We start from the raw sequence: 57671 nt of genomic DNA on the forward strand, positions 1-57671 counted from the left end.
GGTGGCGGCCGGCAATGGTCTGGATCACCGGGTCCTTGATCACCTCGCCATAGGCCAGGCTCATGTAGGCGGTGACGTGGATGCCGTTGTCCTGCAGGAACTTCACCAGCAGGCGGTTCTGCAGGTAAGGGTGGACTTCGATCTGGTTGGTGGCGATGGCATCGGCACCGAGGATGCCGATCGCCTTGCGGGTCTGCGCGATGGTGAAGTTCGAGATGCCGATCTCACGGGTCAGGCCCTGCGCCTTGGCTTCGGCCAGTGCGGTCAGGTACTCCTCCATCGGCACGTCGACCTTGTCGTTCGGCGAGGGCCAGTGGATCAGCGCCAGGTCCACCTGGTCGGTGCGGAGCTTTTCCAGGCTGGTGCGCAGGCTGGCCAGCAGCGCATCGCGCTTGAACGCGGTGATCCAGACCTTGGTGGTCAGGTAGATCTCATCGCGTGGCACGCCGGAATCAGCAATGGCCTGGCCGACTTCGGCTTCGTTGCCGTAGATCTGCGCGGTATCGATGGCGCGGTAGCCGACCGCCAGCGCGTTGCGCACGGAGTCGATCACGGTCTGGTCTTTCAGGCGGAAGGTGCCGAGACCGAAGGCGGGGACAGTCATGGGGGGCTCCAGCAGAGGGGGGAGGGAGGCGGGAATATCCGGCAAAGGGTAGGCCAGTGACCGCGTGCATGCCGGCAACGGTGCATTGCATCACCGTGTACGACCGCCAGGCCGCTGCGGGTCCCTGTGGGTGCGGACCGCCCTGTGGGTGCGGACCGTTGGTCCGCACGGATTCCTGCCATCGCCCGACCAACGGTCGGGCGCTACCCATGCAGCGTTGGACGCTGCCGGCCAGCGACCCGCACGACCCCTGTGGTGGGTGCGGACCGTTGGTCCGCACGGATTCCGACGGTAGTGCCGGCCGCTGGCCGGCAACCGCATCAATCAGGCCGCGCGTGCCAGCCCGCCCTTCACTGCCGCCGTGGTCGACAGATCGAACACGTCCACCGCATCGATCAACCGGTTCGCCTGCTGCTCCAGGCTGCGCGCGGCGGCGCTGGCCTCTTCCACCAGCGCGGCGTTCTGCTGGGTGGTGCCGTCCATCTGGATCACGGTCTGGCTGACCTGTTCGATGCCCGCGCTCTGTTCCTGCGAGGCCGCGGAGATCTCGGCCATGATGTCGGTCACGCGCTGCACCGATGCAACGATCTCGGCCATGGTGTCGCCGGCCTCGCGCACGCGCTGCGCGCCATGGCCGACCTGTTCCACCGAGGCTTCGATCAGTGACTTGATCTCCTTCGCGGCCGCCGCCGAGCGCTGCGCCAGTGTGCGCACTTCGCTGGCGACCACCGCGAAGCCGCGGCCCTGTTCACCGGCGCGCGCTGCTTCCACTGCCGCGTTCAGGGCCAGGATGTTGGTCTGGAAGGCAATGCCATCGATCACGCTGATGATGTCGGCGATCTGCCGCGACGAGGTCTCGATCGCACCCATCGTTGCCACCACCTGGCCGACCACGCTGCCGCCGTGGGAGGCGACCGTGTGCGCGCCGATCGCCAGCTGGTTGGCCTGGCGCGCATGTTCGGCGTTCTGGCGCACGGTGGAGGTCAGTTCCTCCATCGACGCCGCTGTCTCTTCCAGGTTGGCGGCCTGCTGTTCGGTGCGGCGCGACAGGTCATTGTTGCCGGCGGCGATCTCCGCCGCAGCGGTGTGGATGTTGCCGGAGGCGTGCTTGATGTCGGTGACGATGGTCGCCAGCTGCGCGGCGGTGGTATTGGCATCGCCGGCGATACGCGCGAACACGCCCTGGAAATCCCCGTGCATGCGCGCGCCGAGGCGTCCATCGGCGATCGCGCGCAGCATGCTGGAGACCTCGCCCAGGTTCAGCTCTGTGGTCTGCATCAGGCGGTTCAGGCCCTCGACCATCGCGCGGAAATCATGCTCGAAGCGAGCACTGTCACCACGCTGGCTGAAGTCACCGGCGGCCGCCGCTTCGGCCAGGCGGCGGATCTCGCCGTTGATCGCGCCGAGGTTGTGCTTGACCGCATCCAGCGCTTCGGTGATCACGGCCTTCTCGCCGGGCAGGCGCTCCATGTCCTGGCTGAGGTCGCCGACGGCGTAGCGGCCCATGATCGAGATCGCGCGCATCTTGACCTGGATGTGCGCATCGACCAGCGTGTTGCAGTCGGCCACCATGGTGCCGAACGCGCCGGGGAAGGCTGCGGCGTCCATGCGATGGCTGATGGTGCCGGCTTCGTGCGCCTGCGCCATCGCGGTCTGTGCATCCAGCACGCCGCGCAGCGTGGACTGCACCGCCTGCATGGCCTGCGCGAGGCGTCCGATCTCGTCGCGGCTGCGCACCTGCACCACGTGCTGCAGGTCGCCGGCGGCCACCGCGCGCGCCGCCGCTTCCACTGCCAGCACCGGTTGCACCACCGCACGCCGCAGCCACCAGGCCAGGCCTATCAGCAGCAGTACGGCGGCCAGCACGGTCAGCGCCGCGCACAGCAGCAGGGTCTGCCGCGCCTGCTGCGAGCGTGCCGCCAGCGCCGCTTCGGCCACCTGCGTGGCGTGCGTGCTCAGGGCGTCCAGTGCCGCCGCCACCGGACGATCCTTGCCGCGCACGAGGGTGTCGCCGGCGGCGGGATCGTAGCTGGCCTCGGCAAAGGCCTGCAGCGCCGCGTGATAGTCCTGCTGCAACTGTGCGTGCAGGCCGATGAACGCCTGTGCCAGTTCACGCGTGCGCGCGTCCGGGCTGGTCACCAGGCCCTTGGCCAGTTGCTCGACCAGACGGCCTTCGCTGTCGAAGGCCTCCAGGTGGCGCTGACGCAACGCGTCGTCGTGGCCGCGCAGCAGCACGTTCTTCCATTCCTGCACCTGGCCGCGGAATTCACGCTGCAGGCGTTCGGCATCGCGGCTGTGCGCGACTTCGGGCGGAACCTCGGTGGACAACTTCAACCAGGCGGAGGCCAGGCCCGCCAGAGCGCACAGCAGGACCACGGCCAGACCAACAGAAACCGCGCCGAGCAGCTTGGACTGCAGGCGCGGAGCACGGACAGACGCATTCATGGGGAAGAACTCTCGGGAAGGGGCACTGCGGTATCGACCCGCCGCGCACACACTGAAGTGCGACGTGCATCACATTCGCGTTTCGTTTAGCGATGTGAAGAAACTATTTCATAGGACAAATGTGTCCATATGGAACGAATGCGGACCCTCGACAGGAGAATTAAATGTAACTATTGTTGTTACATGAAATCCGCGAACCCCCTCTCCGATGCCCTGCACGTGATGGCGCACCTGGTCGGCCAATCCGCCCCACGCACCTCCGAGCAGCTGGCATCGTGCCTGCCGACCCACCCGGTGGTGATCCGCCGCCTGCTGGCGCAGCTGCACAAGGCCGGCCTGGTGCACAGTGCCCGCGGCCATGGGGGCGGTAGCCAGCTGGCCCGCGACGCCGCAGCCATCACCCTGCATGACATCTACCTGGCGGTGGGCGCACCGCCGCTGGTGCAGGTCGGTACCCGCGATACGGGCGGCGGCTGCCCGATCCAGCAGCTGGTCAACAGTGCCTTGCTGGAGGGCGCACGCGAGGCGCAGCGGCTGCTCGAACAGCGCCTGCAGGCGACCACGCTGGACCAGCTCGGCGCCGATTTCGCCCGCCATCTCGCCCATCATCGTTCCCTGGAAGGTCATCATGAATCCTGATGTGCTCATCGTCGGCGGCAGCTATGCCGGTATCGCCGCCGGCCTGATCCTGGCCCGTGCCCGTCGCCCGGTCACCGTGATCGACGCCGGTTCGCCGCGCAACCGCTTCGCCAGCCATTCGCACGGGGTGCTGGGGCTCGATGGCATCAGCGGCGCCGAGCTGCTGAAATCCGCGCGCCAGCAACTGCTGGACTACCCCAGCGTGCGCTGGGTGCATGCCGAGGCCGTGCAGGCCACCGCCAGCGCCGGTGGCGTGGAAGTGCGTACCGCCGATGGCCAGGTGCTGGCCGCGCGCAAGCTGCTGCTGGCCAGCGGCATCGCCGACCAGCTGCCGGAACTGCCCGGACTGGCCGAACGCTGGGGCAGCACCGTGCTGCACTGCCCCTACTGCCACGGTTATGAAGTGGGTGGTGGCGCAATCGGCCTGCTTGGGGGCCATCCGATGTCGGCCAGCAAGGCACCGCTGTTCGCTGACTGGGGCAATGTCACCTTCTTCAGCCAGGGCCTGCCGATCACCGACGAGGAGCAGGCGGCCATGCAGCAGCGCGGCGTGCAGATCGAGACCTCACCGGTGCTGGGGGTGCAGGGCGACCAGCCGACCTGGCTGGAAGTAGAGCTGGCCGATGGCCGCCGCATCGCCCAGCGTGCGCTGTTCGTGCCGGCCACCCAGGCGATGGCCACGCCGCTGGTGCAGCAGCTCGGCTGCACGCTGGCCGAGAGCCCGTTGGGCGTGCTGATCGAGGTCGATGCGATGAAGCAGACCTCGGTGCCGAACGTGTATGCCGCAGGCGATGCGACCACGGTCGGCAATATCACCCTGGCTACCGCCGAAGGCGTGCGCGCGGGGATCGGCATGCACCATGCGCTGGTGGGCGAAGACAGCGTGCCACGCTGATCGGGCTTGTTCTGGTAGATGCCGATCTTGGTCGGCGCCGGGGTCGGACCCCCTTCGTAGAAGGGGCTCTGACCCCGATGGGACCGCATCCACGCATGGCGTGGATCTACTGACACGGCATCCACTTCCCCACGCCGATAGTGGACGCAACGCACCCACGCAGCCCGGACCCGGCATGGACGAAGCGAACCGCCTCAGATCGCTCTTCGCACCGCTGCAGGGTCTGCGTGGCTGGCGACCGGCACAGGCCACGCGTGATGCCATCGCCGGCGTGACCCTGGCGGCGATCACCCTGCCCGAACAGATGGCGACGGCGCGGTTGGGCGGCTTCGAACCGCAGGTCGGCTTCTACGCCTTCGTCGGCGCCACGCTCGGCTTCGTGCTGCTGGGCCGCAACCGTCGGCTGACGGTCGGTGCGGATTCCACCATCACGCCGATCTTCGCGCTCACCCTGGCTGGACTGGCCGCGCAGCAGGCCAGCGCACTGGCCGGAAGTGCCGTGCTGCTGGCGCTGCTGGTCGGCGTGTTCCTGGCACTGGCGGCACTGCTGCGGATTGGCGTGGTCGCCGCGCTGCTGTCGGTACCGGTGGTGACCGGCTTTCTGGGCGGCATCGCCGTGCATATCGCGGCCTCACAGTTGCCGGTGGCACTGGGCGTCAGCCTGCCGTCGAGCGAGCTGCCCGAACGCCTGTACGCGCTGCTGCAGGCACTGCCGCATGCGCAGCTGCTGCCGGCCCTGATCAGCTTCGGCGTGCTGCTGGCGATGGCGCTGTGCGACCGCATCAATCCGCGCATTCCCGGCGCGCTGATCGCGGTGGCCATCGCCACGCTGCTGGTTGCCTGGCTCGGTGCCGAACGGCTGGGTGTGGCGACGCTCGGCGCGGTGTCACCGTATCCTCCGGCCTGGCAGCTGCCCGCGCTGGCGACGCTCACCACGCTGGTGCCGCTGGCGCTGCTGCTGGCCCTGGTGATCATCATGCAGGTGGCCGCCGTCGACCGCGCGTTTCCGGGCGAGGAAGAGCCTGACGTCAACAAGGATTTCCTCGGTGTTGGTGCCGGCAACCTGCTGTCGGCTGCGTTCGGGGCGTTCCCGGTCAATGCCAGCCCGCCGCGCACCGCGGTGGTGGTGGAAGCCGGCGCGACATCGCAGCTGGGCGCACTGATCGCGGCGGCCCTGGTGATGCTGCTGGCGTTCTGCGGTGGCAGCGTGCTCGGTGCCATTCCCGATGCAGCGCTGGCCGGCGTGCTGCTGTTCGTAGCGGTACGCCTGTTCCGCCTGCGCGTGCTGATCGACATCGCCCGCCGTGCACGCGGCGAAGCACTGCTGGCGGTGCTGACCTTCCTGGCGGTGGTCTGCCTGCCGATCCAGTCGGGCATTGCGATGGGTGTGGGCCTGGCCCTGCTGCATGGCGTGTGGATGATCGCGCACAGTCCGATGCTGACACTGACCCGCCTGCCGGGCAGCACGGTCTGGTGGCCGGGCAGCCGTGGCGAGACCGAGCCGGGTGTAACCGTGCTGGCGTTCCAGGCACCGCTGCTGTTCGCCAACGCCGACAGCTTCAAGCGGCAGCTGCTGGCCAGCATCGATGCGACACCGGCGCCGGGATTGATCGTGCTGGAAGGCAGCGCGATCGTCGAGATCGACTACAGCGCTGCGCAGACCCTGCGCGAGGTGATCAGCCTATGCCAGCAGCAGGGGATCGCGTTCGTCATCGCGCGGTTGGGCTCGGTACGCGCGATGCAGGCGCTGGAGCGCTTCGGCATCGCCGCGTTGCTGGGGCCGGACGGAACCACCCACAGCGTGCAACAGGCCGTTGACCACTACCGCACACGAGGTACGCCATGACCCGCATTCCCGAACCGCGGCTTTCGCCGGTTGCCATCCTCGAGCTGCGGCCGACGCAGATGAGCGTGGGCCTGCTGGAAGTGCAGCGCAAGCGCGCGCAATGGAAGCACCTGCCGAAGGAAGGTGAGGAGCGCTACCTCGGGCGGCACATGGTGCCGGTGGTGGCGGGACCCTCGAACCGGCTGTACCTGATCGACCACCACCATCTGGCGCTGGCCCTGCACGAGGAGGGCATCGAACACGTGCTGACCGTGGTGCAGGCGGATCTGTCACACCTGCCGAGAAAGCTGTTCTGGACGGTGATGGAACGCTATTGCTGGGCGCATCCATTCGATGCCGAGGGCGTGCGGCAGCCGCCGTCGGCGATGCCGAAATCGTTGCTGGACCTGGCTGATGACCCGCATCGCTCGTTGGCCGGCGAGGTCCGCCGCCGGGGCGGCTACGCCAAATCGGTGCAGCCGTTCGCCGAGTTCCTGTGGGCTGACCATTTCCGCCAGCGCATGACCCGCAAGCTGATCCGCCGCGATTTCCAGCAGGCGGTAACCACCGCCACCGAACACGCACGGCACGCCGACGCGCGCTATCTGCCGGGTTGGTGTGGGATCGAGCACGATTGAGGCGCGGTGGGTGCCGGCCTTGGCCGGCACCACTCCATCATCCCTTCACGCACAGCACCTGGCGCAGGGTGTGCACCACGTCGACCAGGTCCAGCTGTGCGGCCATTACATCGTCGATCGACTTGTACGCGGCCGGCGACTCATCCAGCACGCCGCTGTCCTTGCGGCATTCCACGTGCGCGGTGGCCTCGCGGTGCTGGGCCAGCGTGATCTGCTGGCGCGCAGCGCCACGGCTCATTACCCGGCCGGCACCGTGGCTGCAGCTGTGGAAGCTGTCTGCGTTGCCCTTGCCACGCACGATGTAGCTTCGCGTGCCCATGCTGCCGGGAATGATGCCCAGCTCGCCCTCGCGCGCACTCACCGCGCCCTTGCGCGTCACCAGCAGTTCCTGGCCGTGGTGCGTCTCCTTCTGCACGTAGTTGTGGTGGCAGTTCACCGCCATCGCAGCCAGCTGGAACTTCGGCAACCGGTGGCGCATTTCGGCCAGCACCCGCGACATCATTGCCTCGCGGTTCTGCCGGGCATAGTCCTGCGCCCACGACACCGCTTCGACGTAGTCATCGAACAGCGGCTCGCCTTCCATGAAGAACGCCAGGTCCTTGTCCGGCAGGTGGAAGCCGAGCACGCGCCGGGCCAGTTCCTCGCGCGCCTTCTCGATGAAGTACGTGCCGATCAGGTTGCCGGTGCCACGCGATCCGCTGTGCAGCATCACCCACACCGTGTCCGTCTCGTCCAGGCACAGTTCGATGAAGTGATTGCCGCCGCCCAGCGTACCCAGCTGGCGGTCGAGCTTGTCGGTGCGGATCCTGCGGTGCCTGTCCTTGATCTTCTCCAGGCCGGCGGCCAGCCCGGACTGCACCAGCCGGGTGTGGATGCTGTCGGGCATGCGCTGGTGCTCGCCGCCCCGCCCGTTGCCGACCGGGATGCTGCGCTCGATGCTGTTGCGCAGCTGCCGCAGGTCATCGGGCAGGTCATTGGCGCGCAGCGTGGTACGCACGGCGGCCATGCCGCAGCCGATGTCGACGCCGACCGCGGCCGGGATGATCGCACCGCGGGTCGGGATCACCGAGCCCACGGTCGCGCCCTTGCCCAGGTGCACGTCCGGCATCACGGCCACCCACGGCCCGACGAACGGGATCGCGGCGATGTTGCGCAGCTGCTCATGCGCCTGCGCTTCCAGCGGCACACCGTTGACCCAGCCCTTGATCGGTGTGGTGCCCTCGGCGTGCAGCCATTGATAGTTGTGTTGAGTGTCCATGTCTTCGTCTATGTCCTTGATGGGCCGGTGGCGCGTCCCTGCGCCACCGCTACCCCCTACCTGATCGTCACCAGCTGCTTCAGCACGCCATCCAGGCCGCCGAACACGGTGAGCTTGTCGATCTTCTCGGTGACCTTCTCCAATGCCTCCAGCTCCTTCAAGCGCATCAGCACCGGGTTGTCCTCGATCAGCTTTGCGGTGTTGAGCTGCGAACGCGTGGCGTTGGCCTCCTCGCGACGGCGGATCACGCTGGCCTGGGCCTGCTTCTCGGCCAGCACCACACCGTTGAGGATCTCCTTCATCTCGCCCGGCAGGATCACGTCCTTGATGCCCACGCCGAGCAACCGTACGCCGTGGCCCTCGATCGCGGCCTGCACATGGGCGGCGATCTCGCCGTCCAGTGCCGCCTTGTCACCCAGCAGCTCGTCCAGGCTGCGCGCGGCGATCGCCTGGCGCAGGCCGAACTGCAGCTGCCGGTAGACGAACTCGTCGGCATTGCTGAGCGTGCGGTGTGCACGCACCGGGTCGACCACCTGCACGGTAGCGGCCAGGTTCACCCGCAGGGTCACCTTGTCGCGGCTGAGCAGTTCCTGGCCGGACACGTCCAGCGAGCGCGCACGCAGTTCCACACGCTCCACCGATACGTTGCCGTTGAAGTTCCAGAACGCGTGCAGGCCGGCGTCCAGCGTCTGCCGCAGCGTGCCATCGATGAACAGCAGGCCGACCGACTCGCTCGGCACGGTGCTGATCACCGCCACACGCGGCAGCACGCCCAGCTGGCCCAGGCGCTGCTGCACGTCCGCCGGAATGCGCGGCTCGTCACCCAGCGCCATCGCGCGTACCTGGGTGTCGACCGAACCCCGCCAGTACAGGCGGCGGCTGCCCGGCGGCAGGACTTCATCGATGCGGCCGTTGCGCAGCAACAGGCCGACCTCGGTGGCACCGACGTTGGCCAGCACGAAGTGCGTGTCCAGCGTCGCGCCCAGTGCCTCGATCAGGCTGTCCTGGTCGCTGCCGGTGTAGGCCGCGCCCTTCGATGCAGTGTGGATGTCCACGTGCGGGCGGCCGCCGAACGGCGACAGGCGGTGCACGCCCGGCAGCAGGATCTGCTGGAAACGACGGTTGCGATACACCAGGCCGCGCTCGCCGTCGCCGATCACGACCTTGATGGTCCAGAACATGGGAGTCTCTCCTTGTATGGCTCTGGTGGTTCGACCCGTTGCGGATGAATCGCCATGACCCGGGTCGATCAGGTCGTGGCGAGGCCGCCTGCACACCACGTGCAGGCAGCGGAAGAGGGCGGCCATCGGCGGACGGTCCGCGCGCGGAGCCTTCGGTGCACCGGCTCTGCTGCCATCGTCGTTCCCGGCAGGCAGCACCGGTGCGGAACGTGGCTGGCAGTGGCGGCGGGCCGGGGCCCGGCGTGCGGTCCGTTGCCTTCCACGTTCCTGCCCGAAGGCGGTGTCCGTGGACGGCGACGATGGCCGCTGGGGCTTGCGCCCCGGGTGTTGCTTCAAGTCATGACGTGAGAGGTCATGTGGTTGGAGTGGGAGTCGAACCCACGACAGACGGAATCAGGATCCGTTGCTCTACCCGACTGAGCTATCCAGTGGTGAACCGCGCGGAATCGAACCGCGTACCGGCGAACCGGTGCCTGCCTCCAGCAGGCGATCCAGGCGATGGCATGTCCGCGACCTCCGGCATACGCCACGGCAACGCCGCGCGCACCAGCCCGTGGTGGAAACGGGACCGTTGGAGAATCGAGGGTGCAGGCCACCGACATTATCGCGAGCGATAATGTTTGGGTGCGATGCAGATAATGTCCAGGCGCTGCCGGTCGCGCGAAGTAAATCCTTCGGCGGGGCGGAAAAAACCTGGGTCAGTGAGCGGCGGGTTGCCGCGCGGGGTGCAGTTCTGGCATCGCGGGTCCTTGTACCGACGCAAACGAAAACGCCCCCGGGACTTGCGTTCCGAGGGCGTCGTCAAGCCTCGGAGATCGGGGTGGCCGATCTCCGCAGGGCGGGTATCAGGCCGTTGTCAGCTGGACTTCCTTGCCGAACGCGCGCGCCAGCACGTCCATGCGCAGGCATGGCAGCAGTTTGGCGATGGCGACGGAATGCGCGTTCAAGGGAAGTTTCCAGTGGTTGTTGAAACGAGGTGCGCACGATAAACCACGATTTACTCGTGCGCAACCATTTTGTTGAATTATTTTCTTCGGCATTGTGCGATGCCGGCCAGCGGCCGGCACTGCCCCTCAGCCTTCTTTGCTGGCGGCATCGAGTTGCGCGACATCCTGCACGCTCAGCGACACGTTGGCCGCCGCCAGCAGATCGTGCAGCTGCTCGACGCTGGTGGCGCTGACGATCGGCGCGGTGATCGACGGTCGTGCGATCTGCCATGCCAATGCAATCTGTGCAGCGCTGGCGCTGTGCTTGCTGGCCACGTCATCCAGCGCCTGCAGGATGCGCAGGCCACGCGGATTCAGATAGCGCTTCACCACCGTTTCGCCACGTGCCGGGCTCTTGGCTGCATCGGCCGGTGTGCGGTACTTGCCGCTGAGGAAGCCGCTGGCCAGGGCGTAGTAGCCGATCACGCCGATCTGTTCGCGCTGCACCAGCGGTTCCAGCTCCTTCTCGTAGCCGGCACGGTCGTACAGGTTGTACTCCGGCTGCAGGGTTTCGTAACGCGGCAGTTTGTAGTCGGTGGACACCTTCAGCGCATCGGCCAGGCGCGTGGCGCTGTAGTTGGAGGCACCGATCGCGCGCACCTTGCCGGCTTCGATCAGGCGGCCGAACGCGGCCAGGGTCGCTTCCAGCGGCGTCGACTCATCCTCCTCGTGGGCCTGGTACAGATCGATCACATCGGTCTGCAGGCGGCGCAGCGAATCCTCGACCGCGGCATTGATGTTGTCCGGGGTCAGGCCGGGGCGTTCGGCCCACTTGGCCACCTTGGTCGCCAGCACCACCTTGTCGCGCTTGCCGCTGCGGGCGAACCACTTGCCGATCAGCGTTTCCGATTCGCCACCGGCATTGCCCGGCACCCAGGCCGAATACACATCGGCGGTGTCGACCAGGCTGAAGCCGGCGTCGACGAAGGCATCGAGCAGGGCGAAGCTGGCCTTCTCATCGGCGCTCCAGCCGAACACGTTGCCACCGAAGGCGAGCGGACGTACATGCAGGCCGGAACGGCCCAGTTCGCGGGTTGCCGTCATGGGCACGGACTCCTTGGGGGAAGTGTTCCAGAATAGAACGCGTTGTGTGACCGTGCTGCGGCGGTGACCACAAAACAGTGTTCCGCGATACGCATGCAGCTAACGTTTTGTGAACACCTGGGACGCCGCGGCTGCTAGTCTCGCCGCATCTTCCGCTGGAGTCGCTCCGATGATGCCTGCTTCGTCCCTGCGTGGTTGCCGCCTGCTGCTTGCTTCGGCCCTGCTTGCCGCTGTTCCCGCGTTCGCCGCACCGGCCACGGTGGCACCGGCGAAGATCCAGGTCTCACCGGCCATCGATGCGGCGGTGAAGGCGTCGACCCGTGATGCCAACAACGTCAAGCGCGATGGCTTCCGCCATCCGGCGCAGACGCTGTCGTTCTTCAAGGTGACGCCGGAAAAGACCGTCATCGAGATCACCCCCGGCAACGGCTGGTACTCGGAAATCCTGGCGCCGCTGCTGCACGACAAGGGTCATTACGTCGCCGCCGTGGTCGATCCGATGGCCGTTGCCGAAGGTCGCGGCCGTGACTACCAGCAGCGCAGCCGCGACAGCCTGGAAAAGAAGTACGGCGCTGCGCCGGCACAGTTCGGCAAGACCGCGGTGGTGGCCTACGATCCGGCCAAGCCGGTGTTCGGCCCGGCCAGTTCAGCCGACGTGGTGCTGACCTTCCGCAACGTGCACAACTGGCGCAAGGCCGGCCAGGCGCAGGGCATGTTCCAGGGCTTCTTCAACGTGCTCAAGCCGGGCGGCGTGCTGGGCGTGGTCGAGCATCGCGCCAAGGCCGATGTGGCCGACGACGATGACACCGGCTATGTCGGCCAGCAGCAGGTGATCGCGATGGCCGAGGCCGCCGGCTTCAAGCTGGACGCGCGTAGCGAGGTCAACGCCAACCCGCGCGACACCAAGGACCACCCGAACGGCGTGTGGACGCTGCCACCGACCAACCAGCACGACAAGGCCGATGATGCGAAGTACCAGGCGATCGGCGAAAGCGACCGCATGACCCTGCGCTTCATCAAGCCGTAAGGCGGTAGCGCCGGGCTGGTGCATGTTGACTCTGTAGAGCCGAGCCCATGCTCGGCTGCTGTTGCGTACCGCCGCGCTGTGCGCGATGAGCCGAGCATGGGCTCGGCTCTACAGCCGAGTGGCGCGTGGCGCGGCGTGGGACACTATCCCACCCGCCGCCCGTCGTGCCCGCAATGCTGATCGCCTTCAACAAGCCCTTCAACGTGCTCTGCCAGTTCACCGACCGCAGTGTGCCGCCGCGGCCGACCCTGGCCGGGTTCGGCCTGCCGCCGCGCGTGTATGCCGCCGGTCGCCTGGACCATGACAGCGAGGGCCTGCTGCTGCTGACCGACAACGGCACGCTGGCGCACAAGCTGACCGACCCGAAGCACAAGGCTGACAAGACCTACTGGGTGCAGGTGGAAGGCATGCCCAGCGACGAGCAGCTGCAGCAGCTGCGCGAAGGCGTGGTGCTCAATGATGGGCCGACCCTGCCCGCGAAGATCGAACGCCTCGATCCGGCGCCGTCGCTGTGGACGCGTGATCCGCCGGTACGTTTCCGCAAGACCGTGCCCGACAGCTGGCTGGCGATCACGATCCGCGAGGGGCGCAATCGCCAGGTGCGGCGGATGACCGCGGCGGTGAACCTGCCGACGTTGCGGCTGGTGCGGGTGTCGATGGGGCCTTACCGGCTGGATGACCTGCAGCCTGGGCAGTGGCGGCAGATCGGTTGATACGGAAAGGGCCGGATACCTCTCGGTATCCGGCCCTCATGCGGCTGATCGGGTCAGAGCCCTTCCTGAGGAAGGGATCCGAGCCGGGCAAACTCACGCGTCACTGCCGATATCGCTGTGCTCGTCCACGACGGTGTCGTTGCGGCGGTCACGCGCGCTGATGCGCTGCGCCTGCCCATTCACCACGTGGCCATTGGCGGCCTTCTTCTTCTGCTGCTTGCGGTACAGCGCATAGCCGAGCAGGCCGACACCCACCGCTGCAGCGGCCACGGCCACTGCCGGATTGCGGCGCACGAACTTGGTGGCGGCCTTGCCGCCGGTCTTCACTGCGCCGATGGCGGCACCGGTCTTGATCCAGTCCGCATTGCGCAGGCTGCCACCGGCGCTCTTCAGGCCATCGCCGGCGGTATGGGCCAGCTCCAGGGCGCGCTCCAGAGCGCGGTCGGTGATTACAGTCAGCTTGCTCATGCGGGGGGTCCTTTGCCTCGGGTCGAAGTCCAGTGTCGCGTGTTGCCCGTAAACGGTATGTCAGCCGGGGTGGCACGTGGTGTGACTCTACCGTAGCCATTCAGGATCAGGCAGGGTGGGGTCGGATCCCTTTCCTTTGGGAAAGGGCTCTGACCCCAAACGCCGCGCCCGGGGTCAGGGCCCTTTGCGTTGCAAAGGGATCCGACCCCCGCCTTCAGGTCCCGCGCGGCTTGGCCCGGTGCGTGGCCGTGGCCGTCCACGGATCATCCGGCCATGGATGGCGCGGGTAACGACCCTTCATTTCCTTCTTCACTTCGGCGTAGGTGTTCTCCCAGAAATTGCGCAGGTCCTGGGTGACCTGCAGTGGGCGGCCGCCGGGCGAGAGCAGGTGCAGGGTCAGCGGCACGCGGCCATCGGCGATGCGCGGCGTGTCGGCCAGGCCGAACAGTTCCTGCAGTTTCACCGCCAGCACCGGCGGCAACGGTTCGCCGCTCTCGCTGTCCAACGCGTAGGTGATCGGGCGTTCCAGTCCGGACGGCACGGTAATGCGGGTCGGCGCATGTCGTTCAACCAGTTGCCGCTGCGACCACTCCAGGGGCGACTTCAGCGCTTCGCCGAAACTGGCCTCGTCCAGTGCGTCCAGGCGGCTCTTGCCGGCGAACGCGGGCTGCAGCCATTGCGCGCGCGTGGCCAGCAGGGCGTCGTCGCTGCAGTCGGGCAGGCCGAGCTCGGGCATCCAGCGCCGCAGCGATTCCACCCGTGCCTGCCACTGGCGCAGGCCTTCGGTCCACGGCAGCGCCTGCAGGCCGAGTTCAGCCACCGCGTCCGTCAGCGCCTGCGCGGCGTGCTGCGGATCGACCCGGCCGGCCGAGCGGCTGTCGAGCACGATGCGGTCGAAACGAGTCTCGCGCAGTGCCACCAGGGCGCGACGCTCGCTGTCCCAGCGCACCACATCTTCGGTCACGAAGCGCTCCGGCCAGGACTTGCGCAGCTGGCCCTCGTCCACCGGTGCGGCACGCAGCAGCAGCGCATCGCGTGCCTCGAAGCGCAGTTCACTGGCTACCAGCCACGGTTCGCCACGCAGGTCGCTCAGCTCGTGCAGGCGTGCGCTGCGACCATTGGCCAACAGGTAGCGCAGCGGATCGCTGGGGTGCTGGACACCGATGCGGTCCGGGAATGCATGTGCGAGCAGGTCACCCAGCTCGTGCGCCTCGATGCTGGCCGGTGGCGCGGCATCGCAGCGCAGGCGACGTCGCCATTGTTTGGCCGCCGCATCGATGGCGGCCAGCCCGCTGCGGTTGGCGTCGCCCGGCGCGCGGCCGTTGCGGAACGCGGCCAGCGCCCGCCAACGCGCGGCCAGTGCATCACCGCCCTGGCGTAACGGATCGCGCGCCTCCAGCAGGGCGGCCAGATCGGCGGCCAGTGCCTGCGCGCGGGCATCGGGCGCGGCCAGCAGCATCGCTGCCATCCGCGGATGCGTGCCCAGCGCCAACACGCGGCGGCCGAGCGCGGTGATCGCGCCGCTGCTGGACAGTGCGCCGAGCCGCTGCAGCAGTTCGCGCGCTGCGCCCATCGGGCCCGCCGGCGGCGGATCGAGGAAGCGCAGGTCGCTGCTGCCCCAGGCGGCCAGTTCCAGCGCCAGCCCGGCCAGTTCCACCTGATCGATCTCGGCACGGCGCTGCGGTTCCAGCCGCTGCGACTGCGGCCACAGCCGCCATGCCACGCCTTCGGCAACGCGGCCGGCACGTCCCGCGCGCTGGTCGGCCGACGCTTGGGCGATGGCCACCACGTCCAGCCGGGTGAAGCCACTGTTGGGGTCGTAGCGCGGTTCGCGCGCCTGGCCGCTGTCGATCACCACGCGCACGCCGGGCAGCGTCACCGAGGACTCGGCCACGTTGGTGGCCAGCACCACGCGCCGACGACCATCACTGGCCGCCTGCAGCACCCGCGCCTGCTGCTCCACCGGCAGTTCACCGTGCAGGGCCAGCACTTCGACGACGGCATCCAGCGATTCCTGCAGCCCGGCCTGCACCCGCGCGATCTCGCGCTGGCCGGGCAGGAACACCAGCAGGTCACCGGGATGCTCAGCCAGGGCCTGCTGCACCGCGCGGCGCACCTGCAGTTCCAGCGCCTCATCGCGGCGCGCCGGGAAATGGCTGACCGCCACCGGGTAGCTGCGGCCTTCGCTGCTCAGGCGCGGCGCATCCAGGAAACGTGCCAGGCGCTCACCATCCAGCGTTGCCGACATCACCACCAGGCGCAGGTCGTCGCGCAGCTGTGCCTGCACGTCCAACGCCAGCGCCAGGCCCAGATCGCCACTGAGGTGGCGTTCGTGGAATTCGTCGAACAGGATCGCGCCGACCTCTTCCAGCATCGGGTCGTCCTGCAGCATGCGGGTCAGGATGCCTTCGGTGACCACCTCGATGCGGGTGCGCGCCGAGACCTTGTTCTCGAAGCGGATGCGGTAGCCGACGGTACCGCCCACCTCTTCGCCCAGCTGCCGCGCCATGAACAGCGCGGCGCTGCGCGCGGCGACCCGACGCGGTTCCAGCAGGATGATCTTCCGCCCCTGCAGCCACGGTGCATCGAGCAGCGCCAGCGGCACCTGGGTGGTCTTGCCGGCGCCGGGCGGCGCCTCCAGCACCAGCCGCGGCTGTGCGGCCAGGTGCTGCTGGATCTGTGGCAGCAGCGGGGAGATAGGGAAGAGCGGGGCGTTCATGTGCAAAGGATAAGGGGCCACGGCGGGCGCAGGTACAATGCGCGGGCACTTTTCCCCCGCGATGACCATGCACCTGATCGATATCGGCGCCAACCTGACCCACGACTCCTTCGACCGCGACCGCGATGCCGTGCTGGAGCGCGCGCGCCAGGCCGGCGTGGTGCAGATGGTCATCACCGGTGCCAGCCGTGAGCACTCGCCACTTGCCCTGCAGCTGGCGCAGCAGCACCCGGGTTTCCTGTACGCCACCGCCGGCGTGCACCCGCACCATGCGGTGGAGTACACCGAGGAATGCGACGCCGAGATGCGCGCGCTGCATGCCCACCCGGAAGTGGTGGCGGTCGGTGAGTGCGGGCTGGACTACTTCCGTGATTTCTCGCCGCGCCCGGCCCAGCACCGCGCGTTCGAACGCCAGCTTCAGCTGGCCGCTGACAATGGCAAGCCGCTGTTCCTGCACCAGCGCGACGCGCATGCCGATTTCATGGCACAGATGAAGAACTTCGAAGGTCGCATCGGCCCGGCGGTGGTGCATTGCTTCACCGGTGAGCGTGACGAGCTGTTCGATTACCTGGACCAGGACTGGTACATCGGCATCACCGGCTGGCTGTGCGATGAGCGCCGTGGCGCGCACCTGCGCGAGCTGGTGAAGAACATCCCGGCCAACCGCCTGATGATCGAGACCGACGCGCCGTACCTGCTGCCGCGAACGCTGAAGCCGATGCCGAAGGATCGCCGCAACGAACCGATGTTCCTCTCGCACATCGTGGAAGAACTGGCACGTGACCGTGGCGAGGACGTGGCGTTGACCGCAGCGAATGCAACTGCCGCGACGCGTACGTTCTTCCGCCTGCCCGACGCGGGTTGATCAGGTAGTGCCGGCCGCTGGCCGGCAGCAGCATGAACGCCGCAAACATCGCGCGATTGCCGGCCAGCGGCCGGCACTACCGGAGCAGGTCGCGCAGGCCCTCACGGTAGCTGGGGAAGCGCGGCTGCCACCCCAGTGCTTCACGCGTGCCGCGACTGTCGATGCGCTTGTTGCTCTCGTAGAAGCGCCGCAGCGTCGGGCTCAGCAGCGGGTCGTCCCATGCCACGGCAGGCGGCATCGCAAAGCCGCCCAGCTGCGCGGCGAAGGCCAGTACCTCCTGCGGCGGTGCCGGCTCGTCATCGGCCGGTAGATACAGCCCATCCACGCACGGCCGCTGCATCGATGCGACAGCGACCGTTGCCAGGTCATCCACGTGCAGCCGATTGAACACCAGCCCAGGACGCACTACGTGGCGCGCACGTCCCTGTGCCAGCTGCAGCAGCGCATTGCGCCCGGGCCCATACAGGCCGGGCAGGCGGAACAGCGCCGATGCGATGCCGCGTTCTTCAGCAAGCGCTCGCCATTGTGCTTCGGCCCGCAGGCGCTGCACGCCGGCGGCTTCAGTGGCATCGGCTACGCTGCGCTCGTCGACCCAGCCGCCAGCGCGGTCGGCATACACCGAGGTGGATGACAGGTAGCCCACCCAGCGCAATGCCGGGCTGGCCTGCAGTGCGGGCAACAACAGACGCAGTGCCGGGTCACCCTCGGCATCGGGCGGCACGCTGCACAGCACGGCCTCGGCCTGCGCGATCTCATCGAGCAGGGCGGGCGATGGCGTGGCATCGGCACGCAGCGGGTGGCGACGCAGACCATCGTGTGGCGCCGATGTTGGATCGCGTACGGTGCCGGCGACGTGTGCGCCCAATGCCTGCAGATGTTGGGCCAGCACGCGCCCGCTCCAGCCCATGCCAAGGATCAGTATCCGCGAGGGCAGCGTGCTGGCCCGCAACGTCTGGCTCACGCGCCGCGCAGTGCCTGGTAGGCCTGCAGGCTGCTGTAGGCGACCTGCAGCAGCAGGGCTTCCTGGTCGGCCTTGCGCGCGCGCGCCAGCATGTCGCCGACGATCTGTTCGGCCTCCACCTGCTGGCCGGCTTCCAGGTCACGCAGCATCGACGCCTTCAGTGCCGAGCCTGTCTGGGTCAGGGTGCCGCGCGCGGTGTCCTGCGCGGCCTCGGGAATTGGTTCACCGGCGGCCTCGGCCACGGCCAGGCACTCGTCGTACAGGCCACGCACGATCACCTCGCCATCATCGGTAGCGACGATGGTGCCGATGTCCGCACGCAGCAGGCAGGTGGCGGCGGCCAGGGCGGTCAGGAAGGTGTACTTGATCCATTGCTCCTGGCCGATGTGTTCGCTGGCCAGGTGATCAAGATGGGCCTGCGCACAGACCGCAGCGAAGGCACGCACGCGTTCGGAGACCGCGCCGCCGTCGCGCTCGCCGAAGGTGAGCTTGGCCGGTTTGCCGAGGTGCAGCACAGCACCGTCGGGCGCCTTGGTGGCGCTGATGAAGCACAGGCCGCCAAGCACGGCGTCGCGGCCGAAGCGCGCGTCCAGTGCGTTGTAGTGATGCAGGCCGTTGAGGATCGGCAGTACGGTGGTGTTCGCGCCCATGGCCGGAGCAATGGCGTCGATCGAGCTGTCGAGGTCATAGGCCTTGCAGCTGAGGATGACCAGGTCGAACGGCTTCTGTGCGGCGAGCGCAGGCAGCGCGTCGGCGGTGACGTGCTGCACCGGGAAGCTGGCATCGCCGAGCGGGCTGCGGATGACCAGGCCGTCGCGATCCAGCTGGGCGGCGCGTGCGGGGCGCACGAGGAAAGTCACGTCCACGCCGGCCTGGGCCAGGCGACCGCCGAAGTAACCGCCGGTACCGCCGGCGCCGAGGATCAGGATGCGCATTGCACGTTCACCGTTTTCTGGGGGAATCAGACCTGCGATTGTGCCGGAGATTGCAGGCAAAAAAGAGCCGAGCATGGGCTCGGCTCTACAGGTAATGCCTTGTCCGCGCAGGGCGTGGCTCCATCGTGTCGACCAAGGTCGACACCCACCAACAGCAGCGGGAACCTGTCGAGGGCGGGGTGGGTCCGGTTGCGGGAGTGTCCGCGGCATGGATGCCGCGGCCAAGCCCCCAGGGATGGGTTTACGGCGTCTCCCGCAATCGGATCCACCCCGCCATCCCACGGAGAGTCAGCTGTTGCCGTTGACGTTGATTCGGCGGGTGCAGGGCCGCAGGCCCTGCAGGCCCCCCTCAGCTGCGCATGCCCACGCCACGACGCAGCAGCCACAGCGCCAGCGCCGTCAGCGCCACCACGAATCCGATCATCAACCCGTAGGCCACCGGCAGCGGCACGTCACTGCTGCCCAGCAGGCCATAACGGAATGCATTGACCATGTAGAAGATCGGGTTCGCGTGGGTGGCCGCTTCCGCCCAGCCCGGCAGCAGCTTCACCGAATAGAACACGCCGCCCAGGTAGGTCAGCGGGGTCAGGATGAAGGTTGGCACGATCGCCACGTCATCGAATTTCTTCGCATACACCGCATTGATGAAACCGGCCAGCGAGAAGATCGTCGCACCCAGGATCACCGTGGTCAGCATCACCAGCGGGTGCGGGATGCGCACCGGGGTGAAGAACATCGCGATGATCAGCACGATCACACCCACCATCAGGCCGCGCAGCACCGCACCGGCCACGTAGCCCCACAGGATCACCCAGTTCGGCATCGGGCTGACCAGCAGCTCTTCCACGTGACGGCCGAACTTGGCACCGAAGAACGAGGAACTGATGTTGCCGTAGCTGTTCTGGATCACGCTCATCATCACCAGGCCCGGCACGATGAACTGCATGTAGGTGTAGCCGCCCATGTCACCCACGCGCGACCCGATCAGGTTGCCGAAGATCAGGAAGTACAGGGTCATGGTGATCGCCGGCGGCACCAGGGTCTGGCCCCAGATGCGCATGATGCGGGCGACTTCGCGGCGCACGATGGTCATCAGTGCGATGCGGTTGCGCTGGCCGTCGGTCAGCTCGGTGGTGCTCATGCAGGCTTCTCCAGGTTGCCGGTGAGGCGCACGAACAGCTCCTCCAGGCGGTTGCTCTTGGTACGCATCGAACGCACGCGGATGCCGGACTCGTTGAGCGTGGCGAAAACGCGGTTGAGGTCCATCGCGCGCGGCATGTCGATGTCCAGCGTATGCGGGTCCGGCGCGGTCAGCGTCGCGCCTTCGATCACCGGCAGCTGCGCCGGCAGGTCACCGTCGATGTCCAGCAGGAAGCCTTCCACGTCCAGCTTGGCCAGCAGGGTGCGCATCGGCCCCTGCTCGACGATCTGGCCGTGGTTGATGATCGCCAGGTGGCGGCACAGGTACTCGGCTTCTTCCAGATAGTGCGTGGTGAGGATGATCGTGGTGCCGGCAGCATTGATCTCCTTCAGCACGCGCCACATGTCGCGGCGGATCTCGATGTCCACGCCGGCGGTCGGCTCATCCAGGATCAGAAGGCGCGGGCGGGTCATCATCGCGCGGGCGATCATCAGCCGGCGCTTCATGCCGCCGGACAGCGTACGGCTCATCACCTGCGCCTTTTCCCACAGGTGGGCCCGCTTCAGTTCCTCTTCGGCGCGCTGCTCGGCTTCCTCGCGCGGCACGCCGTAGAAGCCGGCGTAGTTCACCAGGATGTCGAAGGGCTTCTCGAACAGGTTGAAGTTGATCTCCTGCGGCACCAGCCCGATCAGGCGCATGGTGGCGCTGCGGTTGCGAACCAGGTCGCTGCCGAACACCTCCACCTTGCCCTCGCTGAGGTTGACCAGGGAGCTGATGATGCCGATCAGGGTCGACTTGCCGGCACCGTTGGGGCCGAGCAGGGCGAAGAAGTCGCCCGGGGCCACTTCCAGGGAAACCCCCTTCAGGGCCTGGGTGCCGTTGTCGTAGGTCTTGCGCAGGTCGCGCACGCGCAGGGCGGGCGCCGTATCGTTCTGGGATGCCAAGCTCGAAGCCTTCGCGCCCATGGGCTGGCGCTGGAGAGGGGCGGGGAGGGGCTATTATAGAAGACCCCGAGGGCTTGCCCCGGCTACACACTGTCCCGAAAAGTCGTGCCTGTTCAATTCCCCCTCAAGCTGGTCGGCTGCCGCATGCTGGCCCCGACCGTCGGCCACTACCAGTTCGTGCGTGACGATGGGCAGCCGCTGGATTTCCAGCCCGGCCAGTTCATCCAGGTCCATTTCAGCTACGCCGACGGCACCGAAACCAAGCGCAGCTACTCGCTGGCGACCATCCACGACCACGCGTTGGGCCCGGGCGAAGCGGTGGATATCGCGGTCAGTTTCGTGCCCGGTGGCGCCGCTACGGCGCTGTTCGAGGCGCTGGAGCAGGGCGGCCAGATCAGTGCGTCCGGCCCCTACGGCCGGTTCTGCCTGAACCCCGGCGATCACAACGCCCGTTACCTGCTGATCGCCACCGGTACCGGCGTTACCCCGTACCGCTCGATGCTGCCGCTGCTGGAAAAGGCCATGGCCGAACGCGGCGTGCAGATCGTGCTGCTGCAGGGCGCGCGCAGCCCGGGTGAGCTGCTGTACAGCGAAGACTTCTACAGCTTCGCCGAAAAGCACCCGAACTTCCGCTATGTTCCGTGCCTGTCGCGCGAACTGCCGGCCGAACCACACCCGGACGTGCAGCACGGTTACGTGCAGCAGGCGCTGGCCGGATTCACCCCGGACCCCGCCACCGACATCGCCTACCTGTGCGGCAACCCGGACATGGTCGATGCCTGCGCCGAGCTGCTGAAGGCTGCCGGCCTGGGCAACCCGCAGATCCGCCGCGAGAAGTACGTAAGTTCAACCCCTTCAAAGGCTTAAGTGGCCTATTGACCTTGGCGAACAGCGGGCGTACCGTCCGCTGCAGGTCAGCTCGGAGTCAATCCGATGCAAGTGGTTATGCCCCCTGAGGGAGCCTTTGCACACGCGCCTAAGTTGCAGCATGTACCGATTCTGATCGGTGACGATGGCTCATACCCAATTGAAGCCAACCGCTACCTCGATGAGCGCAGCAACGGGGAATGGCAACTTCCTCGCGACCGATCAAAAGCAAAAGCTGAGAGTGAGCTCTTTTACGGGCCCATCCCAACCTTGCGCTCGCGAAGAAACATGGCCGCAAGGCTTTCTATTTTTCTCGAATGGTGCATAGACCAAGCCACTGATTGGCGAGAAATTTCCTACAACGAGAATATCCTTCATCAGTATCAGCCGGCACTCCTGAGTGGAGACGGCTCCCCGAGTGGGAGGCAGTTGGATCCCGCTACAGTTAACCTCTACGTCAATGAGGCGTGTCTATTTCTGACCTGGGCCAGCGAGCGCGGCTATCGCCTGCCCATGCAGATACCTGTAAGAAAAGTTGCATACACCTACATATCGCCCACAAGCTCGCAAAGCGGAACACTGCGCTCAAAGACTGTGCGGATCGGGTCTCTAACTGCGCCGGAAGCTCCGATCATCCTCCCTCCTGACAGGGAGGTTGAGATGTGGTTGAAGTCGATTTCGGTGCGTGCGCCCGTAAAAATTCTGATCTTCGAGCTGATCATCCGTTCTGGCCTCAGGATCTCGGAAGCCAATCAACTACGGGTCACCTGTTTTCCAGCAAAAAGAACGAGCGAGAGAACCAACTGGCAACCCGACTGGATATTGGCTGGTGAGGTTCCGCTAGTGCTCAAGTATGGCACTAAGGGAGGCAAGGTCAGTCCTGGGTCAGACCTTGGCACAAGATGGCGTACGGTATTTGTGCCACTAGATCTTGCCGAAAGGATCTGGCACTACATTTCGGTGATTCGACCGACCCAGCTGACGAGATATCACATTGGTGATAGGAAACACACCAAGCGGACAGATCGTCTGTGGCTTGGAGAAGGTGTGAACCGACCTGTGAGCAATGAGATGCTTCGCCGGATTTGGACTTCCGATCGGCATTGTCCCAAAGGATGGCACCCTCATACAGGAAGGCACCATTTTGCGGTGGAGAAGATCTGCGCCCTGACGCGGGCGCAGTTGGCCCTCGCAGGCAACTCAGAGCTGAGTGGTGCTGACTTCGGTTGGTTGCATGGGCTCATGGCCGGACAGGTAAAGATGCTTCTCAGTCCGCTTATGGGGCACGTTGATGAGCGCACGACGATGCAATACTTGCGCGCTGCGGTAGCCAAAATTGGTCGTGATCGAGGGCATCCAGCAATTCGTTGGAATGCGATCATCGACGAGGCATTGACGTGAGAGCGCGTGAAGATACAGGGGGAATGCCTGGGAAATGGGTGGTGCCCTGTACACATCCGGACCTCATTAGCACGGGGAAGATCTATGACTTCTCGATTCTGGCGACTGGTGCAAGTGATGCCCCGCCCATTGCCGCAGTCAGGCATTCCTGGAAGGGGGGATTCACTGGTAGGCCGGAGCTGCTGCGCGATCTATGGCCTACGCTGAGCGCGAGTATTGAAGGCATCGCATCAGACGGTGCAGCTGCAAGAAGGGGGGCACTGGTGTCCTTCTGGAGATTCCTCGATGCACTTGAGGGATACATGGCCTCAAATGGAATTCCATTCAAACGGGTGGTTAGACTTCGCGATCTGACATCCCGGCACGTTGCCCTCTACACAAGCCCGGGTCCGGAGGGTGCATGGGATGCCACTATGGACAGCAGAGCTGCCGTCGTCCGCGCGATTATAAAGACCGCGATTAGCTACCATGAACTTCCAGAGCTAGTACTTCCAGTTTTCAGGATAGCCTCGAATCGCCGCGAGACCCCATCCGAAGAGCACGGATTGGCCGTCATTAGGCTGCTACGAGCGGAGGCACTGAAGGTTCTACAGCGGTGGAGGAGAACGGACAGACTCATTCCTCAAGGACGCGATCTGATCGAGTTGTACAGAGAGAATCCTGAGTTCATGAATGCCCCCGACTTCGTATGTACGGAAGCGGATGCGCACGCGACCTATCGCGCGCTCATAAGGCTGACGGGAAATCCAGTGCCTCGGCGATCTCAGTTGTTGGCGATCTTCGGCAAGCGCATCAAAAGACTCCCAAGCTGGTGGGCGCACTACCCCGATGACCACGAACGATCAGGAAGCGAGGTCGGCTGGCACGATCTGGTTGCCGGAACCTATCCTACTAGCGCAGATGTCTCAATTTTCTTCCTGCTCTTTGTAGCGCGGAGCGCCTGGAACCCCGCAACCGCAGCATCCATGAACTTGAGCGACTGGACGGCAGTCTATGATGAGCAGCATGCATGGATCTATGCGCCTAAGGACCGGGCCAAAGGGACCGCGCAATGGACTGTGTCACGGGTAGGCGATGCGACGGGCTGTCATTCGTTAGTTGAGCTTCTTCTGAAGCGGACAGAAGGGCTTCGAGGCCATATCGAAAGAAACCCGCGCCTGTGCCCTCTCCCAGACGTTGTCGCTCGTAGTCCATGGGTGGGCGTAACAGTGCGCGGACGGCGACAAGGGGTGTATGTAGTAAATCCCCGCACAACTCGAACTGCAAACAACTGGCTCGCCTCTCTGATAGAGCAACTCGATGACGGCACCCGTACAGCTTCCGAGACCATGTCAATTGGACAGTTCAGAGATGTCGCCGCGGCTGCGATCTTCAAGGATTCTCAATACTCGAACTGGGTAATGATGGTACTACTTGGTCACAAGAACCTCATGACCACTAGGCACTATGGCTACCGAAGATCTTCTTTTGAGGAATCCTTCTCGCTTGTGTCCGAAGTGATTGATGACTTGTTCTCCCAGCTTCGGGTCAATCGTGTGTTCGACGTAGCCTTGACGAGGGCGAAGCTCGCAAAGTTGGACGTCAGTGAAGCCGAGATCGAAAAGCTGAATCAAGCACGCCGTCATAAGACCTACGACGGAAGCGGATGTGCAGATCCTTACAGCCCGCCAGCAGTCATTGATCCAGGCAATCCGAGAGATGGATGCACTCTATGCGTCCAGCAGCATAGGTGTGCTTCCAGCGGCTGCCCCAACTGTTTTGTGTTCACGGACAGCCTGGACTTCATCTGCCGGCGTGTGGCAGAGCTAGAGGCAGTTCGGACCTCCGTAGGAATGGTTCGGTTCGATGCTGGATCAGATGCAAGTGACCTGGCGCGGCTTCGCCTAACCGTTCTTCAATGGCCAGCAGATGCAGTGAAGTTCGCCATTGATAAGTGGGCGGCAAGGATAGCCTCCGGTGAGCACATGCCAATCTACTTCGCAGGGCAGCACTGATGAAAATGGTCAACCGGTCTCTAGTAGCAGGCAACCATGAACTCCTAGCTCCTGACGTGGAGGTGTCGCTACTGTCGATTAGTCCGAATGAGCTGAGGTTGGCGCCGGAGGCAAAGCTGAAGCAGCTTCAGAAGCTTGTTGGAATGGGGGACAACTGGGGCGTTCTTCGTATTGACGACGAACATCAGTCTGGCCTACGGACCTCTGATCTCGATCTAAGGCTCTATTCTGGAAGGGGCAAGACGTGCAAGGGGAAGCACTCACCCTTCGTAGTTCGAGAGCTTATGAGGCTGGCGATCACGATGGCGATAATTCCAGGCAAAACCGGGAAGGTGTATAGATACACAACGATCCGGACGCTCATTGCCAATCTTAAGAGGGCGATCCAGCGTACAAATGTACGTCCAAGCTCCAAGAGACTCTGGAGCCTGGTCGAACGCGCTGGCCTGACGCAGAAGTACTCTGACTGCCTTGGGGTGGTTGAGTACTACCACCGACTGGGGTGTCTTCCCGATGGCCCCGCGCCCATGCGTCCAACGGTTCATGGAATGAAGGCTGCGCGAGATCGAACGGGTGAACCTGAGCATACAATCCCGGTCAGCATAGCGAAACCTCATCAGCCATACTCAGATGAGTTCGTCTCTGAAGCAGGCTCGATGGCACTGGTGATGATCGAAGTCGTTGGTCCTACTTTGTTGGATGCCGTAGAGGCCGCACTCGCCGCTACTGAAACTACTCGTGATCTGAAAGACGGTCCCTCGCCATCTCCCAGTCGCCGAGCTGCTCGCGTAAGCAATGCTGTGATCCGGTCATGGGAATGGCGGGGGCCTGACGGGGAGCCGCTTAGGGATGCCCCGCTTCAATTTTCGATGAAATCCGGGCGAAGTGGAAAAACCGTCGCATGGCCGCCTCGGACGTTACCCCAGGCCTTGCGCCTGATAGTGGTTCTACAGGGTGCACACGCTTTTCCGGTGGCTCTTTCTGGCGGTCCCCGACATGGTGAACTGCTAACGATGCAGATCGGCTCGCTTGGCAAGCGAGGTGGTTCCAGTGTTTACGAGTTCAGAACCTGGAAGTTTGAGAATCCCGGAGGGAGGCAGAGTGAAGCGCCAGCGCCGTCAATTGCCATTCAAGCGATTCTGCAGCAAGAGCGCCTAGCGAACATTTTTCGACGGCACCACGGCCTAAAGGGGAACGGCCTGTGGGTTTCCCCAAGATATCCAGATAAGGTGCCGAGCCTTGCGCATGTGTTCAATAGCTTCGTGGAGATACTTGGCCTGGAGCGCTGGCTCACCGATGGTGGTATGAACCCGCATCGATTCCGAAAGACCCTCGCTCGAATTGTTGCTCTAGCGCTTGTCCATGCGCCAAAGATTTTGATGGATGTCTTTGGGCACAGGGATGAACAAATGACAATCATGCGCTACATACTTTCGGATCCAGGAATTCTTTCCGAAGTACAGCAAGTTGTACGTGAGATGCTTATTCTAAAGGGAGTGGAGGCGATCAATAAGGCTGATGAGGTTCAGGGGGCCGGCGCAGAGAAGCTACGGGGGCGTGTGGCGCTGTTCGCGCGCCGGCTGGGTAAGTCCGCCCTTGATCCGCAGAACATCAGGGAGTTCGCCCGCGCGATGACTGCTGAGGGCTCTTCTTGGGCAGTTGTCGCACCAGGAATAGTGTGTACGAACTTCACCGATGGAGGCCTTTGCAACAAGGGGCATGGTCAGGCTAATCCACACTACTGTCATCCTGCATGTGAGAATCAGTTGATTCTCCCTGACGACGAGGATAAGGCGTCCAGAAGCGTTGTTCAGGCCATCGAGACAGTTCAGTACAATCTTGAGTTGCTAGAGCACGCTTTCGTGGATGATGACGTTATGCTCATTGCTCAGTTCCGGGGGCAGATCAAGTCCGTGCTCGGCAGGTGGAAGAAGGTGGACGAATACTTCTCGAAGAGCAGTTTGCTGACGCGCCTCGTACCCAATGTGGTACTTCTGAAATGAGACAAAAGAAGAGTCTTGCCGAGCTTGGAAAGGAGCGGACGGAGGCGTTCGTTGCACGCCTTCGATCAACTATGGCCGAGATTGACAGGGAGATATCGGAGAACGACGGAGTGTATCCACGGAACTCTGGTCGGCTGAATGTTGCAGAGCTGTGTCGGCGGGCAAAGGTAACAGCGGTATCGCTGCACGGAGAGAAGCATGCCGGCACCACAAAGCTCGAGGTGCAGGCCTGGCTCACGAAACTTCGAGTGGACGTTCCTACGAGCGTGAAGGCCGCCAGACGAAAGTCCTACTCACAAAGGCTGGGATGGAAAGAGAGGTACGACGGTATTTCTGCGCAGTTCAAGAACATGTACTCGATCGAGGTGGTGCAGCGAGATGCAAAGATCGCCGCCTTGAAGAAGGAGATTTCTGAGCTGAAGTCACAGATCAAGAAGCAGCGCGAGGCGGGCTCAAGGGTGGTTGGAATCGAGAGCGGGAGAAGGAGAAAAGCGAGTTCGTAATAGGGCATCTCGCAAGCTTCGAATGATGCCCCGCCAGAACTCTTAGGAGCGCGTTCGCACCAGCTCCTCAAGTCGATGAAACTGGTTGTTTCGCTCTAGGTCGGGAGCGGCGGCCCTTACTTGAGCTAGGCATTCATTCAGTCCTAGAGGCGCCCATTGTTGGGATCCAACAACGGCACCCAGCAAATCTAAAGCCTCAGTTGGCGACTGGCTACAAAGGCCAGATTCTAGTAGAAGATGGACGATGTAGTCCGAATTCGCTACCGGCTGAAGCCAGTCACGTACCGCCTTCAATGCGGAAGGGAACTCAACCCGGGCCGCGATGGCGAGTCGAGCTAAGGAGGCAGCAATGCTGGGTGTAGCTAGATTGCGCGATTTTGGCCAAATCTCCTGCCAGAAGGGTTGGACTCGATTTCTCCAGAAGTCTTCGCGTTGATCGCCTGCGGCCTCCAGTGCTTGGGAGAGCGATTGTGCGGACTTCTCCAGTCCATCCTGTGGAAGCTTGCCCAATGCAGATCTAAAGTCGTCCCGAGAGTAGCCTTCCAATTGCCCTAGGGCTGAGTGCGTTAGGAAAGCAGAGAACTGTCCTCGGTGTTCACCAAGGTCGGCGTAGTGACCGGCCGTCAATAGGAACTGCGACTTCAATGCCACCATCAATGGCTGGTACAGTCGCGGTGACCAAAGAAATCCTTCCCAGGCTGCTTTCGCTTCGACAGGGTTGGACCAATCGAAGAGCGGTAGTAGCGTCGCTTCGGTCCACGCCCGGTCTACGCGATACAGGGCGATGAGTCTAGATGCGAGCAACACCCTGCCATGGCGGAATCGATCTACTTCAACATCGCATATGGCGGAAAATGCCGCCTTAAGTTCAGGGGGAAGTAGGTCTCCATCGTTGGGCGCCCTCTTGAACCATAGATTGAGCAAGGCGCGCGTGGCATGCCCAATGGGGTGATTAATCGCCTCCGAGACAGGGTTATCGATTGGCTCGCCGTTCCTTGTCATGCCACTACTCAAGGGGATCGGAAGCGCAAGCACTCGACCGGCGAGAGTCAATAGGAGGTTCTCGCGATTCGCGCCGCTTCTTGAAGTGGCCTCCATCCACCACGCTACTGCAGGTGCGATCTCGGACAGAACTTCATCAGGCATTAGCAGTACCAAAGGCGATGCGTACTGCCAGGAGCGGGCTGCCATTGAATCGTCCGACCAAACCTGAAGCGCCTCGCGCCACCGAACTGCGGGCCAGACGTCTTGGTGAGCGAGGTCGCAGAGCGCGGCAAGGCTATGGAAGAAGCGAGTACGGCAGACATCCCGCCAAGTGTCCTCATAGAACGGTCTATGGGCAGGCCTCGGCGATTCAAGCCATTCAACTAGCTCCTTGCGAGTGCGAGGGGCGACATCGACCTCTCTGCCGTCCTCGAAATCCGGATCTCCGGTGCCGCTCATCCAGTGTGAGAATTCGTCCTTCTCGTTAGGGTCCAATCTCAACTCAGGATGCGCGATGGATATCTCCGCTAGGCGCCTTGCTGCAGACACACCAAGATGTAGGCCCGAGGACTCCAACTTCGCTAGACGAATCCATACTGCGCGAGCAACCAGGCGATCCCAGCGTTCGGACTCCAGATCATCGCGATACATCTCGCGGGGAGGTCCTGCCAAGATGACATTCTCCAAGCGTGCTTGAGACGCGTTGTCTAGAATTCACCCCTGGAGAACAAGAAGCCTCAGCACTTCGCGTGCGGTGCACTGCGACCACAGCCACCGCCCCTCATCCAGTAGCAGCCAATCGACCCACTGCTCCTGCTCGATGCAATTGTCCTGGCTGGCCGCAAACAATGCCAGCCGCTTGAATGTGGGATACGGGATCTCGAACCATGCCTGAGCCATGAGCGTGGATCTCGACTCATCCGTAGCTCGAACTGCTAACCAAGCGTCGCGTAGCAGTTCAATCAGGCTAACCCAGTCTCGGAAGGACCGGTTCTGCCAATGGGGCGTGATTGATGGAAGGTCCCAGTAGGATCTATCGACAAGGTCATCTGCCTCTCCTAGATCTCGAAGAAGGCCCAGCGCGTCACAGAGCAGTTGCTGTAGGTCCGAATGCAGGAGCGGGAGTGCCTTCTCCCACTCACCCTTAGACTGATCCTGGAGGACCGCATGTACATTGTCCTCCGCAAGCACAAGGTCCCAGTCAACCAACTGCTTAATTCGCACTGTCTCGTCTGCACCATCGGCCACTTCGCCGTCCCAAACAAATGGACGCCTTAGTGTGATCTTTGGGCTGAGAAGGCTACGAAGTTCCATCCGAAGAGACGTGTTCAGTCCCTCACGTCTAAGACGCTTGATCCAACGATATAGCAGCCCCCCTGACAGTGGGGTCTTGAGTCGGCCACCGAGCACGATTCTCCAAAGAGTTCGCATCTTTGGATCGGGCACACCCTTTGGGGCGTCCAGGCGAATAAGATCCAGCTCCGAGACTTTGCCATCCCGTTCCAGTGTGGCCAGACGCTCAAGTTCGGAGTCGACTAGAGAGATCCAGCGACTATCCATCTGCCCGCCACGCTCTGCAATCCATATGATCAATCGTGGATCGTCCAGATGACGCACAAGCCAGCGTGCGAGCTGGAACATCAATCCATCCCATCGGCTGGCCATACTTCCAGAATACGCCAGTGTCATAGGAGGAGCGTGATCATAAGGCGCAGGCCTACGAACCAAGCTGAATCTGAGTTCTGCATCCTCCTCCTTAACCGAGGAGAAGCCAAAGCGGGCTAGATCCCTCTGCAAGAATCGCTCATGGGAAAATGCCTCGAGGAGCCACTCAAGCGGGGGAACTGGATTGAACTCCGCGAAGCGCTTCGCGGGGAGGCCTGACTTGTCTGAAAGAGCCCACAGCATTCGTCCAACAAAATCGTCCTGGAGCGTGCTGTCCTGAGGTTGGGCCATGGCGTGCTTCGCAACAATGGCCTCTTTACCTTGAACTCCATCGCGATAGACATCTGCCCAAGTCCTGATTGTGTCGTGCAACGCAGAGTGGTCATGGGTAGCAGGCTGAACCCTGTAGAGGATAGGTCTAACGCCCTTAGCTTCCCATTCAATAGTCTTCAGATGCTCTTTCCCGGCTTCGCAATCTCCGAACGCCCACGCCTGCGGGGTAACCTCACCGAGCATTCGATCTGCTGCTAATGCGTCCATCATGTACCGGAGGACCGGATCGTCAATGCTGTATCCAATGAAGCAAACGACATAGTTGCGAAAAAGTTCGCTGACGAACCGCGCGGCCCAGCGTTCGGTCAAGTAAGCCAAGCCGAAGTCACCACTGGTGGCCACTAGTCGATGGAGTGCTGCATCATCCTCACTCTCCGGAAGCAGGCCATGCAGAAAGACAAGCCCATCCCAGCGGCTGCTCTTAGGGATCGGCAGCATTGGAGCGGGATAGGCCGGAAATGGTTGGCCCATGCGCTTCGCCGCCGCGTGGAAGGTTCGATCGAAGTTGGTAGTCACCAACCGCAACGCGCCATCCCGGCTTCGTGCTAACCGAAGAAGCGCTGCTTGGGTGTCAATTGCTCCCTTCCGACGAAGCTTGGGTCTCAACGATTTCGCTAGGGCGCGCCGAACCGCCAATCGCTGCCCAGGCAGTCGCCTTTCAAGTAGATCGAGAGTCGCGTCGAACTTTGAATGATCGAAGGCGGCACGCTCGATGTCCGTGAATGATGTCCCATTCGACGCATAGATTTGCTCAACCAGTCCTTTGAAACCAGGTAGTCCTGACGGGTAGGAGACTCCGGCGCCGCAGAAGAAGACTACTCGTCCTTCTTCGTGTGCCTGTAGAAGTGCTTCTGGGATGTCTGGCCCGTCGACGATGAACTGCATTGCAACTCCCTCTGAATGCTCTCGAACAGAGTGTAGGTTCAAATCAGATGGAATTGGCCAATCGCAGCGTCCAATTAAGTTCTTCTTTTGAAGTTTGTGCGGATTCAGTCTGATGGTCCAAGAGGTGAGATCTGTCCGAGCCCGCTCAACGCCTCGTCGTGGCAGTGCCAATCATTCTTCAGTAAATTCGGCTTCGAACTCGTGCTGATGTGGCAGTATTGAAGGTAGGGTTTTTGGTCTCATCCGCGTTTAGGAATGTTAAAGCCAACCACAGCGGAGGACCGCAACTTCAGCGCCTCAACAGTGGTTGGCAATTGAACGCTTCCATATGAAGGGACTGCATTCCGATACCCACTCATATGGACGAGGTGCTTATGGAACTAGCGAGTCCAGGGCATCCATTCTCGGAGTCCTCCGGACTGGCTCTGTCTGATGCCGGTGGCAAGAAGCGCTCTCATTGCCTCACAGCAACCTACATATGTGATCCAGAGGGAGAGTCTGGAGAGCACTCCGGTATCGAACTGGTGATGGAGTACGTTGGCAGACCATTCATGTCGATCCCAACTCCATAGTTTGGAGCATGTTTTAGCATGCATCGATCATCTGTGTCCGAATTACCTCCGCTAGCCCCTTGAGGCCGGGCAGGGATTGGCGACGAGTGGGGTAGTACAGCATGAATGGTGCGCCCATTGATGCCCAGTCTGGCATCACAACTTCAAGTGCGCCGGACGAGATTTCGTCCTGCACTCTGAGTTCCAGACAGTATGCCAACCCCAATCCCTGCAACGTTGCAGCGAGCAGAGAGTCGGTGCTGCTCACCCTCAGCATTCCGCTGGGAATTACCTTGACCATACGATCACCGTCGCCAAGTTCCCAGCGATAGATTGAGCCGTCGCCGATTCTGTTCTCAATACAAACATGCCGCCGCAGATCGCTTGGATTCTCAGGTCTCCCAGCATGTTGCAGATCGCTGGGCGCTGCCACGACCACCCACTTAAGCGGATGTGTAAGCTCCAGACCAACCATCCCCTCTGGCACTCGGTCACCGTATCGAATGCCGCCGTCAAAGCCTTCCGCTACTAAGTCCACCAGGCGTTCTTCTATCACTAGATCAAGATGGACGTTAGGCCAGCGTTGCTGAAAGCTCCACAGCACTGGCCAGAGTAGGAGGCGCGCCGCATCGTGTGATAGCGAGATCTTGAGCATCTGGATCTCTGACTGCTTCCGAGCCCGAATCGCGGCTAGACCCTCTCCAATTGTATCTAGGCCAGTGGCTGCATAGCGTTCCAGTTCGCGTCCTTCAACGGTGATCGAAAGCGCACGGGTCGTACGATTAACGAGACGCACACCCAGTCGATCTTCCAGCCGCTTTAAGGCGTGACTTAGAGCTGAGGCAGATAAGCCAAGTTCGAGGGCGGCGGCGCGCATTGATCCATGCCGAGCGATCTCGATGAACGCAGCTAGATCTGAAATGCTTATTCTCTCTAGATCACCTTTCAAGACACTTCACCCGGGTATCGATTACTAAACGTGCCAATGATCCGCCGCACAAAGCATGATTTATGGATCGAACGCAGTGCAGATGCTTCCCCATTATCGCCGAGGATGGCATGGCAAGAAGCTGCGCCGTCGACGCTTTCGATCATTTCTGAATTGAAAGAACTTCAGCAATAAAATTGCTACTTGCGCATGTTCGCCGCAGTAAAGTTGCGTCTCCTCCACGGTCGCTGTACTCAAATTTGCTTGGGCCAGAGTGACCAATCAACTGGGATGAACATGTCAAATTCGAATAGTGATTTGCCTGAGCACGACGATGAAGCCACGCCGGTCATCGGCCGCAGACAGTTTATTGCGGGAAGCAGTGTGGCCATCGCCAGCGGAATTGCTGCTTCCTCGGCATTCGGTGCTGTGCCCGCTGCGGTACTCTCGGAGGCGCAGGGTCAGGGCCGCCCGCGAGCCGGCCTGATCGACCCTCGGCAGGCATATCCTCGGCCACCCTACCCGCGCCAAGAACAGCCTTGGCCGGGGCTTGCGTCGAAGATGCGTCCGCTGCCGGACCACGGTGAGAAAACCTATCGAGGCAATCGGCGCCTTGAAGGCCGCAAGGCACTGATTACGGGAGGAGACTCAGGAATCGGTCGGGCCGCTGCCATTGCATACGCCCGCGAGGGTGCCGATGTGGCCATCAACTATTTGCCTGAAGAAGAGGAAGATGCGCGTGAAGTTATTGCGCTGATACGCGCAACCGGCCGTCAGGCATACGCTTTACCTGGTGATATTCGCAGCAAAGACTTTTGCCTGGATCTTGTGCGCAAGGCGGCATCGGCGTTGGGCTCGATCGACACCTTGGTGCTGAACGCGGCGTATCAGCAGCAGGAGCCGGACATTCTAAAGATTACCGACGAACACCTCGAGAACACCTTCCTTACCAACATCAATGCAATGGTATGGATGACCCAAGAGGCACTGCGTGTGTCTCTTCCGCCTGGAAGCGTCATCATCGTTACTACGTCTGAGCAGGGCTACGATCCGTCCCCCTACCTGGTCGACTATGCGATGACGAAGAGTGCGCAGGTTAGCTACGTTCGCTCGATGGCTAAGCAGCTTGGCCCTAAGGGGATTCGGGTAAACGGAGTTGCTCCAGGTCCTATCTGGACTCCGTTGCAGATCAGTGGCGGGACTGCATCCGAGAAGATTCCGAACTTCGGGGGGGACAAGCCGCTAGGACGCGCAGGTCAGCCTGCTGAGCTGGGTTCAATCTTCGTCCAACTTGCGGCAAGCGACGCCAGTTATGCGAACGGCCAGGTGTATGGGGCCGAAGGTGGCGCTGCACGCCCCTAACTTGCGTCACAGACGACCCCAACTCCTTTCATGACTCAACTACACCTGGTCGCCAACGAACGTAGGAGATAGACCTTGACAGAAGCAAGTTACAGCCTTAGAAACCGCTGCGTTGCCATTACTGGCGCCGGTTCGGGGATCGGACTGGCAACGGCGGAGATGATCTTACGCAGTGGTGGAAGCGTTCTTGGAGGATCCAGGCGTTTAGGTGACTTCAAGCGGCTACAGGATGAGTTCGGCGCTGATCGCGCCTACTGGATGCGTCTGGATGTGCGCGATCCGGATAGCGTGGGTGCCTTCGCATCTTGCGGCATTGATCACTTTGGAAGCGTACATTCGGTAGTGGCCAACGCCGGGGTTGGCTACTACGGCGGAGTCGCTGACGCAAGCGATGATCAAGTCATCGAAATGTGTGAAATCAACTATCTCGGAACGGTCCTCACGGTACGTGCTTTCCTCCCTCATCTTCGTAGCGTTGGTGGCGGGGATATTTTGATCGTATCGAGCGTCGCAGCTCATCGCAGTGGGGCGGACGAAGCCGTCTACGCAGGTACCAAGGCCGCCCAGCTCATTTTTGCGGGCGGCTTGGACCGAGAAGTAAGGAAAGATGGGATTCGCGTGAGTGCCATCTGCCCCGCAGGTACTCATACATCTTTTGCCGTGGGTCACGGTCGCACGGCCGACGATCCCCGTTTGAGCGAATTCATGGCCGCGCAGGATGTAGCCTCGCAGATTGTCTATTGCTTGCAGCAACCGCGGACCTTGCGGACCGGCGTATGGACGACTTGGAGCATGAGCCAGTCCAGCTGAGGTGCTGCCCAGACAGCATCGGTCGGCCACAGTTTGATACCTGACCTCAAGACGCAAGCCAGCCCTCGACCCGATATGGGCGTTTTCCGGAATCAAGCGAGGCAGCCATTCCCCAGCAATAATGCCCGTTACCGGATTACCCCGAGATGTCGCACACATACCTGAAGTCACGACTTGCTCTTCCCACGCTGACAGTTGCTATTGGTCTGGCCCTTTCTTCGCATGCCAGCGCTGAAGCTTTGACGCATGCCTCCTCCGTCAAGCAGTTGGACACCTTGGTCGTTACCGCCACCGGTGCCCAGCAGTGGATCAGGGATGCGCCAGCCAGCATTAGCGTTATCAGCCGCGAGGAGATCGAGCGTAAGCCGGTCACCAGCATCGGCCAGCTGCTGAGTACCGTCCCTGGAGTGACCGGTGGCTATGCACTGTCCGGAGCGCAGTCGAAGATCCGCCTGCGTGGACTGCCCGAGCAGTACACGCTGATCCTGATCGACGGCCGCCGCCAGGGCAACTCCTCCGGCGTGAACTACCGCGACGACCTGGGTCCGCAGGATCTGAACTGGCTGTCGCCGGACATGATCGAACGAATAGAAGTGGTGCGCGGCCCGATGTCGTCGCTATACGGTTCGGATGCGATGGGCGGCGTGATCAACATCATTACCCGCAAGATTTCCGACCACTGGGGCGGCTCGGTCACCTTGAACCACAGCGTGCCCGATTCATCCACCCGCGGTGATACCACGCAGATGGGTGCCCTTTTCAGCGGCCCACTGACCGACAACCTGGGGATCCGCATCGGGGCCAACGTGACCGACCGCAAGTCCGATCGCCTTGAGGGCCAGACTCCGGGCAGCAAGGCGGAGAATGCCAACCTGCAGTTCCACTGGCGCCTCAACGATGACCACGCACTGACCATAGAAGGGTCGCGCGGCGTGCAGCGCAACACCGGCAGCGGTGATGTATATGCCTGGGGTCTGTCCAAGCTGGTACAGACCGGTTACGTGCTGGGCCATGATGGCCGTTACGGCGACTCCACCACCTCCAAGACCACCCTTGTGCGGAACGACTACCAAGACAAGGGCAGTGCGGTGGGCAACCATTCGAAGGAAACGGTGTTCGATACTGCCTTCACCACCGCTTTCCATTGGGGCTTCGAGCACAGCCTGAACGTGGGTGGTCAGTGGAAGCGCGAGCAGCTGGAAAACAGCGACACCATCGGTACCGTACCTGTGACTTGGACCGGCAGCAGCCGCATCAGCCCGACCAGTGAAGCGGACTCATGGGCCTTGTTCGCCGAAGACCACATCACCCTGCACGAGCGCTTCGTGCTGACTCTGGGCGTGCGCTGGGACAACACCGACAACTACGACGACAACGTGAGCCCGCGCATCTACGGCGTGTGGCACCCGGCAGACGCATGGACAGTACGCGGCGGTGTCTCCAAAGGGTTCCGCGCGCCCAATCTTAAGCAGGGCACCGCTGGTGCGGCCACCCAGTCTCTGGGACGCGGCTGCGGCAGCCTGACCCCGGAAGGCTGGAACAGCCGGCTGATCAACGCCGACGGCACGACCGGCTGCTACATGGCCGGTAACCCGAACCTGAAACCGGAAACCAGCACCAACTATGAGCTTGGCGTGGGCTTCGACCAGAACGGCTGGTCCGCATCGGCCACCTACTTCCTGACCAACTTCGACGACAAGATCGAACAGGTGCCGCTGCGCGAGATCCCAGGCCAGAACACTAGCTTCGTAAACGGCTTCTGGTGGACGGTGGCGCAGAACATCCAGAAGGCTCGCACGCGAGGCGTGGAAGCCAGTGTGACCGTGCCGCTGCACGAGCGACTGAGCTGGACCACCAACGCCACACGCATGTTGGAATCGAAGAACCGCACCACCGGCGCCAGCCTGCTAGTGGTGCCGAAGATCACCGCCAACACTTCGCTGAACTGGAGCGTGTCCGATGCATGGTCGCTTAACCTCAGCGCGCAACACATCGGGAAGCAGCTTGTGTCTTCGTCCAGACCTACCTTCGCCAAGGCATACACCACGGTGGATCTGGTCACCGCTCTCGATGTGAACGAAAACCTGACCTTGCGCGTCGGCGTACAGAACTTGGGTGATGTTTCCACGCTTGAAGAAGGCAATAATTACGACGGCGGCGCACGCACGCTCTTTGTGGGCGCGACCGCGCGCTTCTAAGGCGGGTTGATCAGGTCAGGAGATTGCGTTCGGTTCAGCACGTTCGATCACGTCGATGATTGCAAATGAACTTTGCCGCACTCGGGTTTGGAGAATGTAAGCCCGAGTGCGGCTCTAATCGCAATCCTCCGGTCAAACGCTAGCATTCGAGAGCGAGCCTGTTGGAAGAATGAGGGTCTAACCGAGGTCTATTTGTAGGACGACGCTGGCACTATTCGCTTGGCTCAAGGGTAAAGACGAATGGTCCGACTTCACCCAAGCCGGACCATTCGCCGCAATCAATTACTTCTTCTTCGCAGCCGACTGCGCCTGAGCGTCGCACCTGTCCTTCAGCGCCTTGGTCTGAGGATCGGCAAGATCCACCTTGAACTTCGTCCGGTCAGCCAGCTGTTCACACGTAGCAGGCTTTGCCTTAGGCGCCTCCTTCACTTCCGACTCGGCATGAAGCGCCGGATCATGTGCGAAGGCCGATGCGGACGCTGCAATGGAAGCGAAAAGGACGCTGATGAGGGCAAAACGATTCTTCATGTTGCTTCTCCTAGGTTGATTTCGGCGTTATGCCGGGTGTCACGGCTGGTAGAGGTCGGCTTGGTAGCCGGTAATTTGCACCTCGATGATCACGGGGGTGCTGCCGCGGTTCTGCCAGTACCACCCATGGGTACCTTCAAAGGGAGCAATGAACGTTCCCTCGGCCTGACGCTGGGCGCCTTCAACGGCGTAGCTGGTCCAGGGGCCCTTCACGTCGGGACGCTCGCCGTGCATGTCCACGGCAACATCAGACGTGGCCTTCCAGCTGAAAACCATCCCAGCGCCCTGAGCCATATGGGCCTTCACCTCCTGGCCCTTACCAGGGGCAAGCTCGATCGTCAGTGAGTCCTGCCGTAAAGGAGTGCTGGCGAGAGAGACAGCGGCGGGTTCGAAGGCCTGCTTGCCATTGCTCCCGAAGGCAACCTTGGCCTTCTCGAACAGCGCCGAGACGGCTTCGGCGCTGCCAGCAGATGCCGGAACTGGGGGAGCTACGGCCTCTACCTGGTCAGTGGAGGCTAGGGCGTCCAGACCCAGAACCTTACCTACGCCCGTAGGGTCGATTCCGTACTCCGCGGGAAGCACGGTGGTGAGCAGAATCACCCCTGCAACGGCAGCGGCCAGGGCGGTGGATTTCAGCAGCTTGCGAGTGCTGGGCAGCTGATTGGAAAGCGTGATGGACATGAGTACCTCTGTAGATTCAGGAAACGAAGTAGCCGGTGAGCTGCATGCCAACAAGCACGAAGCCGGCGCACATAAGGGCGGTGTTGATGCTGTACGCCTGTCGATGGAATGACGGCAAGCGGCGCCAGAAGCCCATCACGATCAAGATGCCTGCGAGCGCGAGCAGCTGTCCGATCTCGACCCCCACGTTGAAGGCGAGCATGTTTGGGACAAGCCCGTCAGGTGAGAGCGAGAAATCCTGCAGCTTTGTCGCTAGACCAAAGCCATGGAAGAAGCCAAAGATCAGCACGGCGGCTTTGGTGTTGGGCTGTACCCCAAACCAGCGCTTGAACGCGCCCATGTTGTCCAGCGCCTTGTAGACAACCGACAGGCCAATGATTGCGTCGACCAGGTACGCATTCACATGCAATCCGCCCAGGACACCTAGCAGCAAGGTGGTGCTGTGGCCGATCGCGAACAACGTCACGTAGATGCTGACATCACGCATCCGGTACAGGAAGAAGATCACCCCGAACAGAAACAGGAGGTGGTCGTATCCAGTCACCATGTGCTTGGCGCCGAGGTACGTGAACGCGATGAGCTGCAGGCCGGTACTGTCTTCCAGGAAGGCCTGGTCGCCTTCACTGACGCCATGCGCCCAAGCAACGCAAGGCAGAAGGATGGCTGCAAGCAGGTAGAGCCACGCTTGGGTTCGTTTGGAAATGGTCAACTGCATGTTCCTGGGAGGGGTTGAGATGGACGGGTTCACGCTGCGTCCTCCTTCCGCTCATCCCCTTCGCGGTGGATGAGGCGATAGAGCGCCGGCAACACCAGCAAGGTCAGCAGCGTGGAGGAGATGATTCCGCCGATAACGACCGTCGCCAGCGGGCGCTGAACTTCCGCGCCAGCCCCAACGTTTAGGGCCATTGGCAGGAAGCCCAGGCTGGCAACCAGGGCCGTCATCAGCACGGGGCGCAGCCGGGTCAGTGCACCTTCGGTTACCGCTTGGTGCAGGGGAGTGCCCTGTTCCCTAAGGCTCTTGATGAAGCTGATCATGACCAGGCCGTTGAGCACGGCGACGCCCGACAGCGCGATGAACCCCACGCCTGCAGAAATGGACAGGGGTATGTCACGCATCCACAGAGCCACCACGCCACCGGTCAACGCAAGTGGAACGCCGCTGAACACGATGGCAGCATCCTTGCCCGAGCCGAACGCCATGAAGAGCAAGCCGAAGATCATCACCAGGACGACCGGCACGACCACGGACAGCCGCTTGCTGGCAGAGATGAGCTGCTCGAAGGTACCGCCATACTCAATCCAGTAGCCTTCCGGCAACTGCACCTCCTGACCAACCTTCTCTCGCAGCTCCTCTACGAACGAACCAAGGTCGCGACCACGTACGTTGCTGGTGATGACGACGCGACGCTTGCCGTTCTCGCGACTGACCTGGTTTGGGCCTGGCGCAACTTCAACTTTAGCCAGCTGCCCCAGCGGAACGAACGCTCTCTGTTCGCCGGAACTGGCCCCGACGGCGACGGCTACCGGTAGCGATGCGAGCGTCCGGGTGTCCTGACGCAGGTTCTCGGGCAGACGAACGACGATGTCGAAGCGACGATCACCCTCAAAGACCTGACCGACCGCCTCACCGCCCAGCGCAACAGAGATGGTCTTCTGGACCTCGTCGATCGAAACGCCATAGCGGGCCAAAGCACCCAGGTCAGGCGTGATGGTCATAAGAGGCAGACCACTGATCTGCTCTAACTTCACGTCTGCGGCGCCTGGGATGGAACCTGCGGCGTCCTCGATCTGGCTGCCGATCTGCGCCAGCTGATCCAGGTCGTCACCGTACAACTTCACCGCCACCTCGGCGCGTACACCGGCAATCAGCTCGTTCATGCGCATCTGCACGGGCTGGGTGAACTCGTAGTTGTTGCCGGGAATTGCTCGGACAGCCTTCTCCAGCTCAGCAATGAGCTGCGCCTTTGGCTTGCGGGGATCAGGCCATTGGTCGCGATCCTTGAGCATGATGAAGGTGTCTGCGACCGACGGTGGCATGGGGTCGGTCGCTACCTCTGCTGTGCCGATCTTTGCGACAACCTCATCCACCTCGGGGAACTTCTTGATGGTCGCTTCAAGCTGGCGCTGCATGCCGATGGCTTGCGTCAGACTAGTGCCGGGAATGCGCAGCGCGTGAAGCGCAATATCACCTTCGTCCAGATTCGGAATGAACTCAGTGCCCATGCGACTGGCCAGAAGACCCGCCAGTACGGTGAGGACGGCTGCACCACCCACAACCAGTTTGCGAGCACTGACTGCCCGCTCCAGCATCGGGCCATACAGCTTGGTTACGCCCCGCATAGCCTTGGTTTCCTTCTCCGAGACCTTGCCCGTGACAAACTGAGCAACCGCAGCGGGAACGAACGTGAGGGACAATGCCATCGCACCAGTCAGCGCGATAACGACGGTCAGGGCCATCGGGTGGAACATCTTTCCTTCCACGCCGGAGAGCGCAAAGATCGGGATGTAGACGGCGGCAATGATGAACAAGCCGAACAAGCTGGGCTTGATCACCTCGGCACTGGCGCTGGCGGCCAAAGCAAAGCGCTCATCCCGGGTCAACAGACGCCCCAGGGCGTGCTGACGCTCGCCGAAGCGGCGCAGACAGTTCTCAACAATGATGACCGCGCCGTCGACGATCAGACCGAAGTCCAGCGCACCCAAGCTCATCAGATTTGCTGAGACACGGTTCTGGACCATGCCGGAGATGGTCAGCAGCATGGTCAAAGGAATGACCGCGGCCGTGATCAGTGCGGCGCGAAGATTTCCGAGCAGAAGGAACAGCACCGCAATGACCAGCAGGGCACCTTCCAGTAGGTTCTTCTTGACGGTTTCAATGGTGCGGTCGACCAGCTCCGTACGGTCATAGACCGCATGCGCGCGGACACCTTCTGGAAGCGTCTCGTCGATCTCCTTCAGCTTGGCAGCGGTTCGCTGAGCGACTTCGCGGCTGTTCTCACCAATGAGCATGAATGCAGTACCAAGTACCACTTCCTTGCCATCTTTGGTCGCTGCACCCGTTCGCAGTTCGGTGCCCTCGTGAACGTCTGCGAGGTCACCGACGCGAAGCGGCAGCCCCTCGCGATTGGCGACCACGATCTTGCGCAGGCCGTCCATGTCCGCCACTTGGCCAGGAACGCGCACAAGGTACTGTTCACCACTCTTTTCAATGTAGCCGGCACCCACGTTCGCATTGCTGCGCGCCACGGCCTCCATCACATCCTGCATGGTCAGCTCGTACGCCTGAAGCTTGCGCGGGTCAGGCGTGATGTGGAACTGCCGCACATAGCCACCGACGGTGTTGACCTCTGTAACACCTTTCAGATGTCGCATCTGGGGGCGTACCACCCAATCCTGGAGGGTACGAAGCGCCATCGGCGTCCAGGTCTCTTCAGCACCCTTCTCGGCTTCCACGGTGTACATGAAGATCTCACCGAGACCGGTGGCGACCGGGCCCAGCGTTGGCTTCAGCCCAGTTGGGAGCTGGGATGCGGCTTGCTGCAAGCGCTCGGCCACCTGCTGCCGCGCGAAGTAGATGTCGGTACCGTCTTCGAATACAACGGTGACCTGGGAGAGACCATAACGCGAGATGGACCGCGTGTACTCCAGCTTGGCTAAGCCGGCCAAGGCTGTCTCGACGGGGAACGTTACCCGCTGCTCTGCCTCCAGTGGAGAGTAGCCCGGTGCTTCGGTGTTGATCTGGACCTGGACATTGGTGATGTCAGGGACGGCGTCGATTGGCAGCCTGCTGTAGTTCCAGATGCCCAAGCCTGACAGCGCCAGGACCAGAAGCAGCACAAGCCATCTATGCGCGATGGACGCGCGAATGATTCGCTCTAGCATGATGGATCCTTAGTGGTCGTGGCTGGCGCCAGACTTCTCGATGTCTGCACGGATCAGATAGCTCTGCTCGGCGACGTACCGCGTTCCGGGCTTCAGTCCGCCAAGAACCTCTGCCCACTCGCCATCACGCTTTCCAAGCTCAAGCATGCGCACCTCATAGGTATCGCCCACCTGCGCAAATACGACGGTAAAGTCGCGAAATCGCTGGAGCCCTGACTCTTTGACGGCCAGTGGAACAGGTGTCTCGGCAATGATGACCTCGGCCGAGACAGCCATTCCTGGACGCCACTTGCCGTCACCATTGGGGATACTCACGCGCGCAACCACGCTTTGGCCGCTGCTTGCCAGCGGAAGCAGGCTTTGGAGCCTACCTTCAGTCTCCAAGGCACCCGTGGCGGAACGGATCCGCACTGCTTGACCTGGAGCGAGACGCTCGGCGTCAGTGCCCAGAGCTCGTAGATCGACCCAGACCTCTGACAGATCGGCAACGTCGAACAGTGTGTTGTCGGCGGCCACATCACCAACACTGGTGTTGCGCGCAAGAACGATGCCGCTGAAGGGAGCAATCACCGCGTAGGTGCGCATGCTGTCATTGCCTTCAACCGTCGCCAGCGTCTGCCCTGCGGAAACGCGTTGGCCCATCTCGACCGACACGCTGCGGACAATACCTGGGAATCGTGCTTTGACGGCGGCCTGGCGGCCAGTGTTGACCGCGATGTTCCCCATCAGCGTGACCGTATCGCGGATAGTGCCAGCGGTAGCCTCTTCCACCACCACACCCGCATCCTTGGCAGCGCTTGGCTCGATGGTGGTACGGCCCTCATAGGACTGATAGGACCAGGTGTGTGTCTTTCCTCCTACCACTGCGTCTGCCTTCACGTCGAAAGAATGAGGTTCCACGACCTCGCCGTTCCCCACGAGATAGTCGTTTTCGGCGGTGAAAGTGAAATCATTGACCTCACCGTCGAGGCGCTTCAACTGCATTGTTGCCTTCACCTCATTCGGTGAGATCGGCTTGTCATTTCGATAGGCGTAGAGGCGGAACTGAGGAGGCGTGTTGGTTTCATAGACGGTGACTTCAAGTGCGAAATCACCATCGCGGAGCATGCGACCGCGGTTGGGGCCGCGCTCGTAGTCGCCGGCCGCGGCGGTGGACTCTGCGGCTTCTTTCTCAACCGGCTTTTCACCGCCACAGGCGGCCAGTGCCAGCGGAAGCAACATAAGAAGGGCGTAACGATTCATGGGCGGATATCCTGGGCGGAGGCGGTGAGGCGATCTGCCTCGACCAGCAATCGGAGATAGAGTGCGGCGGACTCGACTTCGCGCTCACGAAGGTCGAACAGCGTCTTCTGCGCCTGGCTCAATGCGAGATAGGAGAATCGACCCTCCTCGAAGCCACGACGGCTCTGATTCATCGCCTGCTCCGCCTTGGGGAGCTGCCGCTCACGAACGGAGGTGACCTCCAACTGCGCTTGGCGCAGCTGTTGATAGACTCCGAACAGCTCCTGGTTGAGCTCCAACATTTGTGCTTCACGGCGTGACTTGAGCGCACTCAGTTCGTAGTCGACTTCGGATACCGAGTAGGCTGATCGACGCCGGGTTCCCAAGGGAACCGAGATCGACATGACCAAGCCACTGTCCTTCGTTGCTTCAAGACGGCGAAGTCCAAATCCAACACTCACGTCAGGCTTCGCGCTGGAAACGGCGACATCGCGGCGCGCGGCAAGAATTCTGGACTGGGCATCGAAGGCACGTTGCTGTGGCGCGTTCTGAAGGCGTTCGGACAGCGTCTGGTAGTCATCCAGCGGGGGGAGGATGTTTGTATCGCCGGCGACGGTGTCGAAGTCAGCGGTGAAAGAGCCCCAGGAAGACGCAAGCGCCATGCGCGATGCCTCCAACCGCTGGACTGCTTGATCACGCTTGAGCTCTGCATCGGCCAGGGCGATTTCAGCGGCCCTCAGGTCTGAGTCCGGGTTCCGTGCCGCAGAGACCCAGCGGGCCACCTCTCGCTGGAGCGCGCGGGCCATACGAATCCGCTCTTCCGCATGCTCGACATGCTCCTGCGCCGCAAGCACGTCGATGAATCGACCAGCGGTGCGTGTGGCGATGGCCACCCGGGTCACATCAGCCTCTCGCTGGGCTGCATCGACCTCCGCGCCGCCAAGCGCTTGGCGGGCCGCCCGCTTGCCACCCAGTTCCAGAATCTTGGATACCCGGAACGTTGCCTCGGCAGCGTCCATACCTCGCACGCTGCCACTACCGGCCACGTTCTCCAGTTCTCCGCCGAGCACCAACGGGGCTGCTAAGCCCTCTCGCGCCGCACGGTTCTTTGTCGCCTCTATTTGTGCGGCATCTGCCTGCACGCTTGGGTGAGTGCCAAGGGCGCGGGCAACCGCATCCTCCAGGCGCAGCACTTCGGCGGCGTGGCCAGGAAGGGCCACACCGCAGGCGCCGGCAACAGCCAGCGCCCACACACTACGGAATTTCACGGAAGCCTCCGGAAAGAAAGTCAGAACGACGCGCCGCGTCCCGCTACACGGGAGGCGCGCTCAGGCTGCTAGAGCGCAGCTAGGGTCGTCAGACGATCGGAGGTCGGAAGGGTGACGCCGGGTGCCCTGCAGGCACCCTCAGAAGTCGCAGAGCATGGACTTCACCGGCCAGCGGTAGTGAAGCCAGGTAGACGTGGGGCGTGAACAAGCTTCCAGCGAAACTCGCGTCTGCCTGATGCAGTACCGCATGAGCGCCAGTGGCGTGATCCGGGTCCAGATTGTCGCCCGCACCGCCGGCATGTGAATGGCCATGATCCACCGCTGCTGCGATGTCATGTTCCAATCCGTGCAGTTCGCTGAGCTGGATCACCATCGGCCGCGCAACGACACTCAACAGCATCAGCGCAAAGAAGCTGATCCTGAGGGCAAGGCCGTGGCGGGCGGAAAGACGCATATGGGTTAGCTTAAGCGGGGCTGGCTGGGGTTGTCGAGGGGCCGAAACTGGGCGCAGCCCATCGGAAATACCCCACATAGGGCGGTGGCCGGGCCTTAAGCGCACCCGGCCACCGCTCACCGCTGCGGTTTACATCTTCTTGATCAACTCGTACTCCCCTCCGGTGCGGAGCAGAAGCGTTACGGGCTCCTCGCCCCTGTTGCGCCAGAACCATCCGTGGTTGCCATCGAAGGCAGCCAGGAGCACCCCCTGCTTGGTGGCTTCCCCTCGACCCTTCTCATAGCTGATCGCTCGACCGCCGCCGTCTCCGTGGGTGTCGAAGTTCACGACGCCGCCTTCAACAGACCACTGGTAGCTGGCGCGCTCGCCCGCCTTCATGACGAGCTTGATCTCGGTGCCCTGGCCCGGCGTCAGGACAACCTGTTCTTCGTCCCGCCATTCGGCAGCGGTGGCCGCATTACTCGCGGCAGGCTTCTGAGCAACTTCAACGGTCTTACGGTTCTGCGTGGACACCTGCGTCAGCAGGGCGGCTGCCTCGTCTTCGGCGGCCTTTGCGTCCATCGCAGCGTCAGCTGCCGCTTCCTCGGCAAGCTGTTCCTTGATCTCCCCCATTTCCTTCAGACCAAGTACCCGACCAACACCAGTGGGATCGATTCCGTACTCAGATGGCATCACCACTCCAACCAGGAGGATGATGGCGATGCCGGCGGCAATTGCGGTGGTGCGTCCCAGCTGGCGGCTGGTGGGAAGGTCGCCTTCGGCGGGCTTACTGTTGTACATGATGTAGTTCTCTTGAAAGTCAGGAAACGAAGTAGCCAGTGAGCTGCATGCCGATCAGAATGAATCCGGCGCAGAGCATGGCGGCATTGGCGGTGTAGGCGTGCTTGAAGAAGCTGGGCGTGCGGCGCCAGTAGCCCATTGCGATCAGAATCGCGCCAAGCGAGAGGATCTGGCCGATCTCCACGCCGACGTTGAACGCAAGCAGGTTGGGCAACAGACCATCGGGTGAGATGTCGTACTCGATGATCTTGGTTGACAGACCAAAGCCGTGGAACAGGCCGAAGATCAACGTCGCAACCTTTGTGTTTGGCTGGAAGCCGAACCAACGCTGGTAGGCGCCCAGATTGTCCAAGGCCTTGTAGACCACAGACAGACCAATGATTGCGTCGATCAGGTAGCTGTTGATGCCCACGTTGAACAGCACACCCAGCAGCATCGTTGTGGAGTGCCCGATCGCGAACAGCGTCACATACAGCGCGACATGCTTCATCCGGTACAGGAAGAACACCACGCCCAGGAGGAACAGGATGTGGTCATAGCCGGTGGCCATGTGTTTCGCGCCCAGATAGGCGAATGCGATCAGATTTACTCCAGATATTTCCTGGATGTAGCCCTTGTCGCCTTCGGCGATCGCGTGAGCCAACGCCCCGTCAGCTGTGAGTAGCAGCATGAACAGGGAAAGCAGTGCGAGTAGAGTTCGCGGCCAGTGCGACAGTAGTGGGGGTTGGAGAAGGACGCGCGAGAGCGTCCCGGATTCAGAACTGGGGATCATGATGAGGATCTACGAATGCGGTCAGCGGACCTCCGCCAAAGCTATCCGCTACGACACTGGGAACCGGCGCAACGTGCTACGAGTGCGCAGAAGGCGCGCACGGCACGTCACACGGATCACTGCGCGTAAGCGGGGTCCGGGCGGGGAACGAATGAATAATTTCTTGCAGCGACGAACGTCCAGTAAGGATTGACTGGACGGGCGCTGCCAAGCCTCTGCTCAGTGCGAGCACGATGCCTGGGTCTCAGGCGATAGGAGGCCTGAACAGGGATGAGCGATGATGCTGAAGCTCTGCCGCTGGCTGGTGCCAGGGATGGATATCGCTCAGATCAACTCGAGCGGGTCCAGCAAGGCTGGCCAAGATGCCTACAGAAGCCGTCAGATCGGCCTGGTGCAACAGGCTGTGCAATCCAACCGCGTGTTCAAGATCACGGTCTGCGGCATCACTCACCCCAACATGGGGGTGACCATGTTCCACCGCAGCCTGCACGATGTGCTGCAAGCCGTGCAGCTCACCCAGATGATTCAGGACGGGTCGCACGAGCAGACTCGCCACCAGCATCATGAAGATGCAGCTGCGCAACAGCACGCTGGTTGGTAGACGAAGGGATCGCACGGGCAAAGACTAGAGGCTTGTTCTGGCAAAGTCGATATGACAACGTCGGGCGCGAGCGGTGAAAATGCCCTCTCGCGCCCCTTGTTCAAGTTTCCGTCATCCAGGCCAACGAGGGTGCACGTCGTCGATGACATACCGATGTGAATGCTTGCCGTTGGAAGAGGCGTGTTCCGCCCAGTGGGGATGGTCCGCAGCCAGATCGTCGTGACCGTGGGAAATCTCGTCCGGGTCATGGGCGGGCCAGATTCTCCAGGCGAACACGAATCCGGCGATGCCGACTACTGCCAGTGCCATGATCGCCACTGGCATTCCAAACTTCGCACCCACGGTTCCCGCCAGAGGGTAGGCAATCAGCCAACACACGTGGGAGAGAGAGAACTGCGCTGCGAACAGGAATGGCAGATCGGTGGATTCCGCTGATCGTCGCAGCAATCTGCCGCCAGGAGTCACCAGCCCCGCATAGCTCATCCCCAACAATGCCCAGCCGGCGAGCACGATGGGCCAACCTATGGAGGAGGGCGAGAGCAGCCAGGTAAGACTGAGGGTCACAAGTACAATGCACATTGCAAGGGCTGCGGAGAGCATCACACGCCTGTCAGCCACCCGATCGAGAACCTTGGGGAGGACAAGCGCCGTCAGCATCGAACCGCCACCGAAAGCTGCCAGCGCCCATGCCACCTGTGACTCTGCTCCGCCGAGAACGTTGCGCACCACGACGACAGTGTTCACGAACACCATGGCGCCGCCGGCGGCCGCACACAGATTAAGGGCAAGCAACCCTTTCAGCCTGGGCGTCTTCAGGTAGATCCGCATTCCTCGAATCGCGCGGGCGTAGGGACCGTCCTTTCTCAGGGAAGGAGCAACGAAGGGGAATGCAGTTGAGAACACCAGCATGGCGGATATCACGAAGCCTACGGACGTACCAGCGAACAGGCCGTGGAAGCTGATCAGCGTCAGCAGAGCAGCGGCCAACGCGGGACTCAGCAGGCTCTCCAGGTCATAGGCCAGGCGCGACAGGGACAGTGCTCGGGTGTAGTCGCGTTCCTCCTTCAGGATTTCCGGGATCGTCGACTGGAACAGAGGGGTGAAGCACGCCGAGGCCGACTGCAGCAAGGCAATGAGCAGGTACACCTGCCAGATCTGGTTGACGAACGGCAGACAAAGCGCCGCGCCCGCCCGCACCAGGTCGAGGGCAATAAGCACCGGTTTGCGTAGATTTGCCGGGACGATCGCTCCGGACAGAGGGGCCAACAGCACGTAGACAATCATCTTGATTGCCAGAGCCGTACCTAGCACAGCGCCCGCCTCAGCCCCCGCCAGGTCATAGGCCAAAAGAGAGAGCGCCACGGTAGCCAAGCCCGTGCCGATCAGCGCGATAACCTGCGCAGCGAACAGGTTCCTGAATGTTGGAAAGCGTAGGACCTCGATCATGGCTCACCTCTAGATGGAACAGTGGAAAGCGCCGCTGCCCTGCGGATCGTAATCCGATCCGTAGGGCAGGACGTGAAGCCGTGGAAGGGGCTTGTGCTCAATCGACTTCGGGTACCGGCAGGGGGTCTTCAATGCCCGCGGCCTTCCTGCGCGCAGTTCTTCGGAGTACCAGCCCGCACAGCGCAGGCAGCACGAACAGCGTCAGTACGGTTGCCGTGGCAAGACCCCCGATAACCACTGTAGCCAGTGGCTTCTGCACTTCGGCGCCCGTACCCGTTGCAATCGCCATCGGGACGAAGCCCAGGGAGGCAACCAGCGCGGTCATAAGAACCGGTCTGACGCGCTCCATTGCACCCAGTTCGACCGCCTCATCTGGCGGAAGCCCCTCGTGCAGGCGTTTCTTGATCGCGGAGATCAGAACCAGGCCGTTGAGCACCGCGACACCAGATACCGCGATGAAGCCCACAGCGGCTGAGATCGAGAAGGGGATTCCTCTCAACGCCAATGCGAAGAATCCACCGGCCAGAGCAAGTGGCACTGCAGTCAGTACCGTACCTGTCAGCAAACCGTTGCCAATCGCCATGTAGAGGACGGCCGCAATGAGGATGAAGCAGAGAGGCACAATGATCGCCAGTCGCTTCGTTGCTGCCTGCAGATTTTGGAACTGCCCGCCCCATTCGATCCAGGAACCGGTGGGCAACTGCACCTGCTGGCCAATAGCCGCCTTGGCGTCGTCAACGAAGCTACCCAGGTCACGCCCGACCACATTCGCTTCCACATAGATTCGACGTTTGCCATTGTCGCGGCTGACTTCGTTCAGACCCTGCGTGAAGCGGAAGCTGACCAATTCACGAAGCGGAACAGACTGACGGCCTTCCTGACTGCCTGGCGGCAGCATGACCGGAACGGCTCCCAGTACATCGAGATCGCTGCGGTCCACACGGGGCAGACGAACCACTACGTCGAAGCGCCGATCACCTTCGAAGATCTGGCCCGCCATGCGACCTGCCAGCGCAGCAGACACTGTGTCGGCCACTTCCTTGACGGTCAGTCCGTAACGGGCGATCGCGGCCCGGTCGAATGCCATGTCAAAGGTCGGGAAGCCTCCCGTTTGCGCCACACGGACATCCGATGCGCCCGGAATCTTCTTGAGGACGCTCGCAATCTTGTCAGCGCTGCCGGCAAGCGCCGTCAGGTCTTCGCCATAGATCTTGACTGCAACGTCGCTACGAACGCCGCCGATCAGCTCATTGAAGCGCATCTCGATGGGCTGGGTGGCGTCATAGTTGTTACCAACAAGAAAGGCTGTCTTCTCTCGAATCCTCTCGATCACCTGCTCTTTGGTCTTCACTCCATCCGGCCATTGGTCCTTGGGCTTGAGGATCACGTAGTTGTCGGACGCGTTGGGCGGCATGGGATCTGCGGCCAGGCTTGCGGTACCGGCCTTGGAGTACACCGTCTGTACCTCCGGCAACGTCATCAGTGCCTTCTCAAGAGGAAGGTCGATGGCGACGGACTGCTCGATCGATGTGGACGGGATGCGAACGGAGGACAGGTTGAGATTCTGCTCATCCAATGTGGGCATGAACTCCCGACCCACAAAGCCAAAGGCCACAACGCCGGCCACCAGGACGCCAAGACCACCGGCCAGGTAGGGCATGGGTTGGCGGATTGCGCTGCGAAGCATCGGCTGATAGCGGCTCTTGGTGGCAGCGACTACCCGTACTTCTTTCTCGGAAATGTGGCCCTTGAGCATGACCGCCACCATCGCCGGAACGAAAGTGAGGGAGAGCACGAATGCAGAGGCCAGCGCCAGCATCAGGGTAATTACCATCGGGGAGAACATCTTTCCCTCGACGCCCTGGAAGGTCAGGCATGGCACGAAGACCAGGAAGATGACCGCCTGCCCATACACGGTCGGGCGGACCATCTCCTTGGACGAGGCGATCGTTTCATGCAGCCGCTCCGATAGATTGAGTGGGCGCCCAAGTGCATGCTGTCGCTCTGCCAAACGGCGCAGCGCGTTCTCGACGATGATGACCGCGCCGTCGATGATCAGGCCAAAGTCGAGCGCACCCAGACTCATCAGGTTGCCAGAGATCCCGAGCTTGTTCATGCCGATCGCGGTGATCAGCAGGGACAACGGAATCACCAATGCAGCAATGACAGCAGCTCGCCAGTTTCCGAGCAATGCAAATAGGATGACCACGACTAGAAGAGCGCCTTCGGCCAGGTTCTTGGCGACGGTCTTGATCGTTGCGACAACCAGCTGGGATCGGTCCAGCGTGGGAACAATCCTCACGCCCGGCGGCATGGTCTTGCCGATCTCCTGCAGCTTGTCACCCACTGCGGCCGCCACAGTTCGGCTGTTGGCGCCAACCAGCATGAGTGCGCTGCCAACGACGGTCTCGTAGCCATTGCGGCTGGCGGCACCGCGGCGGAGCTCACCGTCAACGACCACACGTGCGACGTCTCCCACTGTTACGGGAACTCCGTTGCGATTGCCCACAACGGCACGGGCAATCTCGTCCACGGAGCGGATGCGGGCGTCTGCGCGCACCAGATAGGACTCGCCCGACCTCTGGATGTAGTCTGCTCCGACCGACAGGTTGGCATCCTGCAACGCGTCGGCTAGGTCGGTATAGGAGAACCCGTACTCTGCGAGCTTGCTCGCATTGGGCTCAACGACATACTCCTTGACGTAGCCGCCGAGGCTGTCGACGTCTGCTACGCCCGGCGTCGTGCGCAGCTGAGGCCGCACAATCCAGTCCTGGACTGTGCGCAAGTAGGCCAGACGTGCCATGTTGTCCGTCAGCCGTTCCCCCTGATCAGTCAGGAACGAACCGTCGCTTTGCCAGCCAGGCTTACCATCATTTCGCGGGGCATCTTTGCCATCTGGGTGGGTGAATTCAACGCTGTAGTGGAATACTTCGCCCAACCCGGTCGAAACCGGGCCCATCAGCGGTTCGGCACCCTCCGGCAACTGGGGCCGAGCCTGAGTCAGTCGCTCGGTGACCTGTTGGCGCATGAAGTAGAGGTCTGCGCTCTCATCGAAGATCACCGTGACCTGGCTGAAGCCGTTGCGCGAGAACGACCGGGTGTTCGCGACGCCCCGAAGTCCTGCCATCGCGGTCTCGATCGGGTAGGTAACGCGCTTCTCGACCTCCACTGGACTCAGCGTCGGGATGACGGTGTTGATCTGGACCTGCTTGTTCGTGATATCCGGAGTCACGTCGATCGGTAGCAGGTTCAGTTGCCACCCGCCGATCACCGCAATCACCAGTGTGATGAACAGAACCAGCCAGCGGTGCCGTACGGCACCCGTAAGTACTTGCTCGATCATTACTCGTCTCCGCCCGACTTTTTCATCTCGGCCTTCACCAGAAACGCATTACGGGTAGCAACCGGGGTTCCCGCAGTGACGCCAGAAAGGATCTGCGCCATACCACCGCTACGGAGGCCAATGAAGACCGGCTGTGCAGTGAACCCCTTACTGGTTCTGACGAAGAGGACGTCTTTTCCGTCGATGTTCTGGACCGCCTCTTCCGAGACAGACAGCCCCTCACCCGATCCGGAAGCGGTGACCAGCCGGACCTGCACACCGTCACCCACAACCAATCCGTTCGCCTCTGCGCTCGGGGTGATTACGACTGTGGCAGCCCTTGTCAGCCCACCTACGGCGGCAGCAACTGAACGGACCTTGCCTGAGGTGACGCTTCCGTCGGAGCGGGTAATGGACGCGCTGTCGCCGGCCTTGATCCGACCGGTGTCACCCGCACGAACGGAGGCCTGAATCTCCACGCCATTGGAACCTGTGACCCTATAGAGGGAGGCCTGCGGCTCGACGAAAGCGCCCAGAGTCACTTGCGAGCTGCTGATGGTTCCATCGATAGGGCTGATGACGTTGACGCTACCTCCTCCATCCACATTGGCGGTGCGTGCCACCAGGGCAGCGCGTTGTGCTTCTGCTTGCGCTGTGAGATAAGCGGCGCGACTCGCCTCGGCCTCTTGTCGTGCCAACACGCCCTGTGCGAGCAACGACTCATCGCGCTTGACGTTCTTTTCGGCGAGGGAGAGGCTGGCGCTGGCCACACGAAGGTCAGCCGCAATACGGGCCCCATCAGGGCTGGCTACGCGTGCCAGCACTTCGCCCTTCTTCACCTTGTCGCCCACCTGCCGGATGACATCGGTGACGTTACCGGCCGCACGTGCCACCACGACGGCCTCACCACCGGGGATTGCCACGACCGAACCCGATGCGGTGATGTTCGCCGCTACCTGAGCGGAAGTGACGGGCTCCACCGAGATCCCCGCAGCGGCAACATACTCCTTGGGAATCGCGACTTCCTGAGCCGCCTCCGCCGGCGCACTGGCGCTGGCTTCGTCTTTCGCGGGGTCGACCACCGTCTCTGAAGGGGCGGATAAGCGTGCAATGCCAAATCCTGCGCCAAGCGCCAAGGTAGCCACGCCGATCATCGTCAGGGTGTTAACAGCCGGAATACTTCTCTTCATCTACATGTCTCCAAAGGCAATCTGACCGCTGGCCACGGCGAGCGATGCGTAGGCGGCAACGCGTGCGAGTCGTGCATCCACCACGCTCAGCCTCGCGTCCGTCAGCGTGCGACGGCTAAGCAGCAGCTCAACCAGTGGGGTTCTACCGGCCTCGTATCCCAAGCGCGCCATTCGGTAGGCTTCCGTGGCTGCTTCCTCTCCCTTGGAGGCAGCGATCAGTCCTCGCTTGGCGGCGTCAACACGCGCAAGCGCAGTCGCACGGTCCGCCTGGCTCTGGAGGCGTGCGGCATCCAATCGAGCACGGGCGGCGTCGCTCCGTGCTCGAGCCGCGCTGATCCCGCCACTGTTCCGGTCAAACAATGGGATGCTCAGAGACACGCCGACGACCAATGCGTCCCCACCGGCGGCGAAGTTGCGACGGCCTGCGGTGAGGTTCAGGTCCGGTGCCCGCTTGAAGCGTTCAGTGCGCAGAACCGCATCGCTCGCGTCGACGTCTGCCTTCGCAGACAGGACAGATGCCGAATCGACGTTCGCAATTGCGGGCGCAACCCACTCGCGCACCAGGAGTGACTCGGACGTGCCTGAGTAGGGTTCCGCTCTTCCCGCCAGTACTGACAGTTGCTCGAGAGCTGCAGCCGCCTCTGCCTCTCTTGAGGCGGCAATCGCTTCTGCTGAGCTCAAGCCTGCCTGGGCTTGTGCTACGCGCAGGCTGGCCTCCTTTCCTGCGTCAACCAGCGCCTGAGCTGCCTTCAGGTCGCCTCTGGCGCGATCAACATCTTCGGCAGCAATGTCGCGCCGTATCAGCCCAGCTTCGGAAGACGCGTAGGCAACAGCCAAGGCTGCGGCGAATTCGACTTGCGCCTGGTGCTGGCGAGCTTCGGCCGCCTGCAGCCCTTTCTCTCCCGCCTGGATTCGAGCCCCACGTTGGCCAAAGATCTCGAGTGGCTGGCTGATGGTGTAGGTCGTCTGCCGCTGGCTCGCGCCATTGCTGGGGGGAGCGTTGAGATTCTCTGCGAGGGCATCAATGGTGGGGTTACGTAGCGCTCGCGCTTGGCGGGCTTCGCCCGCAGCGGCAGCTGTGTCGAACCCCTTTTCCTGAAGGAAGGGGGATTGGGCCCTGCTCTGCTCGAGCAACGCGCTGAAGTTCGGGGCGTCCGAGGCATAGGCCGCAGAGATACTGGTCAGGGCCAGCATCACCGTCAGGGCAAGCAATGATGGTTTCATGAGGATCCGGTGCAGTGGGGCCGCAATCTCGGCCGTCTTTCTGCACTACGCGGCCTGCGCGGCCTTCCCCTCGAATCCGGCGAAAATTTATTTCCCGCGGCTCAGTGCATCTGTCAGTTTGGCCCGCGCTCTCAGGACGCGACCCTCTATCGTTTTGAGACTGATACCCAGGGCGGAAGCTGCTTCAACCTGGGAAAGGCCGACGAAGGCAGTCAGAACCAGAGCTTCACGCAGGCTCGGGTCGATCGTGTTGAGAACCCTTCTTACTTCTGCGAGCTCAAGCTGAGAACCGGCAACCTGCTCTGGCCCGGCCTGCTCGGAATGCAGGGCGCGTCCTTCCTCATCATCCAAAGGCTTGGCCCGAAACAGGAAGTGGCGGACGCGTCGAAACCGTTGCGTATCACGAACCTTGTTGATTCCAATACGCATCAGCCAAGGAAGTACCGAGCGCGTCGGATCGTACTCTGACAGGCCTCGCCAAGCGGCAACGAATGTCTCCTGCACGACATCATCGACGTCGGTTTCGGGCAGACCCATGCCTCGAACCATCTGCTTGATTGCTGGCGAGTGACGGCGGACCAGGCGAGCGAAGGCCTCAGCATCACCCGCCGCAGCTTCAACTGCCCAGTTGTTGTCGTCCTCGATGGTCACAACGTTTGTGGGGCTCAGGGAGAGTCGGTGCGAAGTGCTTCAAGGAGTGCCTTGTCGTAGGCCGGCCGGTGCTCGGGTTTCAAGCCCTCGCGCATCTCGAACACATGCTCGAGCGTGATGCGCTGGAGATCGCCCGCAGCCCGCTCCACCTCACGACTTGCACGTTCCACCTGGGGGTTCCATTTGGGGTCAGCCGCGATGGCGTCCGCCAGCTGGCGGTTGGCAATCCGCAGGCGCGCTTCGATCTCACCTCGCCTTGTTGCGAACAGCTGTTCCTTGGCCTGGAGGATCTGCTTCTCCGAGTCGTCCAGAGGCACCACGGCGTGAAGGCGTTCATGGAGATCGCTGTGCCCAGGATTGAGCGAGTGCCAGATCCAGCCGATAGCCAGCGCGCACACTACGCCAATGATGGCGCCAGCGATTGTTGCCAGCGGCAGCCTCATGAGGGGTCCGATTGCCATCAGCGTTCCACCAGTAGAGCGTATGGGGACATGGAAGCTGGGGCCGCGACCCATGTCGGGCGCGAGGGTGCCTGGGTGACAAAGAAGGCGGAGCCTACTCCTCCGCAGGTAAGCACCGCCGCGAGCGCCGCGCATGCGAGTGCCCGGCGGAACTCTCGCTTACCGGCCCATTGCGAAGGGGAAGCTTCCTGGGACAGGCGTCGGACCAGGCTATCGGTGGCCCGATCATGGCCGTCTGGCCTTGTAGCTGCCGAGGCTCTGGACAGCCAATCGTCTAGATCATTCATGTGGAGATCTCCTCATCCTTCCCTACTTATACGCCTGCCGTGGGGAGATCCCCTCAAACCTCTGATTGCTGACCTCCCCGCGGGTTCTCAGATTCACCGATGAGCACCGGGGCGAAGCTGATCCGGCACTGGGAGGTTCACAGGTCTGGACGTGATTAGTGCCGTGTCAAGAGTTCAGAACGGATGCTTCAGCGCACACGGTTCTAGAGCATCCGAGAAGCCCAGTGAAGAAGGAAGCGCTCTTGCTCCGCCGTTTCCACGGCTCCGGGACGAGCACTCCGAACTCTGGCCATAGCTTCTTCAGCGCTTAGGCATGATCTGCTCTCGAGCAGTAGCATCGAAGCCACGGTGCCCGCTCTGCCAAGCCCTCCTTTGCAATGAACGACTACTTTGTCACCGCGGAGCAAATCGTCAGTGAGGACGGGGCCTAGTCGTGTCCACTCGTCCAAGAACTGAGGATCCGGCGCTTCTCCATCACGAATCGGAAGACCATGCCAGTGCAGGCCATGAGCGCGCGCGCGTTCGGGTAGCGACCCTATCCCGAGATCGTCGAACTCCCACGGTTCAATCAAGGAAAGCAGATGGCGACATCCCCAAGCTGAGACGGACGCTAGATCGAGCTCGAGATCTCTACACCACGAGCCCGTCATTGCAACTTTCTGATGCTTACCGGGGGCAAAGGTAACGCCTATGGTTCCTCCGTTGGCACCGACGGAAAGTCCCGCAATCTGCAACGGATGAGACAAGCTAGTTCTGTGCACAGAATCCTCGAGTATTGGGGGCTGGCGGTGTCTCACTGCGGCGTCCGAAGATTGCATCCACGGCACACTCCATCCACTAAGGCCGCGCCTTGGGCTTTGTGCTGCCTGGATTGAGGCGCTCCTCAAGACGCTGGATCACCAGCTGCAGCCCCTCGTCTCCATCAGAATATGGTGCAGCGAAGAGAGGGGCTTCAATCCAGAGGAAGTGTTGGCCGGGATGCACGTAGGCCCCGTGATCATCCAGCAACAGTGCCTCGCCAAGTTCTGCCGAAACGAATCGAAGGTCCTTCGTCGGACCGTCCCATTCGATGTATGGGAGATGTTGAGACCATTCGGGAGCGCGTCCCTCCAGCACCAAGAGGGATGTAAT

At 62.3% G+C, this 57671-nt stretch carries 47 protein-coding genes and 1 tRNA gene (2 of these 48 only partly in view); 16 read left to right on the forward strand and 32 right to left on the reverse strand.

The genetic code is table 11. From position 1 onward, the window contains the following. Positions 1-604, reverse strand: partial view of a 2,5-didehydrogluconate reductase DkgB gene (dkgB, locus tag BKE09_RS11910; protein ID WP_075675868.1) — the 5' portion only. 206 nt of this gene lie to the left of the window's left edge; the window shows 604 of its 810 coding nt (coding positions 1-604); the start codon lies at positions 602-604; its stop codon lies beyond the left edge, outside the window. Positions 605-928: 324 nt separating this feature from the next. Next, positions 929-3049, reverse strand: coding sequence for a methyl-accepting chemotaxis protein (locus BKE09_RS11915; protein WP_075675869.1), 2121 nt, complete (start codon positions 3047-3049; stop codon positions 929-931). 183 nt (positions 3050-3232) lie between these two features. Here BKE09_RS11915 and BKE09_RS11920 point away from each other — a divergent pair, with 183 nt between their 5' ends. From BKE09_RS11920 to BKE09_RS11935, 4 genes are all read left to right on the forward strand, one after another. Beyond that, positions 3233-3688, forward strand: a complete 456-nt coding sequence (locus tag BKE09_RS11920) for an Rrf2 family transcriptional regulator (protein WP_014038911.1) — start codon at positions 3233-3235, stop codon at positions 3686-3688. Continuing rightward, complete coding sequence (locus BKE09_RS11925; protein WP_075675870.1) at positions 3678-4583, forward strand: NAD(P)/FAD-dependent oxidoreductase; 906 nt, start codon at positions 3678-3680, stop codon at positions 4581-4583. The genes BKE09_RS11920 and BKE09_RS11925 overlap by 11 nt, the downstream gene beginning before the upstream one ends. 175 nt (positions 4584-4758) lie before the next feature. Further along, positions 4759-6429, forward strand: a complete 1671-nt coding sequence (locus BKE09_RS11930) for a SulP family inorganic anion transporter (RefSeq protein WP_075675871.1) — start codon at positions 4759-4761, stop codon at positions 6427-6429. After that, positions 6426-7046 carry a ParB-like protein gene (locus BKE09_RS11935; protein WP_075675872.1) on the forward strand — a complete coding sequence of 207 codons (621 nt, stop codon included), beginning with the start codon at positions 6426-6428 and terminating at the stop codon, positions 7044-7046. The genes BKE09_RS11930 and BKE09_RS11935 overlap by 4 nt, the downstream gene beginning before the upstream one ends. 37 nt (positions 7047-7083) lie before the next feature. Here the strand turns inward: BKE09_RS11935 and BKE09_RS11940 are convergent, their stop codons facing one another. The 4 genes from BKE09_RS11940 to BKE09_RS11955 form a co-directional block, all read right to left on the reverse strand. Beyond that, a complete protein-coding gene (locus BKE09_RS11940) occupies positions 7084-8304 on the reverse strand; it encodes an RtcB family protein (RefSeq protein WP_049413214.1) in 1221 nt (406 codons plus the stop codon). Positions 8305-8360: 56 nt separating this feature from the next. Continuing rightward, the gene (locus tag BKE09_RS11945; RefSeq protein WP_075675873.1) at positions 8361-9485 is read right to left on the reverse strand and encodes a slipin family protein; all 1125 of its coding nucleotides are present in this window, start codon (positions 9483-9485) and stop codon (positions 8361-8363) included. A 357-nt stretch (positions 9486-9842) separates the two neighbouring features. Then, positions 9843-9913: transfer RNA gene (locus BKE09_RS11950), tRNA-Gln, on the reverse strand. Positions 9914-10558: 645 nt separating this feature from the next. After that, positions 10559-11515, reverse strand: coding sequence for an aldo/keto reductase (locus BKE09_RS11955; protein ID WP_075675874.1), 957 nt, complete (start codon positions 11513-11515; stop codon positions 10559-10561). Positions 11516-11684: 169 nt separating this feature from the next. On the opposite strand from BKE09_RS11955, the gene BKE09_RS11960 reads away from it, so the two are divergent. Beyond that, a complete protein-coding gene (locus tag BKE09_RS11960) occupies positions 11685-12542 on the forward strand; it encodes a class I SAM-dependent methyltransferase (protein WP_075675875.1) in 858 nt (285 codons plus the stop codon). A gap of 173 nt (positions 12543-12715) precedes the next feature. Then, complete coding sequence (locus tag BKE09_RS11965) at positions 12716-13255, forward strand: pseudouridine synthase (RefSeq protein WP_014038904.1); 540 nt, start codon at positions 12716-12718, stop codon at positions 13253-13255. A gap of 93 nt (positions 13256-13348) precedes the next feature. Here the strand turns inward: BKE09_RS11965 and BKE09_RS11970 are convergent, their stop codons facing one another. Both BKE09_RS11970 and hrpB read right to left on the reverse strand, forming a co-directional pair. Next, the gene (locus tag BKE09_RS11970; protein WP_005420251.1) at positions 13349-13723 is read right to left on the reverse strand and encodes a hypothetical protein; all 375 of its coding nucleotides are present in this window, start codon (positions 13721-13723) and stop codon (positions 13349-13351) included. 214 nt (positions 13724-13937) lie between these two features. Beyond that, positions 13938-16442 (reverse strand): ATP-dependent helicase HrpB, encoded by a 2505-nt coding sequence (hrpB, locus tag BKE09_RS11975; protein ID WP_075675876.1) that lies wholly within the window; start codon positions 16440-16442, stop codon positions 13938-13940. A 67-nt stretch (positions 16443-16509) separates the two neighbouring features. On the opposite strand from hrpB, the gene BKE09_RS11980 reads away from it, so the two are divergent. Beyond that, positions 16510-17307, forward strand: coding sequence for a TatD family hydrolase (locus BKE09_RS11980; RefSeq protein ID WP_075676713.1), 798 nt, complete (start codon positions 16510-16512; stop codon positions 17305-17307). A 76-nt stretch (positions 17308-17383) separates the two neighbouring features. Here BKE09_RS11980 and BKE09_RS11985 read toward each other — a convergent pair whose 3' ends face one another. From BKE09_RS11985 to BKE09_RS12000, 4 genes are all read right to left on the reverse strand, one after another. Then, a complete protein-coding gene (locus BKE09_RS11985) occupies positions 17384-18268 on the reverse strand; it encodes an NAD-dependent epimerase/dehydratase family protein (protein WP_075675877.1) in 885 nt (294 codons plus the stop codon). Further along, positions 18265-19203, reverse strand: a complete 939-nt coding sequence (gene panE / locus BKE09_RS11990; RefSeq protein ID WP_075675878.1) for a 2-dehydropantoate 2-reductase — start codon at positions 19201-19203, stop codon at positions 18265-18267. Before panE ends, BKE09_RS11985 begins: the two co-directional genes overlap by 4 nt. Positions 19204-19552: 349 nt before the next feature. Beyond that, the gene (locus tag BKE09_RS11995) at positions 19553-20344 is read right to left on the reverse strand and encodes an ABC transporter permease (protein WP_014038898.1); all 792 of its coding nucleotides are present in this window, start codon (positions 20342-20344) and stop codon (positions 19553-19555) included. Next, positions 20341-21309: an ABC transporter ATP-binding protein gene (locus BKE09_RS12000; RefSeq protein ID WP_075675879.1), complete on the reverse strand. Its 969-nt coding sequence runs from the start codon at positions 21307-21309 to the stop codon at positions 20341-20343. The genes BKE09_RS11995 and BKE09_RS12000 overlap by 4 nt, the downstream gene beginning before the upstream one ends. Before the next feature lie 84 nt (positions 21310-21393). Here BKE09_RS12000 and BKE09_RS12005 point away from each other — a divergent pair, with 84 nt between their 5' ends. The 5 genes from BKE09_RS12005 to BKE09_RS12025 all read left to right on the forward strand — a co-directional run bounded on the left by BKE09_RS12005 (position 21394) and on the right by BKE09_RS12025 (position 28056). Then, positions 21394-22155: a ferredoxin--NADP reductase gene (locus BKE09_RS12005; RefSeq protein WP_075675880.1), complete on the forward strand. Its 762-nt coding sequence runs from the start codon at positions 21394-21396 to the stop codon at positions 22153-22155. Positions 22156-22221: 66 nt separating this feature from the next. Continuing rightward, positions 22222-23556, forward strand: a complete 1335-nt coding sequence (locus BKE09_RS23280; RefSeq protein ID WP_125899101.1) for a site-specific integrase — start codon at positions 22222-22224, stop codon at positions 23554-23556. Continuing rightward, positions 23553-25550, forward strand: a complete 1998-nt coding sequence (locus BKE09_RS23285) for a hypothetical protein (RefSeq protein WP_125899102.1) — start codon at positions 23553-23555, stop codon at positions 25548-25550. The genes BKE09_RS23280 and BKE09_RS23285 overlap by 4 nt, the downstream gene beginning before the upstream one ends. Continuing rightward, entirely contained in the window at positions 25550-27553 is a 2004-nt protein-coding gene (locus BKE09_RS23290) for a hypothetical protein (RefSeq protein ID WP_125899103.1), read from the forward strand. The genes BKE09_RS23285 and BKE09_RS23290 overlap by 1 nt, the downstream gene beginning before the upstream one ends. Then, positions 27550-28056: a hypothetical protein gene (locus BKE09_RS12025; RefSeq protein ID WP_049459868.1), complete on the forward strand. Its 507-nt coding sequence runs from the start codon at positions 27550-27552 to the stop codon at positions 28054-28056. Before BKE09_RS23290 ends, BKE09_RS12025 begins: the two co-directional genes overlap by 4 nt. Positions 28057-28098: 42 nt before the next feature. Here BKE09_RS12025 and BKE09_RS23630 read toward each other — a convergent pair whose 3' ends face one another. From BKE09_RS23630 to BKE09_RS12035, 3 genes are all read right to left on the reverse strand, one after another. Then, positions 28099-29247 carry a hypothetical protein gene (locus tag BKE09_RS23630; protein ID WP_148565003.1) on the reverse strand — a complete coding sequence of 383 codons (1149 nt, stop codon included), beginning with the start codon at positions 29245-29247 and terminating at the stop codon, positions 28099-28101. 507 nt (positions 29248-29754) lie between these two features. Continuing rightward, on the reverse strand, positions 29755-31923 hold the full coding sequence (locus tag BKE09_RS23635) for an SIR2 family protein (RefSeq protein ID WP_202909079.1): 2169 nt from the start codon (positions 31921-31923) through the stop codon (positions 29755-29757). Positions 31924-32508: 585 nt separating this feature from the next. Then, complete coding sequence (locus BKE09_RS12035; RefSeq protein WP_075675881.1) at positions 32509-33423, reverse strand: LysR family transcriptional regulator; 915 nt, start codon at positions 33421-33423, stop codon at positions 32509-32511. Between the two features lie 276 nt (positions 33424-33699). Here BKE09_RS12035 and BKE09_RS12040 point away from each other — a divergent pair, with 276 nt between their 5' ends. From BKE09_RS12040 to BKE09_RS12050, 3 genes are all read left to right on the forward strand, one after another. Then, a complete protein-coding gene (locus BKE09_RS12040) occupies positions 33700-34764 on the forward strand; it encodes an SDR family oxidoreductase (RefSeq protein WP_008266446.1) in 1065 nt (354 codons plus the stop codon). 75 nt (positions 34765-34839) lie between these two features. Further along, positions 34840-35574 carry an SDR family NAD(P)-dependent oxidoreductase gene (locus BKE09_RS12045; RefSeq protein WP_075075813.1) on the forward strand — a complete coding sequence of 245 codons (735 nt, stop codon included), beginning with the start codon at positions 34840-34842 and terminating at the stop codon, positions 35572-35574. Positions 35575-35849: 275 nt separating this feature from the next. Further along, on the forward strand, positions 35850-37772 hold the full coding sequence (locus BKE09_RS12050) for a TonB-dependent receptor (protein ID WP_238381493.1): 1923 nt from the start codon (positions 35850-35852) through the stop codon (positions 37770-37772). Between the two features lie 282 nt (positions 37773-38054). On the opposite strand, the gene BKE09_RS12055 is transcribed toward BKE09_RS12050, so the two are convergent. The 9 genes from BKE09_RS12055 to BKE09_RS12095 all read right to left on the reverse strand — a co-directional run bounded on the left by BKE09_RS12055 (position 38055) and on the right by BKE09_RS12095 (position 47256). Continuing rightward, on the reverse strand, positions 38055-38300 hold the full coding sequence (locus BKE09_RS12055; protein ID WP_008267212.1) for a hypothetical protein: 246 nt from the start codon (positions 38298-38300) through the stop codon (positions 38055-38057). Between the two features lie 39 nt (positions 38301-38339). After that, positions 38340-38981 carry a hypothetical protein gene (locus BKE09_RS12060; RefSeq protein WP_032961297.1) on the reverse strand — a complete coding sequence of 214 codons (642 nt, stop codon included), beginning with the start codon at positions 38979-38981 and terminating at the stop codon, positions 38340-38342. Positions 38982-38997: 16 nt separating this feature from the next. Beyond that, the gene (locus tag BKE09_RS12065; protein WP_008264906.1) at positions 38998-39696 is read right to left on the reverse strand and encodes a HupE/UreJ family protein; all 699 of its coding nucleotides are present in this window, start codon (positions 39694-39696) and stop codon (positions 38998-39000) included. A gap of 29 nt (positions 39697-39725) precedes the next feature. Further along, complete coding sequence (locus tag BKE09_RS12070) at positions 39726-42863, reverse strand: CusA/CzcA family heavy metal efflux RND transporter (protein ID WP_049400892.1); 3138 nt, start codon at positions 42861-42863, stop codon at positions 39726-39728. A gap of 9 nt (positions 42864-42872) precedes the next feature. Beyond that, positions 42873-44105 (reverse strand): efflux RND transporter periplasmic adaptor subunit, encoded by a 1233-nt coding sequence (locus BKE09_RS12075; protein WP_040006894.1) that lies wholly within the window; start codon positions 44103-44105, stop codon positions 42873-42875. Continuing rightward, positions 44102-45352, reverse strand: a complete 1251-nt coding sequence (locus BKE09_RS12080; RefSeq protein ID WP_075075812.1) for a TolC family protein — start codon at positions 45350-45352, stop codon at positions 44102-44104. Before BKE09_RS12080 ends, BKE09_RS12075 begins: the two co-directional genes overlap by 4 nt. Before the next feature lie 88 nt (positions 45353-45440). Then, on the reverse strand, positions 45441-45806 hold the full coding sequence (locus BKE09_RS12085; RefSeq protein ID WP_075075811.1) for a hypothetical protein: 366 nt from the start codon (positions 45804-45806) through the stop codon (positions 45441-45443). A 129-nt stretch (positions 45807-45935) separates the two neighbouring features. Then, positions 45936-46586 carry a hypothetical protein gene (locus BKE09_RS12090; protein ID WP_008264806.1) on the reverse strand — a complete coding sequence of 217 codons (651 nt, stop codon included), beginning with the start codon at positions 46584-46586 and terminating at the stop codon, positions 45936-45938. Between the two features lie 19 nt (positions 46587-46605). Then, a complete protein-coding gene (locus BKE09_RS12095) occupies positions 46606-47256 on the reverse strand; it encodes a HupE/UreJ family protein (RefSeq protein ID WP_223224807.1) in 651 nt (216 codons plus the stop codon). Positions 47257-47635: 379 nt separating this feature from the next. Between BKE09_RS12095 and BKE09_RS12100 the strand changes: the two genes are divergently transcribed. After that, a complete protein-coding gene (locus tag BKE09_RS12100) occupies positions 47636-47959 on the forward strand; it encodes a hypothetical protein (RefSeq protein ID WP_008264507.1) in 324 nt (107 codons plus the stop codon). Positions 47960-48070: 111 nt separating this feature from the next. Here BKE09_RS12100 and BKE09_RS12105 read toward each other — a convergent pair whose 3' ends face one another. The 8 genes from BKE09_RS12105 to BKE09_RS12140 form a co-directional block, all read right to left on the reverse strand. Beyond that, a complete protein-coding gene (locus BKE09_RS12105; RefSeq protein WP_008267238.1) occupies positions 48071-49405 on the reverse strand; it encodes an MFS transporter in 1335 nt (444 codons plus the stop codon). Positions 49406-49502: 97 nt separating this feature from the next. Further along, entirely contained in the window at positions 49503-52748 is a 3246-nt protein-coding gene (locus BKE09_RS12110) for a CusA/CzcA family heavy metal efflux RND transporter (protein WP_008266162.1), read from the reverse strand. Beyond that, positions 52748-53917, reverse strand: a complete 1170-nt coding sequence (locus BKE09_RS12115) for an efflux RND transporter periplasmic adaptor subunit (protein WP_032961315.1) — start codon at positions 53915-53917, stop codon at positions 52748-52750. The genes BKE09_RS12110 and BKE09_RS12115 overlap by 1 nt, the downstream gene beginning before the upstream one ends. Then, positions 53918-55141: a TolC family protein gene (locus BKE09_RS12120; protein ID WP_008266451.1), complete on the reverse strand. Its 1224-nt coding sequence runs from the start codon at positions 55139-55141 to the stop codon at positions 53918-53920. Between the two features lie 87 nt (positions 55142-55228). After that, positions 55229-55792: a sigma-70 family RNA polymerase sigma factor gene (locus BKE09_RS12125; RefSeq protein ID WP_049400889.1), complete on the reverse strand. Its 564-nt coding sequence runs from the start codon at positions 55790-55792 to the stop codon at positions 55229-55231. Between the two features lie 14 nt (positions 55793-55806). Continuing rightward, complete coding sequence (locus tag BKE09_RS12130; RefSeq protein WP_087786541.1) at positions 55807-56235, reverse strand: periplasmic heavy metal sensor; 429 nt, start codon at positions 56233-56235, stop codon at positions 55807-55809. A 508-nt stretch (positions 56236-56743) separates the two neighbouring features. After that, the gene (locus tag BKE09_RS12135; protein WP_162838411.1) at positions 56744-57358 is read right to left on the reverse strand and encodes a cyclin-dependent kinase inhibitor 3 family protein; all 615 of its coding nucleotides are present in this window, start codon (positions 57356-57358) and stop codon (positions 56744-56746) included. A 19-nt stretch (positions 57359-57377) separates the two neighbouring features. Beyond that, positions 57378-57671 carry the 3' portion of an NIF family HAD-type phosphatase gene (locus BKE09_RS12140; RefSeq protein WP_032961321.1) on the reverse strand. 162 nt of this gene lie beyond the right edge of the window, so 294 of the gene's 456 nt are visible here — the last part of the coding sequence; the start codon falls outside the window, past its right edge; its stop codon occupies positions 57378-57380.

It is taken from the genome of Stenotrophomonas sp. TD3 (assembly GCF_001939825.1).
Lineage (GTDB): Bacteria > Pseudomonadota > Gammaproteobacteria > Xanthomonadales > Xanthomonadaceae > Stenotrophomonas.

Coding starts and splice junctions, on each gene's coding strand:
- BKE09_RS23280 (WP_125899101.1), top strand. CDS start 22,222: ATGCAAGTGGTTATGCCCCCTGAGGGAGCCTTTGCACACGCGCCTAAG.
- BKE09_RS11980 (WP_075676713.1), top strand. CDS start 16,510: ATGCACCTGATCGATATCGGCGCCAACCTGACCCACGACTCCTTCGAC.
- BKE09_RS12090 (WP_008264806.1), bottom strand. CDS start 46,586: ATGTACAACAGTAAGCCCGCCGAAGGCGACCTTCCCACCAGCCGCCAG.
- BKE09_RS12075 (WP_040006894.1), bottom strand. CDS start 44,105: ATGAATCGTTACGCCCTTCTTATGTTGCTTCCGCTGGCACTGGCCGCC.
- BKE09_RS11935 (WP_075675872.1), top strand. CDS start 6,426: ATGACCCGCATTCCCGAACCGCGGCTTTCGCCGGTTGCCATCCTCGAG.
- BKE09_RS23635 (WP_202909079.1), bottom strand. CDS start 31,923: ATGCAGTTCATCGTCGACGGGCCAGACATCCCAGAAGCACTTCTACAG.
- BKE09_RS11930 (WP_075675871.1), top strand. CDS start 4,759: ATGGACGAAGCGAACCGCCTCAGATCGCTCTTCGCACCGCTGCAGGGT.
- BKE09_RS23290 (WP_125899103.1), top strand. CDS start 25,550: ATGAAAATGGTCAACCGGTCTCTAGTAGCAGGCAACCATGAACTCCTA.
- BKE09_RS11925 (WP_075675870.1), top strand. CDS start 3,678: ATGAATCCTGATGTGCTCATCGTCGGCGGCAGCTATGCCGGTATCGCC.
- BKE09_RS12135 (WP_162838411.1), bottom strand. CDS start 57,358: ATGCAATCTTCGGACGCCGCAGTGAGACACCGCCAGCCCCCAATACTC.
- BKE09_RS11920 (WP_014038911.1), top strand. CDS start 3,233: ATGAAATCCGCGAACCCCCTCTCCGATGCCCTGCACGTGATGGCGCAC.
- BKE09_RS11970 (WP_005420251.1), bottom strand. CDS start 13,723: ATGAGCAAGCTGACTGTAATCACCGACCGCGCTCTGGAGCGCGCCCTG.
- BKE09_RS12105 (WP_008267238.1), bottom strand. CDS start 49,405: ATGATCGAGGTCCTACGCTTTCCAACATTCAGGAACCTGTTCGCTGCG.
- BKE09_RS12040 (WP_008266446.1), top strand. CDS start 33,700: ATGTCAAATTCGAATAGTGATTTGCCTGAGCACGACGATGAAGCCACG.
- BKE09_RS12110 (WP_008266162.1), bottom strand. CDS start 52,748: ATGATCGAGCAAGTACTTACGGGTGCCGTACGGCACCGCTGGCTGGTT.
- BKE09_RS23630 (WP_148565003.1), bottom strand. CDS start 29,247: ATGGCAGCCCGCTCCTGGCAGTACGCATCGCCTTTGGTACTGCTAATG.
- BKE09_RS11960 (WP_075675875.1), top strand. CDS start 11,685: ATGATGCCTGCTTCGTCCCTGCGTGGTTGCCGCCTGCTGCTTGCTTCG.
- BKE09_RS12065 (WP_008264906.1), bottom strand. CDS start 39,696: ATGCAGTTGACCATTTCCAAACGAACCCAAGCGTGGCTCTACCTGCTT.
- BKE09_RS11995 (WP_014038898.1), bottom strand. CDS start 20,344: ATGAGCACCACCGAGCTGACCGACGGCCAGCGCAACCGCATCGCACTG.
- BKE09_RS11955 (WP_075675874.1), bottom strand. CDS start 11,515: ATGACGGCAACCCGCGAACTGGGCCGTTCCGGCCTGCATGTACGTCCG.
- BKE09_RS12100 (WP_008264507.1), top strand. CDS start 47,636: ATGATGCTGAAGCTCTGCCGCTGGCTGGTGCCAGGGATGGATATCGCT.
- BKE09_RS11965 (WP_014038904.1), top strand. CDS start 12,716: ATGCTGATCGCCTTCAACAAGCCCTTCAACGTGCTCTGCCAGTTCACC.
- BKE09_RS12070 (WP_049400892.1), bottom strand. CDS start 42,863: ATGCTAGAGCGAATCATTCGCGCGTCCATCGCGCATAGATGGCTTGTG.
- BKE09_RS12085 (WP_075075811.1), bottom strand. CDS start 45,806: ATGCGTCTTTCCGCCCGCCACGGCCTTGCCCTCAGGATCAGCTTCTTT.
- BKE09_RS12060 (WP_032961297.1), bottom strand. CDS start 38,981: ATGTCCATCACGCTTTCCAATCAGCTGCCCAGCACTCGCAAGCTGCTG.
- panE (WP_075675878.1), bottom strand. CDS start 19,203: ATGCGCATCCTGATCCTCGGCGCCGGCGGTACCGGCGGTTACTTCGGC.
- BKE09_RS11945 (WP_075675873.1), bottom strand. CDS start 9,485: ATGTTCTGGACCATCAAGGTCGTGATCGGCGACGGCGAGCGCGGCCTG.
- BKE09_RS11915 (WP_075675869.1), bottom strand. CDS start 3,049: ATGAATGCGTCTGTCCGTGCTCCGCGCCTGCAGTCCAAGCTGCTCGGC.
- BKE09_RS12115 (WP_032961315.1), bottom strand. CDS start 53,917: ATGAAGAGAAGTATTCCGGCTGTTAACACCCTGACGATGATCGGCGTG.
- BKE09_RS11940 (WP_049413214.1), bottom strand. CDS start 8,304: ATGGACACTCAACACAACTATCAATGGCTGCACGCCGAGGGCACCACA.
- hrpB (WP_075675876.1), bottom strand. CDS start 16,442: ATGAACGCCCCGCTCTTCCCTATCTCCCCGCTGCTGCCACAGATCCAG.
- BKE09_RS12055 (WP_008267212.1), bottom strand. CDS start 38,300: ATGAAGAATCGTTTTGCCCTCATCAGCGTCCTTTTCGCTTCCATTGCA.
- BKE09_RS12120 (WP_008266451.1), bottom strand. CDS start 55,141: ATGAAACCATCATTGCTTGCCCTGACGGTGATGCTGGCCCTGACCAGT.
- BKE09_RS12000 (WP_075675879.1), bottom strand. CDS start 21,309: ATGGGCGCGAAGGCTTCGAGCTTGGCATCCCAGAACGATACGGCGCCC.
- BKE09_RS12130 (WP_087786541.1), bottom strand. CDS start 56,235: ATGAGGCTGCCGCTGGCAACAATCGCTGGCGCCATCATTGGCGTAGTG.
- BKE09_RS12025 (WP_049459868.1), top strand. CDS start 27,550: ATGAGACAAAAGAAGAGTCTTGCCGAGCTTGGAAAGGAGCGGACGGAG.
- BKE09_RS12095 (WP_223224807.1), bottom strand. CDS start 47,256: ATGCTGCTACTCACAGCTGACGGGGCGTTGGCTCACGCGATCGCCGAA.